Origin of the sequence: Exiguobacterium sp. s91 (genome assembly GCF_018618915.1) — a bacterium.
GTDB classification, from domain to species: domain Bacteria; phylum Bacillota; class Bacilli; order Exiguobacteriales; family Exiguobacteriaceae; genus Exiguobacterium_A; species Exiguobacterium_A abrahamii.
In genome coordinates this window covers 227,714-285,384 of the sequence record NZ_JACSMZ010000001.1, presented here as the reverse complement: position 1 = coordinate 285,384, position 57,671 = coordinate 227,714, and the positions used below count along the sequence as shown (strand labels likewise).

Genomic DNA, 57,671 nt, shown 5'->3' with positions numbered 1-57,671 from the left:
AGGGCGACGTCGCCTATATCATCCACGAATTCAAGGATGCGAAAGGATCGATTCTCCCGAACCGAGGATCGAAGCTGTTATTGAAGAAAGACGACGAGTGGAAGATCGTCCTGACACCGACGACATTCGATCCGTCCGTCTTCTCGACACTTGGTGACATGTTCACTGGATTTAACGCTGATGAGTATGGTGTCAATGCGAAGGCGGCTGATGAGATCGGAAAAACCGATGAAAAAGAGCAAGATGCCGTCTTTTCTCGCGTCAATGCGCAAACCGATTATATGGCGCTCGAGATGAACAGTAACATTCTGATGATTTATGGTGAGGCGCTCAAGAACGAAGGAAACCCTGAGACGCTCGTTGATTACTATCAAGACTACGCAGACTGGTATGAAGAAGAACAGCCACTCCTCATGAAGACGGCGAAAGCCGGGACGGATTATGAGAAGTACTTGATCGCACTCGATCCATTAAAAGAGAGTCTTCAAAAGAAGCTTGAGAAATATGCGGATCAATTAAACATGGAATTAGGATAAGGAGGAATTTTTCATGCAAGCACCTACATTCACCCTTCCGAATGCACAAGGAGAACCGATTTCCCTCGAGGATTATCGTGGAAAAAAAGTCGTACTCTATTTCTATCCGAAGGATTCAACGCCTGGCTGTACGACCGAGGCATGTGATTTCCGCGATGCGACGCAAGCGTTCGAAGAGAACAACACCGTCATTCTCGGTGTTTCTGCCGATAGTCAGAAACGGCATCAAAACTTTATCGCAAAATATGAATTACCATTCCAATTGTTATCAGATGTCGATCACGAAGTGTGTGAGCAATATGGTGTCTGGCAATTGAAAAAGAACTACGGAAAGGAATATTTTGGAATTGTTCGTTCAACGTTTTTAATTGATGAATCTGGTGAAATCGTCAAAGAATGGCGCAGTGTGAAAGTAAAAGATCACGTCGCAGAAGCACTTCAGTACGTCCAAAAGCAGAAATGAGATTATGAACCAGTTGTTTCATACAACTGGTTCTTTTTGTATTCAATAATTTTAAAAACTCCTAATTTTATCCTTACATAAAAATAATTTTTCGTAAAAAAACGTTGGTATTACACATAAATTTAATAATTTTGAAATAATCTGAAAATATTCTATTGATTTTTCTGAATATTGTATTTATTATTGATAACAAGTTGATCCGGTGCTTTCCACAGCTTAAGAATAAAAGGCGATGACCCCTCTTATTTTTAGTCGGACACCGGATCGCTATCCTATCGGTTCTTATCGTTTCACCAGATATATCTATTTCTTTTGGGAGGGATTTACTTTATGGAAAAGAAAAAGGCACTTGCACTCGTCGGAGCACTGACAATCGCTGGCTCAAGTCTTGCAGCATGCTCGACGACAGATGAAGGTTCAAAAGAAGGCGGTTCGACATCTGGAGAAAAATCTTCAGACAAACAAGTCTTGAATATCATCAGCGGTTCGGATATTCCAGCACTTAGCCCAACCGTCGCAACAGACTCTGTATCCTTCACAGTCTTGAACAACGTTCAAGAAGGTCTGTTCCGTCTAGACGAGAATCAAGAAGCAACACCGGGTGTCGCAGAAAGTGTTGATGTTTCTGAAGATGGACTTACATACACGTTCAAACTTCGTGATTCGAAATGGTCGGATGGCAGCGATGTCACAGCAAAAGACTTCGAATACGCATGGAAACGCGTCCTTGATCCGAAGAGTGGTTCACAGTATGCGTATATCATGTATATCATCGATGGCGCTGAAGCATACAACACAAGTAAAGGAAAAGCAGACGATGTCGCAGTCAAAGCGGTCGATGACAAAACGCTTGAAGTCAAGTTGACTCAACCGGCTGAATACTTCAAATCGTTGACTGGTTTCGGTTCATTCATGCCACTGAAACAAGAATTCGTTGAGAAACAAGGTAAAAACTTTGCTTCGAAGCCGGACACATTCCTTTACAACGGACCATTCGTCCTCTCGGATTGGAAGACGGATGTTGGCTGGAGCTATAAGAAAAACGATCAGTACTGGGATAAAGATAATGTCAAACTTGAAGAAATCAACACGAAAATCGTTAAGGAAGTCTCGACAGGCGTCAACTTGTACGAAAAAGGTGACATCGATCTAGCTGGTTTAACAAGTGAGTTTGTTGATCAATACAAAGACAAAGAAGACTTTGATACACGTCTTGATGCAGCAATGTACTATATCCAAATGAACTTCAAGAATGATCTCTTGAAGAACAAGGATATCCGTAAAGCGATCGATTCAGGATACGACAAGAAGCAGATGGCTGATGTTCTCTTGAACAACGGTTCAATCCCTGCTTACTACTACGTACCAAAAGACTTCGCGAAAGGTCCAGACGGTAAAGATTTCCGTGATGGCAACGAAGGTTTCGGTTCATATGACGCATCATCTGCAAAAGCATCATTCGAAAAAGGACTGAAAGCCGTCGGCAAGAAGTCTCTCAAACTCGAACTTCTTTCATATGATGATGACAACTCGAAAAAAATCTCGGAGTACCTCAAAGGCGAGTGGGAGAAAAACCTTCCAGGTCTTGAAGTTACAATCAAACAACAACCATTCAAGAACAAGTTGGATCTCGAGTCTAAAGGTGAGTTCGAGCTATCGTTCGCAGGATGGGGACCTGACTACCAGGATCCGATGACATTCCTCGATATGTGGGTAACTGGTGGACCATACAACCGTGGTAAGTACTCAAGCGATAAATATGATTCACTCATCAAGTCAGCTCAAAAAGAAGTAGATGCTGAGAAACGTTGGCAGGCTCTCAAGGATGCTGAAAAAACACTCCTTGAAGAGGATCAAGCAATCTCAGTTATGTACCAAAAAGGTGTTTCGCTTCTTCGTAAACCGTACGTCAAAGGAATCGTTAACCACAAAGTCGGTGCCGATACTTCGTACAAATGGGCTTACATCGAAGGAAAATAAGTCATACCTCAAGACCAGATTCGCTGACGAGCGTGTCTGGTCTTTTTTTCCATATGAGCCGTTTGTCCTATTTTTCTGAATAGAATTAAAATTTCGTGTCATTCTGTTTTCATTTCCATGACTTCCATTTATACTAAGCAAAGAATCCGATTCACTTTATTTACAATATTTTGCGGGAATTATTCATAATTAATGGAAATGTACCGATATATCTAATACAGAGGACTTTTGCCTCAATACTACATCGAACTAGGAAGGAGGACTCACTCATGAAGCAACGTGTACTTACGAGTCAACAGAGTTATACAGAAGAGCAGCTTGAGATGATTGAAGCCATCCGTGCGGTCGGTGAACTCATCCAGGACCGTCCACGCCGTACTGTCTATCGCCGTTATGCTTTAGTTAATGACTGGCCTCAGCCAGAAAACATCATCCGTCAATTTGGTTCGTGGCCAGAAGCCTTGTCTGCCGCTGGATACGAGTGGAATGTCGATCAACAGCCAGAGGAGCTTGAGCGGGCACCGAAATATACGAAAGACGAAATCTTAAAGTCATTCGAACGGTACGCACAAGACGTCGGCTCTACGATCACACTTAAGAAATATCAAATGTGGCGTAAATCTGTCCATCATGCACCGAGTCACTATCACATCGTCAAGATGTTCGGTTCGTGGCACGATGCGTGTACCGCTGCAGGACTTGAAGCAAGCGTCACTTATTCGAAAGCTGAACTTGCTGCTTCTCTGCGTCAAGCCATCGAGGAAGTTGGCTTTGCCCTCTCTTTTGAAGCATACCGGGAATGGGCGAAACGAAACAACAAACCATCGACGAAAGCCTTACTTCATCGCTATGGTTCTTGGTCAGCCGCGATTCATGCGATTGAAAACGAGATTCGTCTCAGCAAACAACAAGCACAATGAACTTATTCTTTTTCGATCCTTCTCGTTCATCCGAACTGGGAGGATTTTTTACATCAAAAAAGAAGATAGCGTCTCTGCTACCTTCTTCTACTTGATTTAAATGACCTTCTCTTTCCACTCCTGATACGATGCGACACGGTCGCGCCCTTGGAACTTCGCTCCGACGTACATCGCACGGTCGGCATTTCGAATCAAACTCGCGAGATCACCAAGTTCCTTTAATGTATCGATGCCGATGCTAGCCGTGATCCGGAGCGTATGCCCTTCGACTAAGATCGGATTCGCATGCAACGTCTCGCGGATTCGTTCTGCGACGATTTGGGCTGAATCAAGATCCGTATTCGGTAGTAAGATGACGAACTCCTCTCCTCCGTAACGCGCGACAAGATCCGTGATGCGTGTTGCTTGCATCAATAACTTCGCCACTTCAAATAAGACGACGTCTCCAACTTCATGACCATACGTATCATTGATTTGTTTGAAGTGATCTAAGTCGATCATTAAGGCTGAGAACGGATAAAGGTCGCGTTGTTTAATACGACGATCGCCCCACTCTTGAAGGGCACGATAGTTCGGTAATTTCGTCATCGCATCCGTCCTGCTATCGGTCAACAAGCGTTCTCGCTCGTGTGCCCGTTCCACTGCCCACGACAGGACACGAAGGGCACGGTATAGCTCATATCCAAAATCCTGCGTGAATTCACCACTTGCGTTCGAGGCAAGGAGCAACGAGCAGTTGATCGTCTCCGTCGCTTCCGGTTGAATGAAGAGGACCGACTGTGTCTCTTCCGGCAAGCTATCGTAAAGACGAATATCCCACTCCTGTTGCATCCCGTAAAGAAGGACTTCTTCTTTTTCGATGATGTCTTCAATGATTCGTCCTTCGACATGATCGGCTTTTAACTTTCGTCCGTCCTTCAACGAATAGTACACGCTTTGCTTTCCTTCTTTGAAATCAAACTTAATCCAAGCGATATCCGGTTTGACGAATTGATTGAGCTGTCGTAAATACCGCTCGATGATGAACTGGGCATCACCGTCTTTCCAAGCCGCCTCTTTCAATCGCTCGATCTGCTCCCAATGTTCGATCCGGTCTGTTGCTTCAACGGAACTTCCCAGTGCACGCTTGATGATGAATAAGGCAAACGCCGCCATGACGAGTCCGCTATTCCCGTTCCCTTGAACGACGAGTGTGCTGAAGATTCCGTATAACAATTCTGCTGTGATGACGACCGCTTCGAAACGTAGCAGTTGGAACATGACGTCACTTGGAATGTTTTCTCCAAGAAGAAATCGGGATAACTGGTATTGCAATAAGAGGACGATCCAGAGAATCGCAACCATCGCCAGTAACGGTACGATGTTTTCTGTCAGCACGAATGCTTCGCCATGTGTTCCGCCGAGTGCATTATAGGCAAGACCTGCTGGAACGATTAAAAACAATTCGAGTGCGACGTTGAAGGGATAGTTATGTAACATCCGCCGACGTCCGATTGGTGTATGAATCGTTCGCAACTGATAGATGAGCATCGTCAATTGCCCGACACAAATCGCTGATAATAATCCATACGTCAAGAATGTAAAGAGGACGAATCCAAAATGGAAAGTAAAACTCATATGACGACGACGGACAGGATCGACGACGAAAATCGTCGATAAGGCGGCAATCAATAAGAACGTAAACAAATCGACGCTGAGACTATAATCTCTCGACTTCGCAAAAAGATCGATGCCTATGACGATTACGAAAAAAACGACCCAGCTTCGAAGGAGATATTGTTGAAAACGACGCACAAAACATTCCCCTTCCTTTAAGTTATGTAGTTGTATATTACTGGAAATCGATATGCCCATTATTCTACTTTTCGAGCAAAAAGTCGAACTTTGATGGTCTCCTTTGATACAATTGACGCGAGGTGATTTTTTTATGACAAATACATTCACGCAACACGCATTTGATACATTTCAGATCGATGGACTAGAACCACGGATGGAAGCGATTCGCGAACGCATCCAGCCGGTCTTTCGAGACATTGGTCAGGAAGTCGCACCTGACTTAACGGTCGCAACAGCAGAAGATGTCCATGTTCACATCGCGCAACATGCACGTCGGAAGGTCAACCCTCCGAAGGATACATGGATGGCATTCTCACCCGATAAACGTGGATACAAAAAACATCCGCATTTCCAAGTCGGTCTGTTTGATGATCATCTGTTCATTTGGCTTGCCTATATCTACGAGTTACCGAATAAACAACAATACGCATCGAAACTGTTACAGCATACAGAACTGCTGACATCCCTTCCGGATGATTTCGTCGTCTCATACGATCATATGAAAAAAGACGCCGTCTCCGTTCATGAGACGGATATCGAAAAAGGATTACAACGTTTCCACGACGTCAAAAAGGCAGAATTCCTTGTTGGTCGTCATATTCCGGCAGAACAAGTGCATCACCTGTCACGCGAAGAATTACTCGATATGATTCGAAATACCTATTCGCATCTCGTACCACTCTATAAAACGATTAAATAAAAAGGATGGCCGAATCGGTCATCCTTTTTCATTAGTTATATTTTACTAGAATTGACATGACTTGTGTACGGTCGGAATTCAAATTTAGATAAATGTTGACCTGTTTTGAGGAAACAGTCATGACGTTGAATGTTTTATCGAGTTTCGCTGTCGGATACGCTTTTTTGACTTCCTTGACCGTCACAGTCCGCTTGACCTGCTTCGGATCATAGACGATTGCACTAACTTTTGCTTTTGTGTCCTTCACCCCATACGTGGAGCAGTAATGAAGAGCGCGATCCGCTGAGGCAAGACCATTTCCGCTTTGACACCAATTCGAGTTCTTTTCCCCCTTATAGGCTTTATGTACTTGGGCAAGTGTTGTTTTTTCAAGAACAACTTTTCCATCGAGTGAACGTGCTTGTTTCGCTTGTGTTTGAATTTCTTGCAGCCATTTGACGTCTGTCTGTTTTGTTGCTTCGACCGGTTGGTTATATGAAGTGCCTGACACGATGCTGACAGTGAGTGCGGCAGTTAAGATGATTCCTAAGACTTGTTTCATGATGATATCCTCCTCTGCGCCTATAAATGGCGTTGATAATAAACTCATTCCCCTATTTCAAAAAATTATTCAGTTTTTATAGTTTTTTTCTGGGAACTTATATTTATTTTTTTGATGAGAAATAAAAAAAGAACCTAGTGTCGCCTGACACTAGGTTCTTCCTCATTTCTTATGCATCTTAAACTCTAAGAACAACTCATTGTAATGCGCGAGCATCTTTTTTCCGAGGTTCTCATAGACTTCAAGTGTATCGGTAACTTGTTTATCAGGATAGAATCGCTCATCGGTCCGAACCGATTTGTCGAGCAATTTCAAGCCTTCTTTGTTTGGTGTCGAATAGCCGACGTAGTCCGCATTTTTCGCTGAAATATCAGGACGCAGCATGAAGTTGATGAACTCGTGTGCCCCCTCGACGTTTTTAGCCGTCTTTGGAATGACGATATTATCGAACCAGACGTTTGATCCTTCTTTTGGAATGACGTAGTCGAGATTTTCGTTTTCACTCATGATCTCGTTTGCATCACCCGACCAGACGACACCGAGCCCTGCTTCTTCGTTCGCGAGCAATAACTTGATCTCGTCCCCGACGATTGCCTTGACGTTTGGTGTCAGGCGCATCAAGTTCGCTTTTGCTTCCTGTAGTTTCGACTCATCCGTTTCGTTCAGCGAATAACCGAGACTATTCAAGCTCATCCCCATGACTTCACGGGCACCGTCAGCGAGTAGAATCTGATTCTTTAGCTTCGGATCCCAGAGATCCTTCCAGCTCGTCGGTTTCTTCCCACCAATTAAGTCTTTATTGTAGACGATACCGACCGTTCCCCAGAAATACGGAATCGAGTACTTATTGTTCGGATCGAATGATAAATCTAAAAAGCGTGAATCGATGTTCTTGAGATTCGGAATTTTTTGATGATCAATCGGAACGACGAGCTTCTCATCGATCATCTTCGCAATCGCATAGTCGGACGGAACGGCGATATCGTATGTCGTTCCTCCTTGCTCGATTTTCGTCAGCATCGCTTCGTTCGAATCGAACGTTTGATAGACGACCTTGATACCGCTCTCTTTTTCAAACTGTTTGATCAGTGCAGGGTCGATATAATCGCCCCAGTTGTAGATGTTCAAGACATTTTTACCCGAATATCCCTGTGTCTCATTTAACTGATTCAAGGTGAACAGGATGACACCTGAAATCAAGAAAATCGCGGCGAACAATTGAATCAATTTTTTCAACGGTCATTTCACCTCCGGTCGCGACAGCTTCGTAGCAGCTCGTTGGTTCAAGAAGTAGTAGCCGATGACGAGTAAGAACGTAAACAAGAAAATGACAGTCGACAGGGCGTTGATCTTCATCGAAATCCCTTGACGGGCGAGTGAGTAGATCTCAACGGACAACGTTGTGAAGCCATTTCCTGTCACGAAGAACGTCACCGCAAAATCATCCAATGAGTACGTCAATGCCGTGAAGAATCCAGCAAAGATACCTGGTGTAATGTACGGCAAGATAACTTTCGTCAAAACATCCCAACGGCTTGCGCCTAAGTCACGCGCTGCATCGACAAGCGTTGGACTCATCTCCTGCAACTTCGGTAAGACGAGAATGACGACGATCGGTACCGAAAATGCGATGTGGGACAGTAAGACCGACGTAAAGCCGAGCTGGATGCCAAGTAGCGTGAAGAAAATCAAGAATGATGCCCCGATGATGACATCCGGACTGACGATCAAGATGCTATTTAGCGTTAACAACGACGTCTCGACACGTTTCTTACGGACGGCTTGAATCCCGATCGCTCCGAATACGCCAAGGATCGTCGAGATCGCAGCTGACAACAAGGCGATGACGAGTGTGTTCAAGACGATGATTAACAAGCGTGAATCTTGGAAGACTTCCTTGTACCAATCCCACGTGAACGAATCGAAGTTCGTCATATTGTCAGCGCTGTTGAACGAATAGAATGCCAAGTAGAATATCGGAGCATACAAAATGATGAAGACTCCGATCAGATAAAGATTTGCTAGTTTCAGACGTTTCATCAAGTCGTCGCTCCTTTCTTCCGTTTCGTACTCGTCAAGGCAAGGATGATCGCCATTGCGATGATGAGGAAGACGGCGATCGTCGCTCCCATGCCCCAGTTTTGTGTCACGAGAAACTGCTGTTCAATCGCTGTACCGAGCGTGATGACGCGGTTTCCGGCAATCAGACGCGTAATCATGAACAGCGATAATGCCGGAATGAAGACGAGCTGACAGCCTGACTTCACACCATCGAGCGTCAACGGGAAGACGACACGCCGGAACGTCGTGAAGTTCGACGCCCCAAGATCACGTGCAGCGAAGACGAGTGACGGGCTCAGTTTTTCAATCGCGTTGAAGATCGGCAGGATCATGAACGGAATGAAGATGTACACCGAGACGAAGACAAAACTGAAATCGGTAAAGAGAATCTGTTGTCGTCCAATCCCGATCGCTTCAAGCGTTTGGTTCGCAAGACCATACGTACTGAACAACCCGATGAAGGCATAAGCTTTCAACAACAAGTTGATCCACGTCGGTAAGATGATCAAAAGTAGCCACAGCTGTTTATGCTTCGTTTTCGTTAACAAGTAAGCGGTTGGATAACCAATCAAGAGCGAAAACACCGTAATCAAAAAGGCATACCAGAACGAGCTGAGTGTCATCGTCAAATAGGTCGACGTAAAGAAGTTCTGGTAGTTCTCAAATGAGAAGTTGCCGTCCAAATCAAGGAATGAATAGTAGACGACGAGTACGATCGGTGCGATGACGAACAAGGCAATCCAGAATAGATACGGGATGAGATACCAATTACGTGATTTTTGCATCATAACACCCCGTCGTAGGATTCCAGACGTTTATCGAATTCTTCTTCCGTCTCGTTCAGTCGCATGACGTGAATCGCTTCCGGATCAAATGTCAGTCCGATCTGCTCACCAACCGTCGCCTTTTTCGTACTGTGGACGAGCCATTCGTTACCGACTTCATCCATACAAGCAATTTCGTAGTGCACGCCACGGAAGAGTTGCGAATCGACGGTGACTTGCAGTTTCCCTTGTGTCACGTTCGTGATTTCAAGATCCTCCGGACGGATGACGATCTCGACCGGTTCGTTCAATTCAAGACCACGGTCGACACATTCGAATTCCTTCTCGGCGAACCAGACCCGATAGTCTTCCACCATGCGCCCTGGAATGATGTTCGACTCACCGATGAAGTCCGCGACGAAGCGGTTGATCGGTTCATCATAGATATCCGTCGGTGTGCCCGATTGTTGAATGACACCGTGATTGAGGACGAAGATTTCATCTGACATTGCCAGTGCCTCTTCTTGGTCGTGCGTGACGAAGATGAACGTGATGCCAAGACGACGTTGCAAATCGCGGAGCTCATACTGCATCTCTGTTCGCAATTTCAAGTCGAGCGCTGACAGTGGCTCATCGAGCAAGATGACTTCCGGCTCATTGACGATTGCCCGGGCAATCGCGACACGTTGCCGCTGTCCACCTGACATCTCGGTGATTTCTCGTTTGTCATAACCGGACAAGTTGACGAACTTCAACGCATCCGTCACACGTTTTGCGATTTCTGCTTCTTTCACCTTCTTGATGCGAAGACCGAAGGCGATATTTTCGAAGACGTTCAAGTGCGGGAAGAGTGCATAGTCTTGGAAAACAGTATTGACTTGACGTTTGTTCGCCGGTACATCGTTGATCCGTTTTCCGTTGAAGATGATGTCCCCTTCTGTCGCTTCCGAAAAGCCGGCAATCAGTCGTAAGATCGTCGTTTTCCCACAACCCGATGGTCCGAGTAACGTATAGAACTTCCCGCGTTCGATTTCAAAGCTGACTTGGTCGAGGACGGTCTGATCGTCATATCGTTTCGTAACGTCCTTGAATTGAATGATCGTAGTATCTGCCAATCTAGTTCCTCCTTTATAAGTATGAGTCAGTCGCGGTCACGAGGACCTTCGTCTCTTGTGTTGACTCATTGCGTAGTTGATGGATTTCTGAAGCCTTATAGTAAAGTGTCTCTCCTTGTTTCGCTACAAAAGACTGACGACCAAGCGTCAGCGTGACGTTTCCGGCGAGCACATAGACGAACGTCTCGGCACCTGATGGTTCATACGTCTTGAATGCTCCCCCTGGCGCGAGTGTCAATAAGACTGGTTCCATCTCTTTCTCATTCGATTCTGGAATGAGCCATGTGACATGATATCCTTGTTCCTCATCGGCATACGTCGTGACATCCTCTTCACCGTAGATGACTTTTTGATTGAGTGTGTCCTCATCAAAGAAATCCTTCGGTGAGATGCCGAGGACTTCGAGGAGATGAAACAGCGTCTCGATCGACGGTGAACTGAGTTCCCGTTCGAGTTGCGAGATGTACCCTTTACTCAGGTCTGTTCTTTCCCCTAGTTCCTCTTGCGTCAATCCCTTTTGAAGACGGAGGTTCTTGATTTTTTGACCGATTGAGTACAATCGACGTCCTCCTCTCAGCGGCTTAGTTTAGTATAAGATGACTAAAAGTTTACTAATCACGTACCGATTATAGCGTATTTCATTATTTAATCAACTAAAACGTTCAATATTTTTTAATGTTCATTTGACAGCGAGAACGCTTACACCTACAATTAATATCAGGTACTAATTTAAGGAGGAACTTGTTATGCGGATCGCTTGGATCACTGATAGTACAACGATTTTACCGGATACGATCGCTCAGCGCGATGATCTTTCGGTCGTCCCTTTACTTGTCATGAAGGATGGAGAAAGTTTCGTCGATGGTGTCGACGTTGATGCAGAAACCGTCTATAACTGGATTGACTCAAAACACAAGGTAACGACGAGCCAACCTTCGATCGGGAGTTTCACTGAGCACTATGAACGGTTGAAAGAGGATTACGACGTCGGCTTCGCTGTTCACTTATCGAGTGAACTGAGCGGAACGTACAACGCTTCCGTTCAAGGGGCAGAGATTGCTGGCTTTCGTCTGATTGCGATTGATTCCCGTTGCGGTATCTACCCAGCTGGTCAACTTCTAGCAGAAGCGATCGAACTCGTCGAAGCCGGGCACTCGATCGAATCCGTCGAACAGATCATTCTCGAGCGTCGTTTCGACCATCACATTGAATTCACGGTCGCGAACCTCGATCAATTACAAGCGGGCGGACGCATCTCTTCGACGAAGGCATTCGTCGGTAACTTGTTGCAACTTCGCCCGTTGTTCCACTTCGAAGAAGGAAAAATCGTGCCTTACCAAACCGTCCGGACGTTTAAAAAAGCGCATTCAAAGATTTTTGATCATCTTGTCGCAATCATTGAACGGGGGCAGGTCACGGATATTTCACTATTCCACGCGACAGCGTATGAACTGGCACTCGAGTGGAAACAACGACTCGAATCGCAATACGATGTGCGTGTCCGCATCGATGACTTAACGCCGGTTCTCGGTTCGCATACAGGGAATCCAGCAATCGGTATGTCCTTTTTGAACCCGACACGCCGACCGTGATGACTAATGAAAATGATTTTTGGGTAAACCTTCTTTAGAGAATAAAGGAGGTTTTTTGTTTGAAAACTAATAAATGGATTTGGCTCAACTGGGTCGGCTTCATCTTCACGATTGCCGTGAACGCCCTCGATGGTGGAAAGACAGGACGAATTTCCGATTCGATCATCACATTGTTCAAACCGGCTGGGTATGCGTTTTCGATTTGGGGATTGATTTATACAATTTTACTCATCTGGTTGATTTTGCAATCGATTCCGAAATTCAAGGAACACGAACTGGCGAAGAAAATCGGACCGTGGTTCTTGATCAGCTGTCTGTTCAACGCTGGCTGGATTGTCTCCTTCACGTTTGAACTGTTCGTCGTTTCCGTCGTCGTCATCGTCGGTCTTTTGCTGTCATTGATCGTCATCTACTCGAAGATTGATCGTGAGACGAAAGGATTACGCTTCAAGCTACCGTTCTCGCTTTATCTCGGCTGGGTTTCGGTCGCGACGATCGCTGACATCTTCCTGACGATCAACGCAGAAGGTGTGACATCTTGGCTTGGAATTGGAGATGCAGGCTGGACGATGATCATGCTCGTCGTCGGAGTCGTCGTCGCTCTTCTCTTCATGTTTGCGAACCGTGATCCGATTTATCCGCTCGTCTTCGTCTGGGCGTATATCGCGATCAATTTCGAGTCCGATAACGGTCTCGTCGATACGACGGTTCTCGGTAGCGTCGTCTTATTGTTAGCCGGTTATATCTTCCTTCTCGTCCGGATGCGCCGCCAAGTCAGCGTGAGCAAGTGACGTTCCTTTCTTGTTCAAACGGCGTATACTAAAGGAAAGGAGTGAATGACCATGAATATCACATTTACACCGTCTGCTCAGGAGCGGATCCGCCAATTACGCGGTGAAGTATCCGGTCAACTGCACCTCTATTACGATACAGAGGGTTGTGGCTGCGGAAACTCTGGTATTTTCAGTATTCGCATCGTCGATGAAGCGACACCGGAAGACATGACGATTGATTCAAACGTCGGTCCCGTTCTCGTCAAGCGGTGGTCGAGTCATTTCCTCGATCAAGAAATGACACTCGATTACAACGCGGAGAAAAAAGCGCTCATCCTAAAAAGTGATGGACAATACTTTAATACGAATGTGCTCGTGACGGATCAAACAGGCTGCGTCCTAACGGTTCGTTCATAAGCGAAAATGAAAAAGGCAACTTCCATCGTGGAAGTTGCCTTTGTTTGTGTTCGAACAGACAGGTGCTGCGTCGAAAGCTGAGTTGATCGAGTATAGTCGAATGTACTGGATGTCTGTCTGCATCGTGCACGAGCTGGTGAAAACCTCCAGCGCTTTGCGTCCCCCCAGACGTCGCATGCATCATCCTCGCATGCTTATCTAGTATACGAACGGAAGTCACGTTTGGATTGCCTTATCCGACATTTAGAACCGTTTCTTCGATCGTCCGCTGGTTTAGATCCTTCACGTGCATCGGCTTACTGTAATAGTAACCTTGACCATAATCGCAACCGAGACGCTTTAAGAAAAGATGCTGTTCGAGTGTCTCGACACCTTCCGCGACGACTTCGATTCCAAGACTCTTCGCAAGCTGAATGATCATTTCTGTGATCGCTGTTCCCCGTTCGTCATGTGGGACTTCATCGATGAACGACTTGTCGATCTTCAGGATATCAATCGGGAGATGCTTTAAGTGTGTCAGTGAAGATAGACCCGTTCCGAAGTCATCGAGTGCAATCGTCAGACTGAGTTGCTTCAGTTCACCGAGCATCATCATCGCTCGGTCGAGATTCTCCATGACGGATGTTTCTGTGATTTCGAGCTGTAGTTGTAACTCGCTTCCACTCTTTAAGGAATGGTGAACGATCTCTTTAATCATCACGTTATGTGACTCGGACCGGAAGTGCATCGCGGATAAGTTGACAGAGACTTGACGAATGAAATAATCTTCCTTCTTCCAAATCTCCATCTGTGCGACGGTCTCCTTCAACACCCACTCGGTCAAACGGTGAATTAAACTGTATTTTTCAGCAAGCGGGATGAACTCCGCCGGTGAGATGAAACCAAACTTCGGATGATTCCAGCGAATCAAGACTTCCGCCTGATCGACCTTTCCTGTAGCGAGTGCGATCTTCGGTTGGTAGACGAGAGCGAACTCCTTGAAATCCGTCATCGCCCGGCGTAAGGAACCGACGATCAATTGCTCCCTGCGATCGGAGTGTAGCGCATCATCGTACACGATGAATCGATCACGTCCCTCGTTCTTACCAGCACGTAGCGCACTTTCCATCTGACCGATTCGCATTTCAAGCGATTCCTTTGTGTTCGGTAAAATGACGCCCATCGTTGCCGTCAAATGAACCGGCTGATCCTCGAGCGCAATCGGTTGACGCACGTCCTCTAAAATCTGTTCGAAGACCTCTGTCATGTCTTCTTGTGAAACACGTTTGATGAGGAAGAACTGGGTGCCGTTATAGCGAATGCACGCTTCATCTTCCTTCAACGTCCCTAGCATCCGTTCTGCGAACTGCCGGATGACCGCATCGCCCTTATCAAAACCGAATGTGTCATTGACCCACTTGTATCCATCAAGATCAAGTAAAGCCATCGCCATCTCTTGTTTCGCTCGACCGTAATGGGCATCGACCTTCGTCATGTGATGGTCAAGCCATCTCCGATTATGCAGTCCGGTCAAATGGTCCGTATACGCCATCATTTGTAGAGCACGTCGTTCCAAGTGAATATAGAGCCCAGCAATCAAGATGACAATCAAGAAGACGGGGATCGCGACTTCGTTTAAGATATTCGACGTGATTGGAGCGTCGCCGATGATCTCGGCATTAGAAGCTGGGATACAAAACGATGTACCAAGCATTCCGACATAATGCATCGAAGAGATGGCAAACCCCATCACGACCGCGATGGGAATCAAGATCCGTTTCTGATCGACATGTCTTAAGCGATGGAGCAGTAGCAAAGCGATATACGCGACGGTAACGGCAATCAGAACCGATAAGAGGAATAATCCTGTCTCATACCGAACGGTTCCACCGAACTGCATCGCCATCATTCCGAGATAATGCATCGTGGCGATTCCGCCCCCCATCAGTGCCCCCGCTAAAATCACCTTATTTCTCGTAATCGTCGACGAGTACAAGAGATGGAAGGCAATGAAAGCAGCTAAAATGGCAGGAATGACGGATAAGAACATTAAAAACCAATCATAGCGAACCGTAACCGACAGGGCGAATGCCCCCATCCCGACGAAATGCATTCCCCAGATTGATAATCCCATCGTCAATGATGAGAGGAACAAGGCACGCTTCTTCAAGGAAGTCGCCTTCGCTAGACGCCGATTTAACTCTAGTGAACCATATGATCCGATGATGGCAACGAGCACTGACACTACGACGAGTGTCACTTCATAATGTTTCGTTAAGATGATCCATTCATTCATTGTATGAGGCCTCTCCTTAATAGACTGTCATTCTCCTAACTATCGTCTGCTCGGTCTCATTTCTTCAGTAAAAATTAGAAATTCATTCGATTTCTTATCATTTCAACGCGCTTTTGCTTATTCCATTCAGCACCTTGCACAAAAAAAGCGAATCCGTAAGATACGGATTCGCTAGAGCTATCGATTATAATGCGACCGATGCGACGATTTCGCCCGTCGGTTTTTCTAAATCCGGTTCTGGTTCGACCGTGATGGCGACCGCGTCCACCTTGCCGTCTCCTTTAAGTGGGAAGACAGCTGCTGCCTCTCCATCTTTTTCGATGACACCGTTCGCAGTAGGTGTTTCGCCTTCGATCGTCCATAACTGATAAAGTTGCCCTTCTTGAAGGGGTGGTAAATCCTTCAACTGGACCAGCATGTACGATTTATCGTTTTGCGTGAAAATCATGCTTGATCCTTTGATGGACTCTGTGCTTTCGAAGTTCCCCATCCCTTTGATCTCATCCATGGCTAACGTCTCGGGTGTATCCGTGCTTTCTTCCTGTGAGAGGAAGTAGGCGTTCGCACCAAGTGAGAGAATCAAGGCAGCGGCGATACTCATCAACCAGCCGAGTGGGACACTTTTTTTCTTCGTTTGTTGCTGACGTGCTTGTTTGATGTCTACCGGAGTAGTCATCGGTGCTTCCTGAGGAGACGCCGTCTCTGCTGAACCAAGGACTTCTCCAAGAATCCGTGCTTTCATACCTGCAGGAACGGGTCGCTCCGGAAGCGATTCAGCGATGGGAAGCATGAGTTCTTCCATTTCTAAAAGCGCTTCGCGACATTCTTCACACGTCGCAAGATGCGCTTCGAACGCGTCGCGATCTGCTGCGGATAATGTTCCATTGAAATAATCGATTAAGTCATGACAACGTTCTTCCATCTCGTTCCCTCCCATCCATTCGTTTTCGTAATGCTTGAATCGCGCTCCTGATTCGCGTCTTGACCGTTCCAAGAGGTAAATCGAGTCGCTCTGAAATCTGTTGCTGCGTCATACCCTGGAAGTAAACGAGTTCAATCAGCTCTTGCTGCTCTGGCTTCAGTTCACTAACCGCCCCGCGCACTTCAGCAGCTGTTTCCCGCTGCATGACCGTTCGCTCGACCGGCTCGTCGTATCCACCATCGCGCTCCTCGACTTCGATTGTCGGTTGTCGTTTTTCACGACGGAGACAATCCAGTGCCGCGTTACGTGTAATCGTTAAAATCCACGATGAAAACTTTCCTTTTTGTGTATCAAAATCAACACGACCATTCCAAATCTTCATCCACACTTCTTGTATGACTTCTTCGGACAACCGGTCATTATTCGTAAAGCGATGGGCGAATGAAAACAATAACCGCTCGTATTTATCGTACAATGTCTCGAGGGCTTGCTCATCACCGCTACGCATCAGATGATAAAGCGATTCATCGGATTGAGTGTGCATCCTTCTCCTCCTTCTGACGTCAGCCTTATCATATAGTATACGCAAGCTGACACCAAATCGTTTTCGATTTTATTCATTTTCTAAGTAAAAATCTTCACCACATCCATATTCCCTAATTCTAATAAAAGTATAGCTTAAAATTCTGCTGAATTGACAGTTATACCGTAATGGGCATAGCATAAAGATACTACATGACGTCAGGTCAACGGGAATCGGAGGAATAAAAATGGATTATGATCGGAAGATGAAGAACCGTGTTAGTCGGATCGAAGGACAGCTACGAGGTATTTTACGGATGATGGAAGAAGGGCAAGATTGCCGCGATGTCATCACCCAGCTCTCCGCTGCCCGTTCTGCGATTGACCGGACGATCGGCGTCGTCGTCAGTTCGAATCTAATTGAGTGCGTCAAGGACGCCGAACAAAACGGCGATGGACAAACCGAAGAACTGGTCAAGGAAGCGGTCAACTTGCTCGTTAAGAGCCGCTGATATAACGCTCGTACGGATAGTCTGCTTTGATAGCAGGCTATTTTTTTAGACGTTTATTTTAGTATATCAGCCGTTTGATCCAGGTTTGATTGCGCGTCAAAACAGGTATACTAAATTGTTATTATCTGGACTGCTCGTAAAAGACGTCCACTTAGGAGGAAGAGTACTTATGACCGTTTCCCTATTCATTGATGTCGCATGTAAGACAGGCGAATCTCCTGTTTACGACGCAAAAACAAAGCGCTTTTATTTCGTTGATATTCCGAATCAACTTCTCTTCTCATATGATCTCGTCACAGAAGCACTCAAACCGTATACGTTACCAAGCGCCATCACATCGATTGCCTTGACGGATGCACCGGATTTATTACGTGTCACGGCAGAACACGGATTCGGAACGTTTGATCTCAAAGAAGGACATCTGTCTCTTGAGCATCAACTGTCGCTACCCGATTCCGACCGGATGAATGACGGAAAGCTTGATCCAACCGGACAATATGTCGCCGGTAGCATTAATGAAGAAGACGGTAAGACCGCTGGATTGTTCCGCCTGCGTCACGATGGCTCCATCGATGTCTTGCACGAAGACTTGACGAACTCGAATGGACTCGTCTGGTCAGAAGATGGCAAGACGCTCTATCACATCGATACACCGACGAAAAAAGTCTATGCCTTCGACTACGCTCCGGACGCTCCACTTTCGAATAAGCGTGTCGCCGTTGATCTCGAAGAAGAAGAAGGGTTCCCGGATGGTATGACGAAGGACGCGGAAGGTCACGCTTGGATCGCGCATTATGCTGGATCATGTATCACCCGTTGGAATCTTGCGACTGGTGAAAAACTCGCTCATGTCGACTTCCCAGTCGCAAATCCGACGTGTCCGATTTTCTACGAAGATCGATTGCTCGTCACGACCGCTGCAAACGGAGATGATGCACCACACGCCGGTGCCGTCTTCGCCGTAACATTTGAATGATTCGTAGAGGGGGGATCATCTTTTTTAGAGGTGATGCCTCTTTTTACACACAATTCGTCTAGACGCCTATTCAAAAACAGACGATACTAAAGAAGAAGACTATTCATTTTTTGAAGGAGTGAAGCCGATGCGTGTCACGACAATCGAACGTTTACATCAACTGCAGACGACCCCATCCTTTTTCCCGGTCAACTGCTACCTGTTTGAAGAAGCAGACAGTTTAACATTGATTGATGCTGGACTCGGAATTAACGCAAAGGCGCTCTATCACTATATTCGACAGCAAGAGAAACCACTCGGTGCAATCATCCTGACTCATGCGCACGCCGATCATGTCGGCTCACTGGATTTCCTTGCGAACGCCTTCCCTCTCGCTCAAGTCTGTATCAGTTACCGAGATGCTGCATTGCTCAGTGGGGATGAGACGCTACGCGAAGGCGAAACGACACCCTTAAAAGGGGGTATTCCGAAAAACATCAAAACACGACCGGATCGATTGCTCGAGAGTGGTCAACAAGTCGGAAGTCTCAGTGTCATCGCCTCACCCGGGCATACACCTGGTTCGATCTCGCTTTGGCATGAAGGGAGTCGGACGTTGATCGCTGGAGATGCTTTTCAGACGCAAGGGGGACTCGCCGTCTCCGGTGATGTCCGCTGGCAATTTCCGTTCCCCGCACTCGCGACATGGGATCCGGACGTCGCCCTTCGCTCGGCTGATCAACTGACGGAACTATCTCCAGATATTCTTGCCGTCGGACACGGTCCCCTCATTCTCGGACCGAGTTACGAGATGCGCCAAGCTGTCGATCGATTCGGACACGTCTTACAGACGAAAAAATCTTCTCCATTCAAATCACACACTTAAAACGGGACTGTATCATAAGTCAGTCTTTCCAAAGATAAGGATGGCAGAATGAAAATCTGCCATCCTTATCTCATAACAAAAAGAATGACGCGTCGCACGCAACTCCTACAGGAATAAGCGCATTTATGCGCTTCAGAGACAAACAAGACCCGTTTTCCTGCTTGAATGAAGCAGGAAAACGGGCTTGTGTCTCGCCTGAGGAAAGGGCGTGAAAAGACGCGTCATTCTTTTTTTGAGTTAGCCCCATTTTTTCGTCCAGTGGTTCAATTCTGTTCTGCAACAGCATAACGATAGACGCGTGCTTCGTAGGGACGCAAGATATCCGGGCTATCCGGATAGTTTGATACGAGCAATTTTTCATGCGGTAAAATGAGGGCGGTCTGCATCGGTTCATCATGTACGTTGAGGACGATCCGCCAGACTTCTCCCTCTAATTCCCGTTCATAGATATAGAGATACGGATCATGAAGCGCTAAGTCTCGGTACGTGCCGTAAACCATGATCGGATGTTGCTTTCGCATCTGAATCAGCGACTTGTAAAAAGCAAGCACGGACGATGGATCCGCTTCTGCCTGCGCGACATTGATGTCCGTATAATTCGGGTTGACGGCTAACCATGGTTTCCCACTCGTAAAGCCAGCTGCATGTGTACCGTCCCACTGCATCGGTGTGCGGGAGTTATCACGGGCAAGTAACTGCATCGACGAGAGTACGACCTCCGGATCCTCTCCACCAGCGACGCGCTCCGCGTATCGATTTCGAAAGGCGACGTCTTGATAGAGCGACGGATCCGAGAAGCGAATCCCCGTCATCCCGATCTCTTCTCCTTGATACACGTATGGAATTCCGGGTAACGTATGCAACATCAAACCGAGTAGTTTTGCGCTCTCGACGCGATACCGTTCACTGCCGAAGCGCGTCACTTGTCGTGTATGATCATGGTTGTTGAGAAACTGTGAATTGACGCCTAGTGGGTATAAGACATCGTACCAGCGTTTCTGAATTTCCTTGAACCGTAAAAGATCCATCGCCTCCATATCGTCCGCGATCTCGAAGTGAAACAGCGTCCGAAGTTCTTCTCGATCTTCACTGACGTATAACAGCCCGTCTTCCGGACCAACGAACGGAATCTCACCGACTGTGAATAACTCTTTACCCGCAAGGACGTTCGCATGCATCTCCTGCAAGAAGTCATGCACGCCTGGCTGATTTCCAAGGTACGATAGATCAAACGGATTGGCGACATCCTCGAACGACCGTTTTTTGATCAAGTTGATGACATCCATCCGGAAGCCGTCGATCCCTTGAGCGATCCACCAGTTCATCATATCGTAGATCGCTTGCCTCACAGCTGGGTGCTCCCAGTTTAAGTCGGGCTGTTCTTTGGCGAAGGAATGAAAATAATACTGCCCGCGCTCTTCACTCCACGTCCATGGGCTTGGCGCAAAGTACGAGCGCCAGTTGTTCGGAGGCGTCTCTTTCGTGCCATCCTGCCAGATATACCAGTCATCCTTATCGTTGATCCGCTCCCGCGACTGACGGAACCAGTCATGCTGGTCACTCGTATGGTTCACGACTAAATCGAGAATGACCTTCAATCCACGGGCATGAGCGGCAGTGATCAACTCCTGGAGATCTCCCATCGTTCCCGCTTTTTCCATGATCTCGTAATAATCGGCAATATCATAGCCGTTATCGACGTCCGGGGAATGATAACACGGATTCAACCACACGACATCGACACCAATTGAAGCGATGTAATCAAGCTTGTCGATGACACCTCTTAAATCACCGATCCCATCCCCGTTCGAATCTTTAAAGCTACGCCAGTAGACTTGATAGACGACTGCCTCTTTCCAGTTAGCTCGCTTCATCTTCCCACTCCTCTCCCTACTCTTTATTCCCGCTCCACTTATCTGTACCTGTTTATCCGACAATTTTTTTGAATTTCGAAAAAGTTCTTTTCTTTTGACTGAATATTCGTTATCCTTGACGACAATACCACGAAGGAGGCATTCATCCATGAAACATTTCGCTCCATCCATCGCCATTGATCGGCTTCCTGCTCCTGTCTTCGCTGAACTCGCGAACCGAATCGGTGCTGTAAAAGCTGCCGGACACGATGTCATCACACTTGGTCAAGGAACGCCTGACCAGACGACGCCTGTACATATTCTCGATGCCTTAAAACAAGCCATCGACGAGCCAACGAACCTTCAATATCCACCGTTTCGTGGACATGATTTTCTAAAGCAAGCCGTCGCTAGCTTTTACGCGACTGAGTTCGGTGTCACAATCGATCCAGCAACGGAAGTCGCGATTCTCCTCGGTAGTAAAGCCGGTATCGTCGCCTTACCGCAGACAATCGTCAACCCTGGAGAAGGAGTCATCGTTCCGGATCCAGGATACCCGGATTACCTGTCTGGCGCAGCACTTGCTGGTGCATTCCCGATCACGCTTCCGTTGCTTGAAAAAAATAACTTCTTACCGGATTACGACTTACTTGATACGACGGACGTCGAGCGTGCCCGGATGTTGTTCCTCAACTACCCGAGTAATCCGACGGGTGCGACCGCGACGGCAGAAGCCTTCGAACAGACAGTCGCTTTCGCCGATGCCCATGATATCTGTGTCGTCCATGACTTAGCATACGGCGGCATCAGTTTCGATGGTCCGACGCGAAGCTTCCTGCAGACGGAAGGGGCAAAAGACGTCGGGATCGAGCTATTCTCACTCTCAAAACGCTTCAACATGTCCGGCTTCCGGATCGCCTTTGCGATTGGTAATCCGTCCGTCATCTCAAGCATCGAGACGTACCAAGAACATCTCTACGTCAGTGCCTTCACACCGATTCAACATGCTGCGACCGTCGCCCTGACGAGTGACCAGACATGTGTCCGCGAGTTAAGCAGTCTGTACGAAACACGACGCGATGCGTTGTTCGCAAAACTCGATGCGATTGGTTGGAGTGGACCACGACCGGGCGGTTCCTTCTTCGTCTGGCTTCCTGTTCCGGAAGGTTACACGTCCCAAAGCTTCACCGATCACCTGCTTGACGAAGCACACGTCGCCGTGACCCCTGGATCCTTCTTCGGCGAATACGGTGAAGGCTACGTCCGGATCAGCTTGATTGCTGACGTCGAACGTCTAGAAGAAGCCGTCGATCGAATCGGAACGCTCAACCTGTTCCGGACACCTGTTGCGGAATAATTCTGAAAAAACATTTGACAGATGGGAATCATTTCCGTTAAAGTAAATCCCAACAGCATAACTACTTATCGAGAGCGACCGAGGGATTAGGCCCAACGACGTCCGGCAACCACCTGTAAGGAACGGTGCCACATCCTACAGAATGATTTTCATTCTGAGAGATAAGTTACGAAATCTTACACTTTCGTCGCTTTTTTCTGGTTGCTCCGCTACTAGGAAAAAGCGACTTTTTTTGTATGAGGAGATGAGCGGATGATTGAATTCAAACACATTACAAAACGGTTCGTTCGAGATCGGACCCCGATTTTTGCATTACGGGATGTCGATTTGACGATCCAAAAAGGAGAAATCTTCGGGATCATCGGTGAGTCCGGTGCCGGTAAGAGTACGTTACTTCGCCTAATCAACGGGCTTGAGCATCCGACACAGGGAAGCGTCAAGGTCGACGGTGTCTCGCTTGGCGGAATGTCAAAAGCAGATCTGCGTCAACTTCGCTTACGGACAGGAATGATCTTTCAGCATTTCCAATTGATCCAGTCGCGCAACGTCGCGGATAACATCGCTTTTGCGCTCAAGGCTGCTGGCGTCAAACGAGCAGATTTCCCGGAGCGAATTCGCGAACTCGTCTCGCTCGTCGGACTTGAAGGATTTGAGACGAACTTCCCGAGCCAATTAAGCGGTGGGCAGAAACAGCGCGTCGGGATTGCCCGGGCACTCGCGAACGATCCGACCGTCTTGTTATGTGACGAAGCGACATCAGCTCTTGACCCCGTTACGACACTACAGATCCTTGAACTGCTGAAGGATTTGAATGAACGACTCGGATTGACGATCGTCCTCATCACGCATGAGATTGATGTCGTCAAACAGATTTGCCATCGCGTCGCGGTCATGTCGCAAGGTGAAGTCGTTGAAGTCGCCTCAACCTATGACCTGTTCAGTCAAGCCAAGCATCCAGTGACGCAACATTACGTCGATACGGCACTACAAATCGAATTGCCAGAACGCATCTTACAGGCAACTCCAGGCAAGATCATCCGCTTGCAGTTCACGGGCGAGAAGACCGGTGAGAGTACGTTATCAGAAGCAATCCGCCGTTACGATATCTCAGTCAGCATCTTGCACGGCAAGGTCGACTACATTCAAGACGTCGCCTTCGGTGTCCTGATTGTCAGCTTGACGGGATCATCCGACCAAATCGCTCCTGCCCTCGACTGGCTCGCGACGGAACTTCATGCACTCGAGGTGATTCAGGATGTGGCTTGATCGTATTCAAACGATGTTACCTGAGCTCTTGAAGGCACTCGGCGAGACGGCGTGGATGGTAGGAATTTCACTTGCCTTTGCATTGGTCGTCGGGATTCCGCTCGGGATTCTCTTGTTCGTCACCGACCGGGGATTATTTTTTCAAAACCTTGCCGTCCGCCGTGTCCTTGACTTCGTCGTCAACATCGTCCGGTCGCTACCGTTCATCATCTTGCTGGTTGCCCTCATTCCGTTAACGAAGTTCTTACTCGACAATACGATTGGTCCGACGGCAGCATCCGTCAGTCTCAGTGTCGCAGCGATTCCGTTTCTCGCGCGACTCGTTGAGACGTCACTGCGCGAAATTCCGCCTGGTCTAATCGAAGCAGCGGAAGCATGTGGGGCGAAACCATTACGGATCATCGTCAGTGTCCTCTTACCGGAAGCACTCCCTGGCATCATTCAGGGCATCACATTAACGACGATCAGCTTGATCGGCTTCTCAGCGATGGCTGGTATCGTCGGCGGTGGAGGTGTTGGTGACCTCGCGATCCGTTTCGGTTATTATCGCTACGATAATCTCATCATGATCGTGACGATCGTCGTGCTCATCGTCATCGTTCAAAGTATTCAAGCACTTGGCAATCAACTGGCGCGAAAAACAGATAAACGCTAATCATACATACAAAGGGAGAGTGGAATCATGAAAAAACGATATGCCTTTTTAGCAACAGCCTTACTCGGTGCAGGAGTCCTCGCGGGATGTGGAGACAGCAGTGCTGACGAAAAAGACAAGACGATCAAGATTGGTGCGACGAGCGGTCCGTATAGCGACATGGTCAAACAAGCGATCCAGCCGCAACTCGAAAAGAAAGGCTATAAAGTCGAAATCGTCGAGTTCAGCGATTACATCCAACCGAACATCGCCCTCGGTAGCGGGAACATCGACGCCAACTTGTTCCAACACTCGATCTATCTCAAGACGTTCTCTAAAGAAAAGAACCTCGATTTAAAAGGACTCATCACGGTTCCGACAGCACCGATGGGACTATACAGCAAGACAGCGAAGACACTCGACGACGTCAAGACAGGTGCTGAAGTCGCGACACCGAATGATCCGACGAACCAAGCACGGGCACTGAACTTGCTTGCGGAACAAGGCTGGATTGAACTGAAGCCGGACGCTGATCCACTAACCGTTTCAGAGAAAGATATCGTCAAGAATCCGAAGAAACTCGTCATTAAACCACTCGAGGCGGCTCAATTGCCACGCGCCGTCGAAAGTGTCGACATTTCAGCCGTTCCAGGAAACTTCGCACTTGCTGCGAAATTCGACTTACTTGATGCGTTAGCGCTTGAGACGATGGACGAACAATACCGTAACCTCGTCGCTGTCCAAACGAAAGATGCGGACAAGCAAGTCGCAAAAGACTTAAAAGCAGCCGTCGAATCGGACGCTTTCAATACAGTCATCGAAAAATCATTCAAAGGCTTCAGTAAACCTGAATGGGCAAACTGATGTAAAAAACGACCGGAATTCAACGAGATCACCTCTCTTTGAATTCCGGTCATTTTGTGTTAGAACCGATACCACATCAGTTCTTCATCATGATAGGTATCATCGATTTTCAGCGCCCGCGGTTCAATCGCGTATGATTCAAAACCAAGTGATCGATACAACGCTTTAGCAGCTTCATTCGTCCGGACGACCGAGAGATGGACTTGCTCGATCACAGGATGCTGCTTTAATCTACGTAATGCCTCTTCTACGAGTTGTCGTCCGACCTGTTGCTTTCGGGCGCGTGGCGTAACGTACATCGCAAATAGATTCGCTCGATGTCGCATCTTGACTGGCTCGGAGCAGACGATAGTGACGACACCGACGAGTTCATTTTCATGAAACGCACCGAACGTCATCGACTGTTCGCTTTCAAGACGAGTTGCGTACCGTTCGATGGGTCGATCTTTTTCTGCTTCATAATCAGAGCCGAATGCCTCCGGATGGTTTCGTAAGGCTTCTAACCGCAATGCTTTGTAACGAGTTGCATCTTCTGCCGTCAATTGACGTATTTTCAACTGCTCCACCCCCTACCTGTAGTATAGAACGAACTAACTCGTAAAAAAGAGGACGACATCGAGCGATATCGTCCTCCATTCTTCTATTTAAGGTGTTCGGAAATTAATCGTGAAGTACGGTGCGTTGTCTCGGAATGCTACACCGACATCCGCCTGCTTGAAGCTCTTTTGAAGGATGTTATCGCGGTGTCCTTTCGAGTTCATCAAGCCCCAATGCGCCGCAAAGACATTCGGATAGCCCATCGAGAGATTCTCACCGGCTCCCATGAACTTGATACCGCCTTGTTTCATTCGATCGAACGGGTCACGCCCTTGTGGATCCGTATGCGAGAAGAAATTATTCTTCGCCATGTTTTCGCTGTGACCACGTGTAACCGGCTTCAGTGCCGTGTACGGTGCTAATGGATTTAATTTATAGTCGGCTCGTTCCCAGTTCATCAACCGAAGCATCAGTTTCTCATCTGTCGTTCGTAACGCATTCGACGCCGTACCGTAGAAGCCTTTTTTCTTCGCTTCGACGTCTTTTGGAATCGCAAGCGTCGCTTTGACTTTATTGCCGTCATGTTGATCGAAGAAATATGTCACGTAATTGCCTTTCTTCTCATAGACGGCGGCATGATCCAGATTCAACATGTAGTTCGTATTGCCTTTACGATAGGACTTCACTGCGGTCCAACCTTTTTTCTTCAAGGAAGATTCCGTATCCTTATTCAAGACCGCGCCTTGCGTCGTCACCCCGTTCTTGAAACGATACTTCCCATAATCTTTTCCATCCTTCGTCAAGGCGACGAATTCCTCCGTTGATGTCCGTCTGACTTCCCAGTCGTATCCCGGATACTCACTGCTATATCGATCAATCAGCTTGCCGCCGCTTTTCGGGTAATCGGCTTCTGCTTGTTCCATTGGAATGTTTTCGTAGCCGAAAAAGGCTACTGCTGCTACTCCGATGATTAGCCATTTTTTCATGCCCTCGTTTCGCCTCCTTCTATTTCATTACCTTTATTTTAAAAGAAAATCATTCCTTCGAACAGTCATCGGCTCTCATTTGTCTAAATCACATCTTTCGTCCACAAATCCGACATATTTCATGAGAGCGCTACCATTTCAAAAAAGCTTTTGTTTAAACGATTCTTGAAAGTATTTAATACACATACTAAATGATTTTCCCCTTTTATTAAAATGTGTGAACATTCTTTTATTTCATTCTAAACGATTTTTGATTGCTCTCCGATTCTCGACTCGGTATCATTAGAATTCGTAAGCCAAACTTTCAATGCTTTTCCAAATAACATAATGATATGAAGGAGTTGACCTATGGTTTTACTGTATTTCATTTATGAATCCATTGCTTTTTTGCCGATTCAACAATACTTATTTTCCGGCTGGATGATTCTTGTCGCGTTGACCGTATCGTTTAGCTTGGCTAATGCACATGAAGATGTCCGACTCAATCAACGGCTCGGTTTCGAGTTACTTGTTCCTGGATCGGGTATGCTGCTCTCTAAGAAGTTCATTCCTGGTCTTGCTATCATCCTTTTTTTAATCTTGATCCACTTCACGTATATGTTCCGCGCCATCCCTCTACCGATTGCTTTAATTTCGACACTCTCGATCAGTACACTCTCACTTCTTTCGCTTTTTATACCAGCACGCAAAAAAGCGGACCGCTAAGTCCGCTTTTTAATTTATTGATATTTTGTTGTTTCAGTTAGTTTATATTTATTCGACAGTTCGAGCCAAATCGTTTTTCCTTTGATCGTTTTCACTTGAATGTATGGACGACCTTGCGAAACACGAAGTGCGAGCAATTCACCTTGTTGGTCGGCATGTGTTTCACTTGCTTTATCCCAGTTGCGTCCTAGTTTTCGTTCAATGAAGATATGTTTTCCTTTTTGGACAGCGCGCCAGATGCCGACTTCTGCTTTTCCTTTGACCGGTACGGCCGTCTCTGCACCTTGAATTGAGATGATCGCTGGGTCGTGATCACTCGCGCTACCGTCTGCTTCCATATACTCTGAGTTGATGTTGACGATATCCGACGACGTATACGACTTCAAGTTATTCGAGATTAAGATATGGTCGAGCACTTGAGCGTTTCCGTTATAGATATACGAGTACCGCTCTGATTCCGGCAAATCATCGACTGTGTTCCACAAGTTATCGCCTTTTAAGATATCAAGCGTCTTCGAGAACTGGAAGTCATTCAAGTCACCGAGTACGACGACGTTCGATCCTTTGACTTCCGTCTTCAATTCAGAGACGAAATCTTGGACGATGTTCGCGATCGCATGACGCTGGACTTCACTTTTACGTACGACCGGCTGGTTCTTACCGAAGTCAGCTCCGTCGCCACCTTTTGAGTTAAAGTGGTTGACGATGACATGATACGAATCACCGTTGAAGAGGAATTCTGCGACGAGCGGTTTCCGTGAACTCGCGAAGTTCGGATCCGTCGGTTGGATGCGACCCGGGTTTTTCGTTAACTTACCATTTTCCACCGTAACGGCTTCTGTCGCGCCACCTTTTTCACCTGGTGCGAGCGATACACGTGCTGGATTGTAGAGGAATCCGACACGGATGTTTCCGCCCGGCTGTCCACCATCCTTCTTGTCTTCTGGTGCGATGTCCGTATAGGCATAGCGGACACCCGTTTTCGCTTCGATCGCGGCGATCAATGTCTCAAATGATTTCGAAGCATCGACCGTGCCGCTATCCGTCGCACCATCGTTATCCTGCATCTCTGTCAAACCGACAATGTCCGGCGTTTTCAAGAATGTTGCGATACCTTCTGAGACACGGTCGACTTTTCCAGCGTCTGCCGTTGAAGCGAAGTTCTCGACGTTGTACGAAGCGACAGTCAAACGTGATTCACCCGTTTTGATGTTCGTCGGCTGACGATCCGCTTCGCGCGTGACGAGTTTCGGAAGGTCCGCTGCTTTTGAAAGTACTTTATATGCCGAATAGTTGTAGCTCATGACACCTTCGATCGTTCCGTTGAACGTATCACCAGCTTTCGCGCGGTAAGACGAGCTGCCCATCTCAACGAAGAGACGTTCTGGATTCACGTTGTCCTTCGTCAGGATCGGAGTTCCGCGTTTCGTGTAGACCTTATCCGCCGTCTGCGTCCGAACTGGAATCGTCCGGTTCGCTTGTGGACCTGTGACGATTGCGTTCGGTAAAGCGACACGCATACCTTCTAAGCTTTCGTATAAGTCAATCGCATCTTCTTCTGGATCAAACTGCGCGAACGAATCGTTGTCGACGACTTGCGTCGGAATCAAGACTCCTTTATCACCGAGGACGATACTTGCTGGTAATCCTTCGTTGAGTGCACCCTTCACGAGATTGACCGTACTGATTTCCGTGACCGCTAAATCTGTATCGAACTTATCGCTGTAGCCACCAAGCAACCACTCTTTGACATATCCTGTCGTCGCGACTTTTTGTCCAATGGCAGCACCATGGTTTTTCGCGTAGACGAGAATCCCTTCTGATGTCCGGCTGTCGTTATCCGGATTCGGATCTTGCATGTAGAAGTTGTTCGCATCGACGACGTACGTGACGACACCTGTCGTCCGGACGAGTTGATCTGCGTACGGCGACGTATGCGCAACGCCTTGGATGTTGCTGATTTTCGTGATCGGTGGTGCGATATAGTACTTGAATGTCGAAACCGCTGACGTTTTACCGTCCTTGACGGCAACTGCTTGAATCGTCACTTCATCGTTGATCGTGATCGGTGACGTATACACCGGACTGTCGACAGTTGGTGTCGTGCCATCAACCGTGTAATGAATCGTTCCTTCACCTGACAATGTCACTTGATCTCCACGTTCAACTTCACCGACTGGAGAAGCTGTAGGTGCTGCAAGAACGTCGCCCGCTTCTGTCTGATGACTACCGAGATTCGTCAGTGTATCGACCGGGAAGCTCGTCCACTGTGATGGTTCGTATGTTTTAGCACCAGACGTGACGCCCGCATTCCGCACGAGTGTCGTATCTTTTGCGAAATCCGTTGATGAACCGAGTGGTCCGATGATATCAAGAACGACGTCGCCTTTTTTAAGTGCAATTGGATCATTCCCGTTGAAGTTCAATGATCCCGTCGTCAATTGTGCTTTTGCTTTGATATCCGCATTCGCACTCGAATTCGCGATAACGAACGTTTTACCTGGATCCACTTTCCCCGATAGTGTGATTTTCGCTTCTGATGGTCCACCGTTCGTATATTGAACGAGTGTATAGTCTGCTAAATCAATGATTTGCCCCGATCCATTGTACAGCTCGATTGCCTTGTTATTGCTTGTTCCTTCTATGTATTCAGACAAGATGACGCCTTCGCCTTCTGCCCCGACAAGACCCGCTTGTGGAAGGATTCCTGCTGTTAACACTCCGGCCAATGCCCACTTTCCAAACGTACTGCCGTATTTCATGATGAGACCCCCTATTGAATTTTCTGACACTTCTTAATAATATCAGATTATATTCTCAATAGTGTATATTTTTCGTAAAAAAAGATACCATCCTTCGTAAATGAAAGAAATGGTATCGCTTACAACTTTTTATTGTTCGTCTTTGTGACTTTCGTACCATTTTTCAGCTTGCGATGTCGCGATCGGAATGGCGCGTCCCTCTTCATACCCGTCTTTTAATAACGCGTTCGCGATCTCGATTGCTTTCTTTCGAAGTGGCGGATCAAAGTTCTTGAATGACTCCGGATAGTCGTTCTCATTCCATGGCATGTCGTCACCCCCTTCTTTCAGCATTACCCGAAAAAAGGCACAAAAAAAACGCCTCATCAGCGTGTCGTTGTTTTGGTTGTCATGAGAATCGAGGATTACAGGTGATCAAAACACCTGAAACGACGAAAGCCCTACCTCTCTTTCGTTGTTACGGCTCCTTGGCCGCGCCAGCTGAATCAAGCATTTTAGCAAGAATCGTGATGCGTCTGCAACGGACGCATGATACTGGGATTTTTAGAAATAGCTCGGGAATGAGCGGAAAAGTATCGATTGGAAGGTTTATCTTGCTGGGTCAACTTCTCCTCGTAGTATGAAGAAGGACAAAATAAAAGCGATGACTTATGTCTGACTCATTTGTCAGTAGCGGTCTAAAAATCCTGACCTGTCGATTTAATTGTATGATATGGATTGAAGATTCTCACATGAGTGATCATCCCCGATTCATGACTTATATTAATCTATCACACTTTCTTTTATAAAGTCAATCTTTCTTTTGAAAAATCGTTTTCTCCTGTCTCAGAATTGGAGTTGCACCTGCCGTAAAAGCCGAGTATCGTGAAGAGGACTCATTACTATAGAAGAAACGAGGGAAATCCATCATGTCGAATCGACTTATCCATGAAACGAGTCCCTACCTATTGCAACACGCTCATCAGCCTGTCGATTGGTACCCGTGGGGCGAAGACGCCTTCACTGCCGCTCGGGAAAGCGGCAAGCCGATCTTTTTATCGATTGGTTACTCGACGTGCCATTGGTGCCATGTGCTGTCTCACGAAAGCTTCGAGGATGAAGAAACGGCACGCCTCTTGAACGAACGCTACATCGCAATCAAGGTCGACCGGGAAGAACGTCCTGACATTGACCATGTCTACATGACGGCGGCTCAAGTCATGAACGGACAAGGCGGCTGGCCACTGAGCGTCTTCATGACAGCGGACCAGCAACCGTTTTATATCGGTACGTATTTTCCGAAGACGCCTCAGTTCAACCGCCCGAGTTTTCGTCAGGTGACGCTTCAGCTAAGCGAGCAATTCCGCCGTTCACCAGAAAAAATCGCACAAGTCGGTCAGAACATGTCGCAAACGCTTCGCGACGTATTGCAGCCTACAGCGGCTACTAGTACTTGGAATGAATCCATCATTCACGAGACGTTTGATCAAGCGATGCGCCAATTTGACCGTCAACACGGTGGATTCGGCGGGGCACCGAAGTTTCCGTCGCCAGCCCTGCTTCGTTTCTTGCTTGATTATTATCAATACGCGGAAGACGAGACGGCGCTCCATATGGTCATGCGATCATTGATCGCGATGCGTGACGGTGGGATGACCGATCAAGTCAGCTACGGTTTGTTCCGCTATACGGTCGATGCCGAGTGGCAGATTCCTCATTTCGAGAAAATGCTGTACGACAATGCTTGGTTCGCGACCTTATGCATCGAGACGTATCAAGTGACCGGACAAATCCGCTTCCGACGTTACGCGGAAGAAGTCCTATCGTTTACAGAGCATGAGATGACTGCCGCGGACGGTACCTTCTACGCCGCACTAGATGCAGATAGTGAAGGAGGCGAAGGACACTATTATACGTTCACGGCAGCTGAACTGACGGACTTGCTCGGACCAGACGCACTGTTCCCGCGCTTTTATCATGCTTCACCATCAGGAAATTTTGAAGGACGAAACGTCTTATACCGGACGGGACGAACACTTGAGGCATTCGCACGTTCTGTTCACTTGTCGCCTGCTGAGACAGCGGCGCAACTCGAACGCGAGCGCCAGCTTCTTCTTCGTGCGCGAAATGAACGTCCGCGTCCGTTTCGTGACGATAAGCGCTTGACATCGTGGAACGCGATGATGATCTCGACGTTCGCTAAAGCCGGTCGCATCTTTGATGAACCGCATTATACACGTGTTGCAACGCGTGCGATGACATCACTCGAACGATTCGTTCGTACCAAACAGCAGCTTGCCGTTCATTACCGCGAAGGACAAGCGACCGGACACGGATTCCTCGATGACTATGCTTATTTGATTGACGCACATCTTGAACTGTTTCAATCGACACGACGAGCGCTTCATCTAAAGGAAGCCTTAGTACTTGCAGATGTGCTACAAGGTCAGTTCCAGACAGTAGATGGCTATTTTTATCTGACGTCTTCACGCTCCGACGAGCTACTCGTTCGTCCACTTGATCTGTATGATGGGGTCACACCTGCCGGAAACAGCGTTGCCTTGCATGCCTTCTTCACGCTCAGTCGCCTCACCGGGCGTCTCGTCTATCAGGAAAGTGCCGAACGGGCTCTTACGGCATTAGTAGAAGAAGTCGAGCAACAACCAACGGGCTTCGCCTCACTTGTCAGTACGTTCACCTATCGGCAGATGGAACCGAAGGAATTGATCATCTTGATTCCTGAAGAGTCGGAAATCCCAATCGAAATCAATCAACTGCAACAGAGGCGCTTACCAGAAGTCGCCTTGTTGATTGGGACGAAGCGTGACCTTCTACCGCTTGTACCGCTGCTCGCAGATTATCCTGAACCAAACGTACCTACCGCTTATCTCTGTCATGATTTTTCATGTGAACGACCAACGACGAACCTGACAGAACTCCTCGCTCGTCTCAACATCTGACCTTATCCCCTCTTGTTTAAACAAACAGGAGGGTTTTTCAAAAAACCAGACCCCTTTTTTCAAAATAATTCAATATCTTATTCATAAAAATCCGATATTGTCGATAGTAAGGATAGGCAATAGATTCCACAACTTAGACTTAGACATCCTAGAAGCCGATTCCGTCCATCCGGACGAATATCTACTAGGAGGAAAGATACTTTGAACACGACATCATTCTCGAAGACCTTGAAGGTGTTCGCGAGCTTTCTCATCGTTTTCAGCATCGTTTTAACATCTTTACCCGTAGCTGAAGCAGCGACGACGAAAGCAACGACCTACCGTCTGTCTACCGATAGTTATCTGTACGACAAGACGGCATCTTCTCGGAAGCGCTTGTTGACGATCAAGACCGGAACTGTCGTTTCATCCACGTATGCTTCTGGCGCATTCAGAAGAGTCACATACGCTGGAAAAACGGGATATGTCGCGTCGAAATACCTCACGCTGTACGAAAAGAAACAAACCGTTTCTGGACAGCGCTACCTCGTCCTCAAAAAAACACCGATCAAAAAGACGGCAGTGGATACTGCAGCGACGATCGGTACGTTGAACGAAGAGGATGTGTACTACACGTCACAACGTGTGACAAATCCATATGGCGAAACATGGTACCGCGTCAAATATGACGGGAAGACGGGCTATGTCGTTGCTGGTGCAAAAGCAGTTGCCTATAAAAAGGTGACGAACACGACGTCAAGAACGGTCGACGCTTATATCTTGCGCCAATACGCTGGAACCGGTTATCCAAAAGTTCAGACCATTCCATCTGGAAAAGACGTCAAAATCGTCGGTCGGATCGAGGACTGGGTCAGCGTCCAGTACGATGGGAAAAAAGGCTACATGCATCAAGATGCGTTCGCCTCTTCTGAAAAGCAAAGTGTGACCCTGATCCCACAAACACGGTATCAGACGAAAAGTGTGACACCCCTTTACAGTCAAGCGGAAGCGAAGAATAGCTTAGCCAGTCTTCCGAAGGGCACGATTGTCACATCAAGTGCTAAGACGGCAACGTATCATCAAGTCACATACTCTGGTAAGACGGGTTATGTCTTATCCGCTACATTGGCAGAGTACACAGAAAAGACGAAGCTTCCGTCTTCACGCTTCCTGTTGACAGCATCACTCGCCATCAAGACGACACCTGCAACAAACGGAAAAACACTTGCGACACTAAGTGCCGGAAACGTCTACTACACGAAGACACGTGTGACGAATCCACTCGGTGAAACATGGTATCAAGTATCGAAGGAAGGTAAAACCGGCTTCGTATTAGCGAATCAGGCAACACCTATCGCTTACGAGTCACAATCAAACCTTTCATTGAAAACGACAGCCGCAACAACGATCCGCTCGTATGCAGGTCCATCATATGCAACAGTACAAACGATCCCGAGCAATACGGTCATCAAGATTTCCGGACGGATCGGTAATTGGTACCGGGTCAGTTATAACGGTAAAACGGGATATGCTGCTTCTAGCACCTTTACGACGCTTGCAACGAAGCAGAAAATTGCAGGGGCACGCTTTGAGCTTGAAAAAGCAGTTTCCATTAAATCTTCACCAGATGCAAAAGCATCCACGCTTGAAACACTACAGAGCGGTGACATCTACTACACGACACAACTCGTGACGTCAAACGGTCAGCAATGGCATCGTGTGAGCAAGGATGGAAAGACAGGCTACATTCCTGTCGGTCAAGGCAAGAGCGTTCGTTATCAATCGGACCGGATCGTCATGCAGACGATGACTTCGACTCCTCTACGTTCATATGCTGGAAACACTTACGCGACCGTCAAAACGATTCCTTCTGGTACGAGCATCACGGTCACTGGAATGATCGATGATTGGTATCGTGTGACGTACAACGGGAAAACAGGTTATATCGCTTCACGTTACGCTAAGGAAAAAGTCATGACGCAATCAATTCCATCTTCTTCTTATCGCCTTGGGCGTACCGTCGAAGTAAAAACGTCGCACCAAGCGACAGCTGACACTCTCGTTCGTCTCTCTTCTGGAGACGTCTACACGACGAATCAAGTCGTCACGACTGGTCGTTCGGAGCAATGGCATCGCCTGACGGTCGACGGGAAAACCGGTTACATCCAAATCAATCAAGGTTCACCTGTCACATACGAAAGCGTCAATAACCACCGCTATCAAGCAACGACGGATACGACACTCCAGTCGGATGCCGGTTCAGCTTATGCGACGGTGACGAAGCTGCCAAAAGCAGCCGTCGTTCAAGTAACAGGTAGTCTCGATCAATGGTTAAAAATCAGCTACGCTGGTAAAAACGGCTATGTCTTAAAATCAACACTGACACCGTACACGGAAACGAAAAAGATTACGGGTGCACGCTTCTTGGCGAACCAATCACTTGTCGTCAAACAAGCACCGGACGATCAAGCAGAAACTGTAACGACACTCTCGTTCGGAAATGTCTATTACACATCTTCTTTGATCACGTCGTACACAAACACCTCGTGGCATAAAGTGACAATTGATGGCAAAACGGGTTATATCCGGACGGGACAAAACACGTCATCAATCAAATACGAAGCAAAACAAAAATTGTACGTACGGGCTACATCAAACGTTGCGTTACGCTCTTACGTCGGTAGCTCATACAATGTCATCAAGACGATTCCTCAAAATCTCGTCGTCACTGTCTCTGGTCAAATCGGTGATTGGTATAAGATTTCCTACGATGGGAAAAGTGGATATGCGTATAAGGGGGCGTTCGTGACGACTTCTTCTAAATTAAACGTCTATAACTCCGTCGCGACACCGTATACGTTCGATAGCTTCATCAGCGCACAGATGAAATTGAATCCACCACCGCAAACGGATATCTACAAAAACAAATTGATGTACGTCAGTACGGGTTACGTCCGTCTCGGTGGTGCACTCGATCCAGTCAATGGAACGATTGCGACTGTCACAGCGACGACACCACTCAACATTCGTTCAGGCGCTTCGACAGCAAGTCACGTCTACGGTCAATTCCAGCCTGGTCGGATGATTCGTGTCTATCAATCCGTCAGTGGCTTCTATACGACGTACCCACGTGTCTATTCGAACGCAACGAATTATTCGACGATCCAGTGGTTGAATGCACTCGAAACAGACGTCCGTAACGCTGCTGACCCACTCAAGGTCGACCGAAATTCTTCAGACTTCTATCAGTTCCTTGATTTATCGAAAACAACAGGTGCGACACCTGCGACACTCGATAAGATGTTAGCGAACGTGACGAAAGGCGAAGGAATCTTCAACAAATGTAGCAATGGTAGTTGTGGTCAAGCGTTCATCGATGCTGGTCAAAAGTACAGCGTCAACGAAGCTTACTTGATCTCCCACGCTTTACTTGAGACAGGAAACGGAAAATCAACACTTGCGATGGGTGTGACATGGAATGGACGCAAAGTCTACAACATGTACGGCATTGGTGCATATGATTACGATGCAATCAACACCGGTGCTGCTTATGCGTACAGTCAAGGTTGGTTCACTCCGGAAGCCGCGATTGTCGGTGGTGCTGAATTCATCAGCACGAAGTACATCCACAATGTCTATGGACAAAATACGCTTTACAAAATGCGTTGGAGTCCGATGCGCCCTGGTAGCCATCAGTACGCAACAGACATGGGATGGGCCGTCAAACAGACGTCACGGATCTATTCACTCTATCAACAGATGGATAGCTATACAGCAACCTTCGATATTCCGGTCTTCGCTCGTTAAGGGATAGTTAAAAACATACACGCAAAGGAGTAGTTCTTCTCTTGATAGAGAAAGACTACTCCTTTTTCGTAATGTTTATTCATTGAAAAGTAAATGACGTCACTCTCGTTTTTATGACAGACGTTCCCGACATCCTCGCTTTCCACAGGCGGGAGGTAAGCCGCGACATCTCGCACTCCATGCGATTTGTCGGGTCTCACCCATCCCTGACGGAAGCGCTAACCGCACTTCCTTTTCCTGTAGGAGCCAAGGACGTACGGTTGCGTCCTACTAAAACATAACGAAATGAAATCGATAAGCGCATCATTTTTACGGCTAAAGTGGTCCTACAAAACAAGGTGTGCTGATGTGATGATGATCTCTCTTATCTATCAAAAGAAGTCCTTCTCCTTCTTCGTTTCTACTTTCTATACCCTGACGCAAATTGTTCACTCGACATCGCTTCCTAGGGAAAAACAAGCAGGAGTGACCCTGCAACGAAGTGAAGCGGCGCGATGCTTGTCCCAGGAAAACGATGCGAGGTGAACAAAAAAGTGCAATCTTTCTCACTAAGAGAAAAACTGCACTTTATCTTTAGTCTGAACGGTACTACGTCATACTACGGAATGATACGAAGAGAACCCCTGCATTTACGCGGAAGGGCTCCCCTAGCGTTCCATGTCATCGGCAACGATTTGGATATCGATCCCACGGACATGACGCATGATTTCATTGATGATCGATCCACGTCGGATTTCCTGCCAACGGGTCCGTGCAGATTGACCGAGTACGATTTGGGTGATGCGATGATGCTTGGCAGCTGCCGTGATCGCTTGGGCAATCGAGCGCTCGCCTTGAATTCGGATCAGCACCTCTGCTCCGAACAAGGAGCCACTCTCGCGTACCATCGCTAAGACTTCTTTTTGTTTGGCATTCAATTGATTCTCTGCCGTCGGTAAAATCGTCAGTACATAAAGATCCGCTTTCAGACGACTCGCCATGCGAAAGCCGCGATAGATCAACTTCCGCGCGTTGTCGTTGAGCTGGATGCAGACGAGAATCCGTTCTTGTAGCGACGCTGGATCCTTTTCAATCAACAAGCGTGATTGATAGACTTGATCGTCGACTTCGTCCGCGACCTGACGTAGCGATAACTCACGTAAGCTCGCAAGATTCTGAAGCGAAAAAAACGAATTCAAGCTCTGTTCAATCTTTTCCTTCTTATAGATCTTTCCTTGCTCGAGTCGTTCCCGTAACGTTTGTGGCGTGACATCGACGAGTAGAATCTCATCGGCTTCCCCGAGAAACGGATCCGGGATGCGTTCCCGCACTTCGACACCCGTCACTTCTTTGACCTTAAAGAGCAAGCTTTCGAAATGCTGGATGTTGACGGCCGAATAGACATTAATTCCTGCTTCAAGCAGTGCTGCGACATCTTGATAGCGTTTCTTTCGTACCGATCCTGGCGCATTCGTATGCGCCAGTTCATCGATCAGTACGATATCCGGGCGACGGGCAATGATCGCGTCCACGTTCACCTCAGGGAATGTCTTGTCCTTATAGACGACTTCAAGTAGCGGAACTTGTTCGAGTTGCCCGACCATCTCCGCCGTCTCTTTTCGACCATGCGTCTCAATCAGACCGATGACGACATCCTTGCCTTCAAGCGTCAATGCTCGTGCATCGGCAAGCATCTTATACGTCTTTCCGACACCAGGAGCTGAGCCGATGTACAGCTTCAGCTTTCCTCGTGTCATGACTTACTCCGATCAAGTGCTAAGTTCAAGCGCAGGACATTAACGTAATCATGTGTTCCTGCTTCCTTCGTGATCAATTTCCGTACTTCTTCACGTGACAGGTCGCGCGCGGTTGCGATACGCTTCGCCTGAACCAAAGCATAATCGACTGAGATGTGCGGATCGAAGCCAGAACCGGATGTCACGAGGGCATCGTCCGGAAGCGAAGCGCCGTCCACTTGGTTCTGTTTCTGTAATTTCGCCATCTTCGTGCCAAGCTCCGGGTTCGATGCTGCTAGGTTATCCCCAGCAGACGCTCCCGCTAATTGATCGACCGCTGATGGACGTCCGTGAAAATACTGTTTCGACGTGAACGGCTGGGCAATCAATTCCGATCCGATGAATTTTCCGTTTTCTTGTACTAAAGAACCTTCAGCTTTATTCGGTACGAGTAGTTGACCGAACAGGGTCAATAAAGCGGGAAAGACGATCCCGCATAACGCTGCGACGAAGACCGTCACACGAATGGCTTGTTTCATGATTCGTTTTCTCCTTAGAGGATGCTTGCAAGCAAGACATCGATGATTTTAATCCCAATGAATGGAACGACGACACCGCCAAGACCATAGATCAGTAAGTTACGACCGAGTAATTGATCCGCCGTCATCGGTTTGTAGGTAACCCCTCGCATCGCAAGCGGAATCAACATCGGAATGATGATCGCATTGAAGATCAAGGCAGACAAGATTGCACTCATCGGGGAATCAAGACGCATGATATTGAGCACTTCCATCTGTGGAATCGCCACCATGAACATTGCCGGGATGATCGCGAAATATTTCGCGACATCGTTTGCGATCGAGAACGTCGTCAAGGCACCCCGTGTCATCAAGAGCTGTTTCCCGATTTCGACGACTTCGATGATCTTCGTCGGGTTCGAATCAAGGTCAATCATGTTCGCTGCTTCTTTTGCAGCTTGCGTCCCACTGTTCATCGCGAGGCCGACATCGGCTTGAGCGAGTGCTGGTGCATCATTCGTACCGTCTCCTGTCATGGCGACGAGGTGACCGGCTGCTTGTTCCTGCTGGATGACACGAATTTTATCTTCCGGCTTACATTCGGCAACGAAATCATCGACGCCTGCTTCGCGGGCAATCGTTGCTGCCGTCAACGGGTTGTCACCCGTACACATGACCGTCTTGATCCCCATCTCACGCAACCGATCAAATCGTTCACGCATGCCCGGTTTCACCGTATCTTTCAAATAGATGACGCCAAGGATCGTTGCGTCGATCGCAACGACGAGTGGTGTGCCGCCAAGACGAGAGACCGCGTCTACTTTCTCCTGCAAATCACTCGGAATGGCGCCGCCTTGTTCCTTGACCCATTCTTGAATCGCTTGCCCCGCCCCTTTCCGTACGCGGCGACCATCTCTTAAGTCGAGTCCGGACATCCGTGTCTCTGCGCGGAACGGTACGATCTCTGCTCCATCTAACCAGTGTTGTTCCACCGGCATCGCGCGAAGTTCAGCGAGTTCAAGAACGGAACGTCCTTCTGGTGTCTCATCAGCGAGTGAGGCGAGGATCGCCCCCTCAAACGCCTGCTCGGCAGTACGTCCGCCGACTGGCGTGATCTCCGACGCCATCCGGTTACCGAACGTGATCGTTCCTGTTTTATCCAGGATGATCGTTTGGATATCGCCTGCTGCTTCGACCGCCTTCCCGCTCATCGCGATGACGTTGAAGCGGGTAACGCGGTCCATTCCGGCGATTCCGATCGCGGACAGCAAGCCACCGATTGTTGTCGGAATCAAACAGACGAGTAAGGCGATCAAGATTGGACCTGACAGATCAAATCCAAGATAGTTCGTAAAGACCGGTAGTGTCATGACGACAAGTAAGAAAATCAACGTCAAGCTCGTCAAGAGCGTTGATAACGCGAGTTCGTTCGGTGTCTTCTGACGACTTGCGCCTTCGACGAGGGCAATCATCTGATCGAGGAATGATTCACCTGGATTACTCGTGATCCGGACTTCGATCTCGTCACTGACGACGAGTGTGCCGCCGATGACCGAGGAGAAATCACCGCCCGCTTCCTTGATGACGGGTGCGGATTCACCGGTGATCGCCGATTCATCAATCGAAGCAAGTCCTTTGATGATTTCACCATCACCCGGTACATACTCCCCTGCTCGGACGAAGACGATATCGCCCTTACGAAGAGTCGCAGACGAAACGCTTTGAATCAGTTGTCCGACACGTTTGCGTGCCATGACATCTGCTTTTGACGCTTTCAATGAGTCCGCCTGTGCTTTCCCGCGTCCTTCCGCGATCGATTCCGCGAAGTTCGCGAATAAGACCGTCAGGAAGAGGATAATACTGACCGTTAAGTTAAAGCCACGCATCTCGTCAATGAAGATCGTATAGCCGATCGCGAGCAAGCAGCCGATCCAGACGACGAACATGATCGGTTGTTTGACCATATTGACGGGATTTAATTTTTTAAAGGCATCGATCGTCGCTTGACGCGCGATCGAGCCACTGATTGCTGATTTGGATTGGTGTTCCGGCTCCCCGTTCGGTTGGTGTTCCTCGGGCGTCGGATGCATGATTCGTTCCATCATATGCTTTTATCTCCTGTTCACATCGTCAGCCAATCCGCGACTGGTCCAAGTACGAGCACTGGCAAGAATGTCAATGCACCGACGAGTACGACCGTACCGAGGAAGACTGTTCCGAAGAGTGGTGTGTCTGTCTTAAACGAAAATTCATCTTGTGGGACCGATTGCTTCGCTTTAAGCGAACCTACGATCGCAAGCATCAAGATTAATGGGATGTAGCGTCCGAAGAACAGCGCGAATGATGTCGAGACGTTCCAGTAGACGTTTGCGTCGCCGAGTCCTTCAAAACCGGATCCATTATTCGCCGTCGCGGACGTGAACTCATACAAGACTTGCGACAGTCCGTGATAACCTGGGTTCGAGATGCCGGCGACGCCTGGTGCAGCGTACATCGAGATTGCCGTTCCGACGAGAATCAGGAATGGCGGCACGAGTAGCGCGATCGCGATCATCTTCACTTCGAACGTCTCGATTTTCTTCCCGAGGAACGTCGGTGTCCGACCGATCAAGAGACCTGTCAGGAAGACTGCGACGAAGGCGTAAAGTAAGACGTTCAGGAATCCTGCACCTGCTCCACCATAAACGACGTTGAGCATCATATTGCCGAGTTGGATCAATCCAGCAAGTGGATGAAGTGAGTCATGCATCGCGTTGACCGCACCGGTTTCAGCTGCTGTCGTAATCGAACTGTAGAGCGCCGTTCCGATTTGACCAAACCGTAATTCCTGACCATGTGCCGTTGGATTCGCAAGTAAGCTCCCTGCCATCCCGACCGTCATCATGATGAAGAGAAGCGTCATGACTCCAAGGAATAGTCGACCTTGTTTCGCGGAACCGATGATTTTGCCGTAAGCGATTGGAAGTGACATCGGAATCAGTAGCATCAAGAACATCTGGATGAAGTTGACGAATTGGTTCGGGTTCTCGAAGGGATGAGCACCATTGACACCAAAGAAACCACCACCGTTGTTCCCGAGCTGTTTGATGACTTCAAACGCAGCAACCGGTCCACGGTAAATCAACTGCTTTGCTCCTTCGAGCGTCGTGACGCTGACCGCCCCTCCGAACGTCTGTGGTACACCGAAGACGATCATGACCATCCCGAACACGAGTGAAATCGGAATCAGGATCCGCAAGATGAAGCGAACGAAGTCGGCATAGAAGTTACCGAGTGGTTTGTTCGCAAGACCACGAATGACAGCGATACAGACCGTGAACGCCATCGTTGGAGCGACGAACAACATCGTTCCAAGGACGAACGTTTGCGAGAGATATGAGAGTGCCTCGCCTGAATAGTGTTGTTGATCGGTGTTCGTCATGAAACTGATCGTCGTATGCAACGCTGTCGACCAATCGAGATTCACAGCACCGTTCGGATTCAAGGGTAGACTGCCTTGGAAACGAAGTAGCAAATAACCACCGATGAAGAAGAAAATATTTACAAGCAACAAACTTTTCGAGTAACCGACCCACGATTGATCGTGTTTCTTTTCATCGACGCCGAGTAACAAAAGAAGTCGTCGTTCGACCTTACCGATTTTATCGACCCGACGCTCTGCGACAGGTGCGAAGTATACTCCAATGTAGCGACCAAGCAAGACCGCCGCGCAAAGTGCGATGACGAGAAGGATCCAAAATTGGATCATGAATTGAGTCCACATGTTTTTCTTTTCTCCCTATGCGATTAGAATTTTTCTGGATACATTAGACAATAACCGAGATACAAGAAGACGAGGCAGCCCGTCGCTAGTAAAAACCATGTCATTTGCGGTCACCTGCTCTCCACTGGACGCGTTCGATCAGATGAATCATCCCGAACGTCGTACCGAAGAAGAAGGCAAGCAATACGATACTCCACAGCTCTCCCATTATGAAATTACCCCCATATTATTCAATATTTTTACAATTAGACACGACAAAAAGACGATGTGAGGCAATAAACGGCCCCAGCATCGCCTTTATACTTTGGCATACTGAAAAAGAGTCGTTCCCTCCTAAAAACGCCTGCGAGGTTAGCTGTCGGATTCGGGCATACCTAGGAATTCGCCCTACCTTTCCCGTTCGGAAAGGATTCACCCCGTGTCACGTGTCGTGACGGTTGGGTCCCCCGCTTCAATCATGAATTCGGCGTACTTTGAGATCGAAGCATTAACATGTTAGTGTTCGTTGATGAGATGGATATTACTCCGATTTTTTCGGGTTGTAAATAGAAAAGTTGAAAAAAAAATAGTCTGATTTTTTAATGACTTACTTTCGAAAAATAGCGTTTTTCACCTCTATGCTATAGAAGAAAAAAAACCGCAGAAATCGATTCCTTCATCTAAAATGGAGGAGCTCCATTTTAGCGAGAATCGTTCCGCGGTTTCATGAACGAACAATGATTATGATTGCTGATTCATTTTAGCATGGACCGTCAAAGGAGCTAGCATCGTCACCCATAGGGCAACCACTCCAGAAACAAGAATCACAATATCGCGTTCGAACCCAAGCGTCAGTAAGGTAATACAACTACTGACCAGGACGAGACAAAGCGTCGCGATCATAACGAACCGCGATTGTTTCAACATTTTTCTCATGTGGCATCTCTCCTTTCCTTCCATATTCCTTTTTATCGTAACAAAGATTCATCGAAAAAGCGTCGCTGACACCCGATTGTGATGTTTCTGTCATCTCGCAAGTAACGATAGAAGACGACGAGAAAACGGATTTGTTACACTGGAGAAGTACTTAAAAAGGGGGAATCGATATGTTACAAGATCATTCATTTCAACGCGTCGACGGAACGTCGGCATCCTTAAGTGACTACCCAGCTCAAGCATGGCTGATCGTCAATACAGCCAGCAAATGTGGCTTGACGCCACAGTTCGAAGGACTCGAGCAATTGCATCAAGACTATCGTTCGCAAGGGTTGACCGTACTTGGTTTCCCATGTAATCAGTTCGCGAATCAAGATCCGGGAACGGACGAGGAGATCCAGTCGTTCTGCCAAGTCAACTACGGCGTGACATTCCCCGTCTTCTCAAAAATTGATGTCAACGGTGAGCAAGCACATCCGTTATTCGAGGAACTGAAAGCACAAGCACCAACGACGGACGGTGCAACAGACGTCGAGTGGAATTTCACAAAATTCCTCGTGACCCGTGATGGAGAAGTGACGCGGTTCTCACCAAAAACGAATCCAACTGATTTGACGGCAGCAATTGAACGATTGCTCGTTCAAGTCTAAAAAATAAGCTTCCCTCCTTCTCTCTTGAAGGAACGGAAGCTTATTTTCATGTTGTCCCCGGCTCGAGATGACGACTGATCATCTCTTCCGCCAATCGTTTGACGTCATCGATGTCGCGCATTTCCGTGAACGGATGCCCCCAGACGATCAGCTCTTCGATTTCTTCAATCGGTTGCGTCGTATAGCGTGTACCATCGGCAACGAACTCTTGCGCAATCGTAGATTCAAAAGCTGCGTATTTCAGGAGCCACGGCTTTTCACTTAAGATTTTTTGCGCATGTTTTGCTTGCTTGAACGCAACCTCGCCGACGAGGACGACCGGATCGAATCGTTCATGGAGCGGATGCGTATATTGAACAGAGATCAGCAATCCATGTTGGTTCGTTTTTTCTTGTTGCCGGACATACGTCCGTGTTAAAAAGTGCGGCACGAGTGACTCCGCACTCTCCTTCGTCTGATGGATGCTCAGACCATGTTCCGTTTGGACGACTTCCGGGAGAACCGGTTCGTATCCACGGTTTGCTAATTGTTGATCGAGCTCTTTGAATAATAGCAGGGTATGTTCGACCAGTGCTCGGACTTGGCGAAACGATAATTGAATCGATTGATTGATCATACGATGACCTACCTTCTCTAAAAGTATGGCAATATACAGTTATTTACCCAAACTTTTCCGACTTCATCCCTGTTTCAGTGAAAGTTCCTCGAGCCACTTACGTGTTTGTTCGCTCATACGAGCCATTGTCTGTTCTCGCTCCAGCGTGATTGCTTGTCCGGCATGGATCGAGCGACAATCGAGTGCGTGCGGCATGTTTTCTTCGACGATTCCAGCAAGGATCAGACAAGGAACGTCAGCTGCTTTTGCCATCCGCGTGACCTCACCTGGTAACTTACCGATTTGACTTTGACGGTCGACGCGTCCTTCTCCTGTCCAAACATAATCCGCTTGCTCCATCCGCTCTGCTACGCGAAGATGTTGCAGGATCGTCTTGGCTCCCGGAACGATCGTGCCGCCCAGCGCATAGACCGCTCCCCCGAGTCCACCGGCTGCTCCAGTTCCTTTAACATTTTCTAGTCCAAGTAACCGCCCGATCCGTTCAAGTTGCTGATCGAACTTTACGATGTCTTCTAAAAGCAGTCCTTTTTGCGGACCGAACAGATACGCTGGACCATCTGGACCATGATAAAGAGCTGTCACATCGACGAGTGCTTCCAGTTGAACAGAATACGCCGGGCATTGAATAGCATGCGTCTCAAGTAACGGATTCGTTTGAAACGAAATCGGATTACCAGACGCATCTTCAAGCCGACAACCGACTTCCGCGAGCAAACCGAGTCCTCCGTCCGTCGTACCAGTCCCGCCTAAAGCCAGTCGGATCTGCGTGATTCCCTGATCGCGTAACTGCTCGATCAAACGACCAACGCCACGCGTATTCATTCGAACGGGATCATCCTCGCTTCGCCGCATCGGCAGTCCACAAATACGCGCGACTTCGATGACGGCGTCTGTCCCCTTGACAGCATATTCTACTTCACACGGACGACCTGCTAGATCGATCGTCATCGCCGTCTTCACGTCATATCCGAGTGCGAGATAGACATCGAGCGTTCCCTCCCCGCCGTCCGCAACAGGCGAAGAATCGATGATCGCTGTCGGATCATACGCCCGGATACCGGAGGCGACCGCTTCTGCCGCCTCGCTCGAAGAAATACTCCCTTTGAATGCATCCATCAAAATCAGGTGACGTCCCATCTGTACATTCCCCCTAAAAAACTCATATCAAGTTTTGATTGCGTTTCCAATTAATGTTACGATGATACTAATTTCAAATTACCATTACCTTATCTGACATTTCATTTTACATACACAGGAGGTCTTATTTCATGGAACGCTGTTCGTTATGTGGTACACCACTTCGTCAACACGATACGACTTGTTCTCATTGCCAACATCCTGTCATCAAGAAAGAACAACCAGCTGAACCACCCGCTCCGTCTTCTTCACGGACTTGGCTCATCAGCACCTGTCTTTTGCTCTTTCTCGTCGGAGGAGCCGGTTTCCTGTGGTATTCATTAAAAGATCCCGTATCGCCGGAAGCCGGTCAGACGCCTAGCGTCGAAGCACTCGCTCTTTCTGAATGGTCCGATGACCAAACGGCTTACAATCAAACGTATTCGAAAGATCGGCCTCCAACGTCCTATGATGTCCTTCGTTTCGTCCGCCAATACACACGAACGATCCCAGAGCTTGCGACGTATTCAAAGAAATACGATTCCATCGAGACATTTTCCGCCATCCAGTTTACGACCTTGAAGGTGTTCGAATCCGAGTTCGACCATCTCGAGCAGTTGACAAATGCCGTTGATGCCCCTGTCGCTCCAAGTGTTCTTGCCGTGACATTCCAAAAATTTACGTCAAAAGGTACCACATATCACTTGCGTACACAGGAAACGTACCAAATCGCGACAGCAACGGGTTCAAAGCCTGTGACCTACCGCGTCCATTATCGTTTGAAAGTGCATACGGATCATCTGCAAATCATTGATGTCAATCGAACGGAGGTGACCTCATGAAACGAGTGCTCCTCTGTCTGCCCCTTTGCCTCCTGATGGCATGTTCGCCCGAAACATCCAAGATTCAAGAACAGCTCGAACAGCAAACTTATACCCGCGCCGTCGAACAATCGAAACAAGACATCGATGAACCGGCTGCTCGACTGATGGTTCAGCTTGAGCGACAGCTTGCTGGCTATCAACTTCGTGATGTCTTAAAAACGGCGGAGGCGATCGAACGTCTTCAACTCGCAACGGATCACCCTGTCCGAAAACGAGCAGAAGCCATCGCCCTCAGTGCAAGAGAGACGTTGCAACAGGTCAAACAGTTCGAAGGTACGTATGAAGTCGAACGAAGCACGCTCGAAGACGAGCCGTTCGACGGAACCGGGCGCATCCATGTCTCTTTTGACGAGCAAGATACGTTCATAGCGACGCTGCGCTTTGATCAGTTCGGTCTCCCGGACGCGCTCCGAAACGACGAAGAAATCATTCGTTTTGAACCGGACCTCTCCGCTCGTGTCAGTTTATCTGGAGGACAAGTCAGCTATCGCTTCGTCCGTTCGACACTCCGCGTGACGTTCGAAGGTCCGGGCGGTAAGCGAATCTATCAACTCAAACAACTGTCAAATAAATAACCAGTAAAACGCCGCTTCACTTGAGACGATCCTCGAGTGAAGCGGCGCTTTTTTATGATTTTAATTTAACGTGTTGCTTGAACCTGCTCATACACCTGTTGGCATAATTCATGTGTCGCGAGGCTATCAGAAGCTACGACCGACTCGGACGGTTCCCCTTTGACCGTCCGGAGGAACGCATCCAGCATATCGACGAATCCACGGCGCTTTAGCGTCGCTTCCCAGTTATCGAGCGGATACCGAAGCGTGCCTTGTTTCGTCAATTGATCGAGTGTCGTCACGTCCGTTGCGATTCGTTTTTCTTCCGGTCCCATCACCTCGACGCGTTCTTCCGTGATGCCGTTATTGCGGTTCATGACACCGATTGCCGTGATTCCGTTTGAGACGAATTGAATCGTCACGTGATGCAGACCGCTTGCGTCTTGCTTACTCTTGACGTGTAGGTCTTCGATCTCACCGCACCCTGTCAAGAAACGAAGCGTATCCGCGACATGGATGAAGTCGTCGAACAGAAACGGCTTAGCATCTTCGATGAACGACGTTCGATTCTTTTGCATGAGGACGAGATTCGGATCGTTCACCTCAAGCAAGCGCTGATGCGCCGAAGCGAAGCGTCGATTGAATCCCGTGATGAACGGTAACTGTTTCTCCTCTGACAGACGTGTCAGTTCACGAATCTCTTCGATTTCCATCGAGACCGGCTTATCCACGTAGACAGCGATTCCTGCTTCTAGCGCTTGCCGTGCTTGCTCCGCATGGACGATCGTCGCTGAATGAATCATGACCGCATCGATTCCCTCCTGTACGGCGTCAGCAAATGTCGCGTATGTTCCTGCAAAGCGATACGCCGCTTGCAATCGTTTTGCTTTCTCTTCATCTCGCGAGATCAGATACACCTCGATATCGGATCGTTCGGCATAGACGGGTAAGTAGGCTTTTTGTGCGATGTCCCCTAGACCAATGACTGCTAATTTCATGTGAATTCCTCCTTTTCCTCTGTTGCTTACATTCCCTATGATACGTCAATTGACACGAAAAGATGGAAAACGGCTCGTAACAGGATTCGAATTCCTTTTTTTGAAAAGAAGTGAATTTCCTTTTTTTGTTTTATGATAAAACCATATTTGAACAAGGAGGGAATGAGTTTTTATGAAGCGCTTGCTCCGTACTAGTCTTACGCTCTTATTATTGTTCGCTTTATGTCTTCCTGCCATACCAGCTCAGGCAGCCAGTTACCAGGTCGTCGTCACTTCGACGATTGGGGCGAACATCCGCTCAAAGCCGAGTACAGCCTCGTCTGCGACAATCGTCCGACGTGCCGCGTACAAGGCAAAATTCACAGCCGTCTCGTATACGAATGGCTGGTATAAGATCAAGGACGGAGGTACATATCGTTATCTATCGAACCAAGTCGCTAAAAAAGTAACGAGTAGTTCCGTGAAGACGTACAAAATCGTCGTCTACTCGAAAGCTGGAGCGAACGTCCGGACATCACCAAGCACGGCCTCATCAAAGAACATCAAACGACTCGCATCCTACAACTCGAAGTTCAATGCAGTCTCGTACTCGAACGGTTGGTATAAGGTCAAAGGGAAAGTCAATTATTATTACGTCTCTAGCCAAGTTGCCCGAAAAGTGACGACGAGCAGCCCTAAACCATCGAGTGGCAGTTATCCGGTTGCCTCGATGCGGTATTTCAAGCTTGGTTCGTCAAGTTATCAATTGACGAAAGAAAGCTTCGTCCGCCGTTATCCAGCGAGTACGACGAAATTGTTGACGGGAATCGTCGCGTATGACGAAGCAGCACGTAAAGGTACGCTCGATCAAACGTTCACCCTGACGTCTTCGATGTTATCCGTTCCTGCAGGTAGCAGTGTCGCTGGCTTCCGTGCTGGCGATAAAGTCACGATGCGTCAACTCTTGAACGGGATGCTGATCCGCTCTGGTAATGATGCAGCAAAAGCGATCGCTGTCCGGACAGCAGGTTCTGAATCGAAGTTCGTCTCATACATGAACAGTCGCGCCCGTTCGATCGGGATGAGTGCGAGCCATTTCATGAACCCACACGGCTTCTATCATCCAAGTCATTACACGACGGCTGCTGATATGCAAAAACTCGCGAATACATATGCGAAGTACAGCGCGCTCATGACCATCAGTGGACGAAAATCATACCAGACGACTGTCAAAGGACCGTATGCACGGACATTGACGTGGTATCACACGAACACCTCACTTCCAGGTGATACGCGTGTTTATGCGAGCAAGACCGGTTACACTCCGGAATCTGGCTACACACGTGTCTTCTTCATCAAAAAAGGCTCGACGCGATATGGTCTTGTCACACTGAAAGGATCGTTGTCTCAAACCGAGACGACACTCCGTTCTGTCTTGAACCAATGATCTTTTAATCAACAACCTGATTCCCTTTCCGGGAGTCAGGTTGTTTTTCATTTTGTCTCTAAAATTATGCTTGCGCTGAAAACGAATTCATCTTAGAGTTAAGTTTAGAATCAGACGTCTGACGTCTTAATGAAGGAGAGTTTTACGTGGGAAATGTCAGTTTGTTATTTGGGGGCGTCGCGCTCTTTTTAAATAGTTTGACCTTGTTCGGAAAAGTCGATCTCCGTAGCGCGGGTGTCTTCAGTCTCATCACCGGTTTATTGCAGACGTTCATCGCAACGTATCTCGTCATCGGTGCCGCTGGTGATCCAGCGTTGACGTTCGGATACGCGAGCATCTATCTGTTTGCCTTTACGTACGTTTACGTCGGGATCACGTTCTTGTTCAATCTCGACGGGAGCGGGGTCGGTTGGTTTTCCTTGTTCGTCGCGATTGCCGCATTGTTTTATGCGTTCGTCAGCTTCACGACGAATGATATCATCGGTGGTGTGACCTGGTTGTTCTGGGCATTGCTCTGGAGCTTGTTCTTCCTCGGAATGGGAATGAATCGTCCGATTGATGCGATCACTGCCCGCGTTGCCCTCGTCTTGAGCTGGTTGACGTTGATCGTACCGGCACTGATCGGGCTTCGATTCGGCTACTTCAGTTCGGCATACCAGTGGTTATGGAGCGGCGCTGCTGTTCTGACTGTTGTCTATTTCCTTTACACGATGATGAAATTCTCGATGCTTCGGACGATTCGCTCGTCGTGATAGATACATGACACTAAGCTGCTAATATGAAAAAGAGGTTCGTTTCCCGATCATGTTCTGGGAACGGACCTTTTTTCATTCGATGAATACAGAACGCTAAAATCATCCGCGACTCCTACAGGAAAAGAAAGTGCCATCAGCACTTTCGTCAGGGATGGATCAGACCCGGCAAATCGCATGTAGTGCGATCTGCCGCGGCTGATTTCCCGCCTGAGGAAAGCGAGGATGATTTTAGCGTTCGTTTCGTCATCAATCAGAACTGATGTCGTTTTTTTGAGTTATTCTCATCATTCTAATGCTTCCTGCAGTTGAGCTTGAACTTCTTTCAACGACTTGTCTGTCGGATGCCAGTAGTAGATTCCGTCCGATTCGATCCCACCTTTCCCGTCGAGTGATAAGGTCTCGACATTTCGTAAAGCATCTCGGTAATCTGTCGCAACGGTCCGAGTGACGGAAAACGGGACGTTCGTCTTGACGTTTTTCCCGAGTGCTTCCAGGACGGCATTAAAGCGACGAATCGAAAAGTCCTCCGTCATCTTATCAGCGACCGCCTGAACGACTTGCCGTTGACGAATCTGTCGTCCGAAATCTCCGCGTGGATCATCATAGCGCATCCGCGCATAGGCGAGTGCTTCCTTCCCGTTCAGCGACAGTTCCCCTTTTGGAAACTGCATCTCATAGTACGAGAAATTGATATCGTTCTCGACGGTGACGCCATCAACGGCATTAACGAGATCCGTAAATCCGTCTAGATTGATTTCTGCGAAATAATCGAGTCGGATATCAAGCAGATGACTGACCGTATCGAGTGCCATCTGTGGACCACCGAAGGCATAGGCATGATTGATCTTATCGTTTGATCCATTGCCGATGATTTCGGTCTTCAAATCACGTGGGATACTGATCATCTGGCTCTTATTCGTCTTCGGATCAATCGTCACGACGATGATCGTGTCACTGCGTCCCGTCTCGTTTTTTCGTTGATCCACTCCGAGTAAGAGAAACGAGAGTCCTTTTTTCTGTTCGACGGCCTTCTCTGTCTCGACGCTCGCTTTGACGGGGACCTGTACTTGGACTTCTTGCATCGTCCGACTCGCTTTTTGATAAACGTATCCGCCTGAACCGAAGAGAAGGAGCAGGCATATCCCCGTCAGTGTCAATACGATCCATTTCCACTTCTTCATCATCCATTCTCCTTTTCTTCGATCTGAATTCAGGACGGTCGTTGTGCTTCAAGTACGAGCAACGCATTGCGCCAGCTACCGAACAAGGCGGTGATGACACCGATGCTGGGTGCATCACGACCGATGCTGAACCGTTGGTAACTTGCGATCGTCAGATGTTCCGTCTCTTTTGCGGCTGCAGCAAGTACGTCGAGTACTTCCTCTTCTCGCCAACGTTTCCGCGGGAATTCGATGCCGATGATTTCAAGGGCGTTTGACCAAGAGCCGTACCGGCGGGCAATCGTTGCGACGGTCGGACGATTTTGACCAGCCGCCCACTTCGTGTAGGTCTGGCTCGTCAAGACCGGCAAGGCACCTTGCGCTTCAAGTAATGACTCGATGATCCGTTGTTCCATTTCCTGGACGCGTTCCTTCAAGATATCCGCTTCTGACAATGCCTGCTGCCACGAGTTGAATTGATGGACGATATCCGTCAGGCTAGGTGCTTGCTTTTGTTGCGCCCATTCGCGGTACGTCGCGCTCGTGAAAGGATCGAGTTCCTCCCGTGCCTGACGCAAGGCGTCAATGATTTCCGACTTCGTGAACGTCAAGCGGGCATGTCCGATGCCAGCTCGTTCCAAGGCGATCTGCCACGACCCAAACAGCATCAGGATTTCCGCGACGCTTGGATGAGTGGTGTTCAATTGCCAGCGGAAATAGGTATTGGCCGTCAATTCATTTTTCCCGTTCGCAGCGAGACGGAGTGCATGGATCGCTTCCTCCATATCGCGCATGACGATGTCCCCTTCCCATATATTCATGACTGGACGTTCCGGCGTACGGTCGTCTGCAAGGCGTGACGAACGTTTCGGATGACGACGGCTTGTTCGGTGAACGTCATTTGTGAAGCAGACGGAAGGCAGATTCCGTCTTCAAACAGGCGACGGCTGATATCATCTCCTTCTGCTGTGACGAATGGTACGTCGCGATAGACGGGCTGTAAGTGCATCGGCTTCCAGACCGGACGGGACTCGGCATTCGCTTGTTGGAGCGTCTGGATCATCGCGTCGCGTTGCACTTGACCGCCTGGTAAAAGAAAAGCACTGAGCCAACGGTTGGCGAATGTTCCGGTCTGCTCGACTTGCGACTTGACGCCGTCCGGCGCAAAGGCACGTTCGTAACGATCAAAGATTTTTCGCCGTGTATCGACGCGTTGATCGATCACTTCGAGCTGTCCGCGTCCGATCCCAGCAGCGACATTGCTCATCCGGTAGTTATAGCCGACTTCCGTATGCTCGTAATGGAGGACCGGTTGCCGTGCCTGTGTTCCAAGATAGAAGGCGCGTTCGATCAAGGCTGGATCATTTGCGACGAGCATTCCGCCGCCTGACGTCGTGATGATCTTGTTGCCATTGAAGGAATAGATCCCGAACGTCCCGAACGTTCCCGTCATCCGTCCGTTGACGCGTGTCCCGAGTGACTCTGCCGCATCTTCGATCAACGGAACATCGTATTCTTCACAGAGCGCAGCGATTTCCTCGATTTGCGCTGCAACGCCGTACAGATGAACGACGATGACGGCTTTCGGAAGTTTTCCTCGTGTTGCCGCCTGGATCAACCCGCGTCGGAGTGCGACGGGTGACATATTCCACGTCTCCTCTTCCGAATCGATCAGGACAGGACGGGCACCAACGTAGCGAATCGGATTCGTCGAAGCGATGAACGTCAAGGACTGACAGAAGACATCATCCCCCGTTGTGACACCAAGCGTCGCGAGTGCCAAGTGAATGGCTGCAGTACCACTGCTCGTCGCAAGCGCTGCGCGAGCTCCCGTGTAGGCGCGCATCTCTCGTTCGAAGGCGTCGACGTTCGGTCCAAGCGGTGCGACCCAGTTCGTCTCAAGTGCTTCCGTGACGTAACGTGCTTCTTGACCACTTAAGTGCGGGATGGAGAGCGGGATGTGTTTCATGATGTTTCCTCCCTTCGAGGTGACAGCTGACGGAGCGGCGTCCGGTAGATCGGGAACCACTGTCCTGTCTCGACTTCCGGATGTTGTCGTTTCATTTGTCGTACGAGCCGGTCATAAATCGTTGAATCAAGAATCGATGTACCGAGTCCAAAAAACGTTCGATTCGCTTCACCAAAGGATCGTTTGTAGGCGAGTAAGCTATCTGCATCGGATCGTGTCGTTCCGCCACCGAGATGCAACGCTTGCAGACCCGCTTGTTTTGCCCAGCGAATCATCTCCGCGAATAAGAGGTGATTCGGGCGAAGCGACAAGTAAGCAGGATCTGAAGCACCGAGATGATAATGTGCGAACTGGCGACCCGTCAGGACGATGCATCCAGCGATGATCCGTCCCTCTTGTTCGGCAAGCAACAGGACATTTTTGATCCGTCCTTCGGCGAAGTGATCGAAGTAGGTCTGATCAAAGTAATACCGCGCATCGGCTTGATGTTTATCCATCGTCATCTGGTAGAGACGGGCGAAGTCCGAGTACTCTTCCGGACGTCCGAGACGAATCGTGACCCCTTCGCGGCGTGCCTTCCGGATGTTGCGCCGTGTCATTTGCGAGAATCCACCTTCAATCGTCTCGAACGGATCCGTCAGCTCAAGTGTCACGGTCGGCTGCAGGATATCCGTTTGATGACACCAGTGTTGACCAAGTTCCTGGTTGTGTAGCAAGGGGTGGAAACGAACCGTCTCGGTGACGATTCCGGTTTCACTACAGTATTGTTCGAATCGCGCGCGGGCTTCGCGAATCTGATCGAGTGACCAGATGCCTGTGAAGTAAGGACCACCATAGCCGTAAGGTGTCGTGATGTCCTCAAAGCGTGTACCTGGAATCGGTCGCCGCAAGTACGGATAGATCAACGTTCCGAACTCCGTCGGATAATAAAATAATTCAGGAATCTCATCGTGCTCCTTCGCAAGTTCGAAGTAAGCATGTTCGTAATAACAATCGAGTTGATAGGTTGCGACGAGCGCGTCCCATTCCCGTGGATCCCGAATCAATCGTTCATCGCTTAGCGACATCATGGGGAACACCTCCGTCGAGACCCTTGAACTCACCCATACCGGTCTGGTGAGCTGTTGAGTTCCCTTCTGACGAGATGACCATCTTGAACGTCTTAAACAAGATGTAGAGATCAAGTCGGAACGTATGATGTGCTGCGTACCATTGATCTTGCTCAAGACGTTGTTGCCACGTCGTTGCGTTGCGACCGTGAATCTGTGCCCAGCCTGTCAGACCAGGCAAGACGTCGTGACGTGTCATCTGCTCCTTCGTATAGTGGTTCAAGTAGCTGACGAGCAAGGGACGCGGTCCGACGAAACTCATCTGTCCGCGGAGGATATTAACGAACTGCGGAATCTCATCAAGGCTTAAGCGACGGATCCACTCGAGCGATGCTGGAATCCGGTCCGCATCCGGAAGGAGATTCCCCTCGGCATCCGTTTCATTCGTCATCGTGCGGAATTTATAGATTTTGAACAGTTCGCCCTTATAGCCAGGGCGGACTTGATTGAAGAAGATCGGTCGTCCGAGCTTCGTGTAAATGACTAAAGCGACGACGGCATAAACAGGAAGTAGAATGAGGATGGAGATAAGACTAACCGTGAAGTCGAATAGGCGTTTCATGATGACGTCCTCCTTTTACATAGCTGAAAAGAGATCAAGTTGTCGTTTGATGACGTCGGCTTCGTTGAAATGTTTCATGGCACGGTCAAATCCGTTCCGCCCCATCTCGTTGGCACGGTCCGGGTGTTCGACAAGCGTGTTCATCCGTTTGGCGAGCTTCGCGATGTCGCGGACTTCGACGAGATATCCCGTTTTCCCCTCGACGACCTCTTCACGGCAGCCGCGGATGTTTGTCGCAATGACGGGCTTTGCGCTCGCCATCGCTTCAATGATTGATCGTGGAACGCCTTCGCGATGCGACGGTAAGACGAAGGCATCGACTTGTTGGAACAAGCTCGGTACATCTTCGACGAATCCGAGGTAATCGACATTCGGAATCTCACGAATCCGTCGTAAGAAGAGATGCTTCGTCGTCTGATCGCGCTCGCTTGCCATCATCTCACCGGCAATGACGAGACGGGCTTCCGGATGGCGATAGACGACATCCTCGAACGCATCGAGCAGTTCGAGAATCCCCTTTTCTTCGACGATCCGACCGATGAACAAGAACGTAAACGGCGCGCCTGCTTCACGCGGGCGTGGATAGAAGCGCGTTAAGTCGATCCCATTTCCAAGGTGCATTAGACGCGTATTCGCTTTGAAGCGTTTGCGCTGGGCGAGTTGATAATCTTCCTCGCTTTGGAGGAGCAGATAATCGGTTGCGAGACGTGCTAGCCACTTTTCAACGGAATACGTCAGCTGGTACGTCACCCGCCCCATCTTCTCGTGAAAGTAAAAGCCGTGTGCCGTATAGACGATATGCTTCGTTCCGGCCCGCTTCGCGGCGACGCGTCCGAGGGCGGCGGCGACTGGTGTGTGGACATGGACGGCGTCGTAGCCGTCCTCCTTCAAGATTCGCGTGATTTCGCGGATCGTCCGCCAGTTACTCGTCCAGTCAATCCGGCGCTCAATCGGAATGTCGTGCATCCGAAAGCCTTTCGCTGCCAGTTTTGCCGAAGCACCGGTGTCGGCACAAGCGATGCCGACATCGTGCCCAGCGTTTTGTAAAGCGAGTAAGAGCGGCTGCAACATCGTCTCTGCCGTCGTATCGAGAGCACAGACTTGAAGGATTTTTAGAGGCGCCATACGTGGACCCCCTCTGGCTGTTCTGACCGTGGCAACATCCCTTTGATGTCGACGACGATGCCGCGTCCGACTTTGAGCAGATGTTGTGCTAGATTCCAACCGCCTTCGACGTATTCTTCGTGTGAGACAGCGAAGATGACGACGTCCGCCGGTTTGAGTTCGCTCATTTCGAGCAAGTCGATGCCGTACTCACGTTTCGCTTCACTCTTTTCGACGAGTCGATCCGTCACCTGGACGTCGATGCCGAACTCTTCGATTTCGCGGACGAGGTTCGCGACTTTCGAGTTCCGGATATCGCTGACGTTCTCCTTGAACGATAAGCCAAGGATCGTGACGCGAGCACCGAGGACCGGCATGTTTTGTTTAATCAAGTTCTT

At 48.5% G+C, this 57,671-nt stretch carries 53 protein-coding genes and 2 riboswitches (2 of these 55 running past the window's edge); of the genes, 23 read left to right on the top strand and 30 right to left on the bottom strand.

Annotated elements, in window-relative coordinates:
- The 4 genes from KNQ06_RS01400 to KNQ06_RS01385 form a co-directional block, all read left to right on the top strand.
- Positions 1 to 536: the 3' portion of a hypothetical protein gene (locus KNQ06_RS01400; RefSeq protein ID WP_064299363.1), read on the top strand. It extends 304 nt beyond the left edge of the window; the window shows 536 of its 840 coding nt (coding positions 305-840); the start codon falls outside the window, past its left edge; the stop codon is at positions 534 to 536.
- Positions 537 to 549: 13 nt separating this feature from the next.
- Positions 550 to 999 carry a thioredoxin-dependent thiol peroxidase gene (gene bcp, locus KNQ06_RS01395; RefSeq protein ID WP_149427820.1) on the top strand — a complete coding sequence of 150 codons (450 nt, stop codon included), beginning with the start codon at positions 550 to 552 and terminating at the stop codon, positions 997 to 999.
- A 330-nt stretch (positions 1,000 to 1,329) separates the two neighbouring features.
- On the top strand, positions 1,330 to 2,979 hold the full coding sequence (locus tag KNQ06_RS01390) for a peptide ABC transporter substrate-binding protein (RefSeq protein ID WP_064299361.1): 1,650 nt from the start codon (positions 1,330 to 1,332) through the stop codon (positions 2,977 to 2,979).
- Between the two features lie 269 nt (positions 2,980 to 3,248).
- Positions 3,249 to 3,899, top strand: a complete 651-nt coding sequence (locus tag KNQ06_RS01385; protein ID WP_047393045.1) for a homing endonuclease associated repeat-containing protein — start codon at positions 3,249 to 3,251, stop codon at positions 3,897 to 3,899.
- Between the two features lie 96 nt (positions 3,900 to 3,995).
- Here KNQ06_RS01385 and KNQ06_RS01380 read toward each other — a convergent pair whose 3' ends face one another.
- The gene (locus KNQ06_RS01380) at positions 3,996 to 5,693 is read right to left on the bottom strand and encodes a GGDEF domain-containing protein (protein ID WP_064299360.1); all 1,698 of its coding nucleotides are present in this window, start codon (positions 5,691 to 5,693) and stop codon (positions 3,996 to 3,998) included.
- Between the two features lie 133 nt (positions 5,694 to 5,826).
- Here KNQ06_RS01380 and KNQ06_RS01375 point away from each other — a divergent pair, with 133 nt between their 5' ends.
- On the top strand, positions 5,827 to 6,435 hold the full coding sequence (locus tag KNQ06_RS01375) for a YktB family protein (protein ID WP_064299359.1): 609 nt from the start codon (positions 5,827 to 5,829) through the stop codon (positions 6,433 to 6,435).
- A gap of 31 nt (positions 6,436 to 6,466) precedes the next feature.
- On the opposite strand, the gene KNQ06_RS01370 is transcribed toward KNQ06_RS01375, so the two are convergent.
- The 6 genes from KNQ06_RS01370 to KNQ06_RS01345 form a co-directional block, all read right to left on the bottom strand.
- Positions 6,467 to 6,976, bottom strand: coding sequence for a hypothetical protein (locus KNQ06_RS01370; protein ID WP_064299358.1), 510 nt, complete (start codon positions 6,974 to 6,976; stop codon positions 6,467 to 6,469).
- Between the two features lie 162 nt (positions 6,977 to 7,138).
- Positions 7,139 to 8,212, bottom strand: a complete 1,074-nt coding sequence (locus tag KNQ06_RS01365; protein ID WP_047393031.1) for an ABC transporter substrate-binding protein — start codon at positions 8,210 to 8,212, stop codon at positions 7,139 to 7,141.
- A 3-nt stretch (positions 8,213 to 8,215) separates the two neighbouring features.
- Entirely contained in the window at positions 8,216 to 9,016 is an 801-nt protein-coding gene (locus tag KNQ06_RS01360) for an ABC transporter permease (RefSeq protein ID WP_029342587.1), read from the bottom strand.
- Positions 9,016 to 9,825: an ABC transporter permease gene (locus KNQ06_RS01355; protein ID WP_029342588.1), complete on the bottom strand. Its 810-nt coding sequence runs from the start codon at positions 9,823 to 9,825 to the stop codon at positions 9,016 to 9,018. Before KNQ06_RS01355 ends, KNQ06_RS01360 begins: the two co-directional genes overlap by 1 nt.
- Positions 9,822 to 10,916, bottom strand: a complete 1,095-nt coding sequence (locus KNQ06_RS01350) for an ABC transporter ATP-binding protein (protein WP_215147170.1) — start codon at positions 10,914 to 10,916, stop codon at positions 9,822 to 9,824. Before KNQ06_RS01350 ends, KNQ06_RS01355 begins: the two co-directional genes overlap by 4 nt.
- 13 nt (positions 10,917 to 10,929) lie before the next feature.
- Positions 10,930 to 11,475: a helix-turn-helix domain-containing protein gene (locus KNQ06_RS01345; protein WP_064299356.1), complete on the bottom strand. Its 546-nt coding sequence runs from the start codon at positions 11,473 to 11,475 to the stop codon at positions 10,930 to 10,932.
- 187 nt (positions 11,476 to 11,662) lie between these two features.
- Between KNQ06_RS01345 and KNQ06_RS01340 the strand changes: the two genes are divergently transcribed.
- Genes KNQ06_RS01340 through KNQ06_RS01330 form a run of 3 tightly spaced genes read left to right on the top strand, consistent with a single transcriptional unit; the run spans position 11,663 to position 13,698 of the window.
- Positions 11,663 to 12,508, top strand: coding sequence for a DegV family protein (locus tag KNQ06_RS01340; protein WP_064299355.1), 846 nt, complete (start codon positions 11,663 to 11,665; stop codon positions 12,506 to 12,508).
- A 59-nt stretch (positions 12,509 to 12,567) separates the two neighbouring features.
- On the top strand, positions 12,568 to 13,299 hold the full coding sequence (locus tag KNQ06_RS01335) for a hypothetical protein (RefSeq protein ID WP_050678116.1): 732 nt from the start codon (positions 12,568 to 12,570) through the stop codon (positions 13,297 to 13,299).
- Between the two features lie 51 nt (positions 13,300 to 13,350).
- Entirely contained in the window at positions 13,351 to 13,698 is a 348-nt protein-coding gene (locus tag KNQ06_RS01330; RefSeq protein ID WP_050678117.1) for an iron-sulfur cluster biosynthesis family protein, read from the top strand.
- Positions 13,699 to 13,930: 232 nt separating this feature from the next.
- Here the strand turns inward: KNQ06_RS01330 and KNQ06_RS01325 are convergent, their stop codons facing one another.
- From KNQ06_RS01325 to KNQ06_RS01315, 3 genes are all read right to left on the bottom strand, one after another.
- Positions 13,931 to 15,973, bottom strand: a complete 2,043-nt coding sequence (locus KNQ06_RS01325) for a bifunctional diguanylate cyclase/phosphodiesterase (RefSeq protein ID WP_064299354.1) — start codon at positions 15,971 to 15,973, stop codon at positions 13,931 to 13,933.
- Between the two features lie 184 nt (positions 15,974 to 16,157).
- The gene (locus KNQ06_RS01320; protein WP_064299353.1) at positions 16,158 to 16,895 is read right to left on the bottom strand and encodes an anti-sigma factor; all 738 of its coding nucleotides are present in this window, start codon (positions 16,893 to 16,895) and stop codon (positions 16,158 to 16,160) included.
- The gene (locus KNQ06_RS01315) at positions 16,876 to 17,439 is read right to left on the bottom strand and encodes an RNA polymerase sigma factor (protein ID WP_058703803.1); all 564 of its coding nucleotides are present in this window, start codon (positions 17,437 to 17,439) and stop codon (positions 16,876 to 16,878) included. The genes KNQ06_RS01320 and KNQ06_RS01315 overlap by 20 nt, the downstream gene beginning before the upstream one ends.
- Positions 17,440 to 17,665: 226 nt before the next feature.
- Here KNQ06_RS01315 and KNQ06_RS01310 point away from each other — a divergent pair, with 226 nt between their 5' ends.
- From KNQ06_RS01310 to KNQ06_RS01300, 3 genes are all read left to right on the top strand, one after another.
- On the top strand, positions 17,666 to 17,929 hold the full coding sequence (locus KNQ06_RS01310) for a metal-sensitive transcriptional regulator (protein WP_023469359.1): 264 nt from the start codon (positions 17,666 to 17,668) through the stop codon (positions 17,927 to 17,929).
- Between the two features lie 169 nt (positions 17,930 to 18,098).
- Entirely contained in the window at positions 18,099 to 18,905 is an 807-nt protein-coding gene (locus KNQ06_RS01305) for an SMP-30/gluconolactonase/LRE family protein (protein WP_064299352.1), read from the top strand.
- Between the two features lie 127 nt (positions 18,906 to 19,032).
- A complete protein-coding gene (locus KNQ06_RS01300; RefSeq protein WP_064299351.1) occupies positions 19,033 to 19,770 on the top strand; it encodes an MBL fold metallo-hydrolase in 738 nt (245 codons plus the stop codon).
- Between the two features lie 263 nt (positions 19,771 to 20,033).
- On the opposite strand, the gene KNQ06_RS01295 is transcribed toward KNQ06_RS01300, so the two are convergent.
- Positions 20,034 to 21,644, bottom strand: a complete 1,611-nt coding sequence (locus KNQ06_RS01295; RefSeq protein ID WP_064299350.1) for a glycoside hydrolase family 13 protein — start codon at positions 21,642 to 21,644, stop codon at positions 20,034 to 20,036.
- 148 nt (positions 21,645 to 21,792) lie between these two features.
- Here KNQ06_RS01295 and KNQ06_RS01290 point away from each other — a divergent pair, with 148 nt between their 5' ends.
- From KNQ06_RS01290 to KNQ06_RS01275, 4 genes are all read left to right on the top strand, one after another.
- Positions 21,793 to 22,980, top strand: coding sequence for an aminotransferase class I/II-fold pyridoxal phosphate-dependent enzyme (locus KNQ06_RS01290; protein ID WP_064299349.1), 1,188 nt, complete (start codon positions 21,793 to 21,795; stop codon positions 22,978 to 22,980).
- Positions 22,981 to 23,042: 62 nt separating this feature from the next.
- Positions 23,043 to 23,148: riboswitch (SAM riboswitch) on the top strand.
- A gap of 84 nt (positions 23,149 to 23,232) precedes the next feature.
- The gene (locus KNQ06_RS01285; RefSeq protein WP_215147167.1) at positions 23,233 to 24,246 is read left to right on the top strand and encodes a methionine ABC transporter ATP-binding protein; all 1,014 of its coding nucleotides are present in this window, start codon (positions 23,233 to 23,235) and stop codon (positions 24,244 to 24,246) included.
- Positions 24,236 to 24,901 (top strand): methionine ABC transporter permease, encoded by a 666-nt coding sequence (locus KNQ06_RS01280; RefSeq protein ID WP_023469366.1) that lies wholly within the window; start codon positions 24,236 to 24,238, stop codon positions 24,899 to 24,901. Before KNQ06_RS01285 ends, KNQ06_RS01280 begins: the two co-directional genes overlap by 11 nt.
- 27 nt (positions 24,902 to 24,928) lie before the next feature.
- Entirely contained in the window at positions 24,929 to 25,744 is an 816-nt protein-coding gene (locus KNQ06_RS01275) for a MetQ/NlpA family ABC transporter substrate-binding protein (protein ID WP_064299347.1), read from the top strand.
- 59 nt (positions 25,745 to 25,803) lie between these two features.
- On the opposite strand, the gene KNQ06_RS01270 is transcribed toward KNQ06_RS01275, so the two are convergent.
- Positions 25,804 to 26,301, bottom strand: coding sequence for a GNAT family N-acetyltransferase (locus tag KNQ06_RS01270; RefSeq protein WP_064299346.1), 498 nt, complete (start codon positions 26,299 to 26,301; stop codon positions 25,804 to 25,806).
- Positions 26,302 to 26,388: 87 nt separating this feature from the next.
- Positions 26,389 to 27,267 (bottom strand): CAP domain-containing protein, encoded by an 879-nt coding sequence (locus tag KNQ06_RS01265; RefSeq protein ID WP_064299345.1) that lies wholly within the window; start codon positions 27,265 to 27,267, stop codon positions 26,389 to 26,391.
- Positions 27,268 to 27,615: 348 nt separating this feature from the next.
- On the opposite strand from KNQ06_RS01265, the gene KNQ06_RS01260 reads away from it, so the two are divergent.
- Entirely contained in the window at positions 27,616 to 27,972 is a 357-nt protein-coding gene (locus KNQ06_RS01260; RefSeq protein WP_064299344.1) for a hypothetical protein, read from the top strand.
- A 14-nt stretch (positions 27,973 to 27,986) separates the two neighbouring features.
- On the opposite strand, the gene KNQ06_RS01255 is transcribed toward KNQ06_RS01260, so the two are convergent.
- Positions 27,987 to 30,734 carry a chitobiase/beta-hexosaminidase C-terminal domain-containing protein gene (locus tag KNQ06_RS01255; RefSeq protein WP_064299343.1) on the bottom strand — a complete coding sequence of 916 codons (2,748 nt, stop codon included), beginning with the start codon at positions 30,732 to 30,734 and terminating at the stop codon, positions 27,987 to 27,989.
- A 129-nt stretch (positions 30,735 to 30,863) separates the two neighbouring features.
- Complete coding sequence (locus KNQ06_RS01250; protein ID WP_035396111.1) at positions 30,864 to 31,043, bottom strand: DUF2188 domain-containing protein; 180 nt, start codon at positions 31,041 to 31,043, stop codon at positions 30,864 to 30,866.
- 599 nt (positions 31,044 to 31,642) lie between these two features.
- Here KNQ06_RS01250 and KNQ06_RS01245 point away from each other — a divergent pair.
- Positions 31,643 to 33,673 (top strand): thioredoxin domain-containing protein, encoded by a 2,031-nt coding sequence (locus KNQ06_RS01245; protein ID WP_064299342.1) that lies wholly within the window; start codon positions 31,643 to 31,645, stop codon positions 33,671 to 33,673.
- Between the two features lie 201 nt (positions 33,674 to 33,874).
- A complete protein-coding gene (locus KNQ06_RS01240; protein ID WP_064299341.1) occupies positions 33,875 to 37,459 on the top strand; it encodes an SH3 domain-containing protein in 3,585 nt (1,194 codons plus the stop codon).
- 647 nt (positions 37,460 to 38,106) lie between these two features.
- Here the strand turns inward: KNQ06_RS01240 and KNQ06_RS01235 are convergent.
- The 5 genes from KNQ06_RS01235 to KNQ06_RS01210 form a co-directional block, all read right to left on the bottom strand.
- Complete coding sequence (locus tag KNQ06_RS01235) at positions 38,107 to 39,195, bottom strand: universal stress protein (protein WP_215147165.1); 1,089 nt, start codon at positions 39,193 to 39,195, stop codon at positions 38,107 to 38,109.
- A complete protein-coding gene (gene kdpC, locus KNQ06_RS01230; RefSeq protein WP_215147163.1) occupies positions 39,192 to 39,713 on the bottom strand; it encodes a K(+)-transporting ATPase subunit C in 522 nt (173 codons plus the stop codon). The genes KNQ06_RS01235 and kdpC overlap by 4 nt, the downstream gene beginning before the upstream one ends.
- Positions 39,714 to 39,727: 14 nt before the next feature.
- Positions 39,728 to 41,794 (bottom strand): potassium-transporting ATPase subunit KdpB, encoded by a 2,067-nt coding sequence (gene kdpB, locus KNQ06_RS01225; RefSeq protein WP_483299328.1) that lies wholly within the window; start codon positions 41,792 to 41,794, stop codon positions 39,728 to 39,730.
- A 20-nt stretch (positions 41,795 to 41,814) separates the two neighbouring features.
- Positions 41,815 to 43,455: a potassium-transporting ATPase subunit KdpA gene (kdpA, locus tag KNQ06_RS01220; protein ID WP_215147159.1), complete on the bottom strand. Its 1,641-nt coding sequence runs from the start codon at positions 43,453 to 43,455 to the stop codon at positions 41,815 to 41,817.
- A 325-nt stretch (positions 43,456 to 43,780) separates the two neighbouring features.
- A riboswitch (cyclic di-AMP (ydaO/yuaA leader) is annotated at positions 43,781 to 43,934 on the bottom strand.
- Positions 43,935 to 44,175: 241 nt separating this feature from the next.
- Positions 44,176 to 44,370 carry a hypothetical protein gene (locus tag KNQ06_RS01210; RefSeq protein ID WP_029342614.1) on the bottom strand — a complete coding sequence of 65 codons (195 nt, stop codon included), beginning with the start codon at positions 44,368 to 44,370 and terminating at the stop codon, positions 44,176 to 44,178.
- 170 nt (positions 44,371 to 44,540) lie between these two features.
- Here KNQ06_RS01210 and KNQ06_RS01205 point away from each other — a divergent pair, with 170 nt between their 5' ends.
- On the top strand, positions 44,541 to 45,020 hold the full coding sequence (locus KNQ06_RS01205; protein WP_058704508.1) for a glutathione peroxidase: 480 nt from the start codon (positions 44,541 to 44,543) through the stop codon (positions 45,018 to 45,020).
- Positions 45,021 to 45,066: 46 nt separating this feature from the next.
- Here the strand turns inward: KNQ06_RS01205 and KNQ06_RS01200 are convergent, their stop codons facing one another.
- Together KNQ06_RS01200 and KNQ06_RS01195 are read right to left on the bottom strand one after the other, a co-directional pair.
- Positions 45,067 to 45,636, bottom strand: a complete 570-nt coding sequence (locus tag KNQ06_RS01200; RefSeq protein WP_215147157.1) for a hypothetical protein — start codon at positions 45,634 to 45,636, stop codon at positions 45,067 to 45,069.
- 63 nt (positions 45,637 to 45,699) lie between these two features.
- Positions 45,700 to 46,773, bottom strand: coding sequence for a glycerate kinase (locus KNQ06_RS01195; protein ID WP_215147155.1), 1,074 nt, complete (start codon positions 46,771 to 46,773; stop codon positions 45,700 to 45,702).
- A gap of 131 nt (positions 46,774 to 46,904) precedes the next feature.
- Here KNQ06_RS01195 and KNQ06_RS01190 point away from each other — a divergent pair, with 131 nt between their 5' ends.
- Together KNQ06_RS01190 and KNQ06_RS01185 are read left to right on the top strand one after the other, a co-directional pair.
- A complete protein-coding gene (locus tag KNQ06_RS01190) occupies positions 46,905 to 47,594 on the top strand; it encodes a hypothetical protein (RefSeq protein WP_215147153.1) in 690 nt (229 codons plus the stop codon).
- A complete protein-coding gene (locus tag KNQ06_RS01185; protein WP_215147151.1) occupies positions 47,591 to 48,211 on the top strand; it encodes a hypothetical protein in 621 nt (206 codons plus the stop codon). Before KNQ06_RS01190 ends, KNQ06_RS01185 begins: the two co-directional genes overlap by 4 nt.
- Positions 48,212 to 48,276: 65 nt before the next feature.
- Here KNQ06_RS01185 and KNQ06_RS01180 read toward each other — a convergent pair whose 3' ends face one another.
- Positions 48,277 to 49,188: a Gfo/Idh/MocA family protein gene (locus tag KNQ06_RS01180; protein ID WP_215147149.1), complete on the bottom strand. Its 912-nt coding sequence runs from the start codon at positions 49,186 to 49,188 to the stop codon at positions 48,277 to 48,279.
- Positions 49,189 to 49,360: 172 nt separating this feature from the next.
- Here KNQ06_RS01180 and KNQ06_RS01175 point away from each other — a divergent pair, with 172 nt between their 5' ends.
- Together KNQ06_RS01175 and KNQ06_RS01170 are read left to right on the top strand one after the other, a co-directional pair.
- A complete protein-coding gene (locus KNQ06_RS01175) occupies positions 49,361 to 50,614 on the top strand; it encodes an SH3 domain-containing protein (protein ID WP_214858324.1) in 1,254 nt (417 codons plus the stop codon).
- 146 nt (positions 50,615 to 50,760) lie between these two features.
- The gene (locus KNQ06_RS01170) at positions 50,761 to 51,366 is read left to right on the top strand and encodes an AmiS/UreI family transporter (protein ID WP_214729270.1); all 606 of its coding nucleotides are present in this window, start codon (positions 50,761 to 50,763) and stop codon (positions 51,364 to 51,366) included.
- A 287-nt stretch (positions 51,367 to 51,653) separates the two neighbouring features.
- Here KNQ06_RS01170 and KNQ06_RS01165 read toward each other — a convergent pair whose 3' ends face one another.
- The 7 genes in view from KNQ06_RS01165 to KNQ06_RS01135 are tightly spaced (at most 29 nt apart) and all read right to left on the bottom strand, a layout consistent with a single transcriptional unit that may run on beyond the window.
- Positions 51,654 to 52,550 carry an LCP family glycopolymer transferase gene (locus KNQ06_RS01165; protein WP_214858327.1) on the bottom strand — a complete coding sequence of 299 codons (897 nt, stop codon included), beginning with the start codon at positions 52,548 to 52,550 and terminating at the stop codon, positions 51,654 to 51,656.
- 29 nt (positions 52,551 to 52,579) lie between these two features.
- Positions 52,580 to 53,323 carry a hypothetical protein gene (locus KNQ06_RS01160; protein WP_195865496.1) on the bottom strand — a complete coding sequence of 248 codons (744 nt, stop codon included), beginning with the start codon at positions 53,321 to 53,323 and terminating at the stop codon, positions 52,580 to 52,582.
- Positions 53,324 to 53,346: 23 nt separating this feature from the next.
- Positions 53,347 to 54,498, bottom strand: a complete 1,152-nt coding sequence (locus tag KNQ06_RS01155; protein WP_251133462.1) for an aminotransferase class I/II-fold pyridoxal phosphate-dependent enzyme — start codon at positions 54,496 to 54,498, stop codon at positions 53,347 to 53,349.
- Positions 54,495 to 55,568, bottom strand: a complete 1,074-nt coding sequence (locus KNQ06_RS01150) for a lipid II:glycine glycyltransferase FemX (protein ID WP_215147146.1) — start codon at positions 55,566 to 55,568, stop codon at positions 54,495 to 54,497. The genes KNQ06_RS01155 and KNQ06_RS01150 overlap by 4 nt, the downstream gene beginning before the upstream one ends.
- Positions 55,549 to 56,169 (bottom strand): sugar transferase, encoded by a 621-nt coding sequence (locus KNQ06_RS01145; protein WP_215147144.1) that lies wholly within the window; start codon positions 56,167 to 56,169, stop codon positions 55,549 to 55,551. Before KNQ06_RS01145 ends, KNQ06_RS01150 begins: the two co-directional genes overlap by 20 nt.
- A gap of 15 nt (positions 56,170 to 56,184) precedes the next feature.
- Positions 56,185 to 57,294: a glycosyltransferase family 4 protein gene (locus tag KNQ06_RS01140; RefSeq protein ID WP_215147142.1), complete on the bottom strand. Its 1,110-nt coding sequence runs from the start codon at positions 57,292 to 57,294 to the stop codon at positions 56,185 to 56,187.
- Positions 57,282 to 57,671, bottom strand: the 3' end of a protein-coding gene (locus KNQ06_RS01135; protein WP_251133461.1) for a nucleotide sugar dehydrogenase. The gene runs 954 nt beyond the window's last position; 390 of the gene's 1,344 nt are visible here — the last part of the coding sequence; the start codon falls outside the window, past its right edge — the gene reads right to left on this strand; the stop codon is at positions 57,282 to 57,284. The genes KNQ06_RS01140 and KNQ06_RS01135 overlap by 13 nt, the downstream gene beginning before the upstream one ends.

Coding starts and splice junctions, on each gene's coding strand:
- kdpB (WP_483299328.1), bottom strand. CDS start 41,794: ATGGAACGAATCATGCATCCGACGCCCGAGGAACACCAACCGAACGGG.
- KNQ06_RS01200 (WP_215147157.1), bottom strand. CDS start 45,636: ATGATCAATCAATCGATTCAATTATCGTTTCGCCAAGTCCGAGCACTG.
- KNQ06_RS01305 (WP_064299352.1), top strand. CDS start 18,099: ATGACCGTTTCCCTATTCATTGATGTCGCATGTAAGACAGGCGAATCT.
- KNQ06_RS01195 (WP_215147155.1), bottom strand. CDS start 46,773: ATGGGACGTCACCTGATTTTGATGGATGCATTCAAAGGGAGTATTTCT.
- KNQ06_RS01295 (WP_064299350.1), bottom strand. CDS start 21,644: ATGAAGCGAGCTAACTGGAAAGAGGCAGTCGTCTATCAAGTCTACTGG.
- KNQ06_RS01265 (WP_064299345.1), bottom strand. CDS start 27,267: ATGAAAAAATGGCTAATCATCGGAGTAGCAGCAGTAGCCTTTTTCGGC.
- KNQ06_RS01340 (WP_064299355.1), top strand. CDS start 11,663: ATGCGGATCGCTTGGATCACTGATAGTACAACGATTTTACCGGATACG.
- KNQ06_RS01325 (WP_064299354.1), bottom strand. CDS start 15,973: ATGAATGAATGGATCATCTTAACGAAACATTATGAAGTGACACTCGTC.
- KNQ06_RS01275 (WP_064299347.1), top strand. CDS start 24,929: ATGAAAAAACGATATGCCTTTTTAGCAACAGCCTTACTCGGTGCAGGA.
- KNQ06_RS01190 (WP_215147153.1), top strand. CDS start 46,905: ATGGAACGCTGTTCGTTATGTGGTACACCACTTCGTCAACACGATACG.
- KNQ06_RS01375 (WP_064299359.1), top strand. CDS start 5,827: ATGACAAATACATTCACGCAACACGCATTTGATACATTTCAGATCGAT.
- KNQ06_RS01390 (WP_064299361.1), top strand. CDS start 1,330: ATGGAAAAGAAAAAGGCACTTGCACTCGTCGGAGCACTGACAATCGCT.
- KNQ06_RS01290 (WP_064299349.1), top strand. CDS start 21,793: ATGAAACATTTCGCTCCATCCATCGCCATTGATCGGCTTCCTGCTCCT.
- kdpC (WP_215147163.1), bottom strand. CDS start 39,713: ATGAAACAAGCCATTCGTGTGACGGTCTTCGTCGCAGCGTTATGCGGG.
- KNQ06_RS01245 (WP_064299342.1), top strand. CDS start 31,643: ATGTCGAATCGACTTATCCATGAAACGAGTCCCTACCTATTGCAACAC.
- KNQ06_RS01235 (WP_215147165.1), bottom strand. CDS start 39,195: ATGACACGAGGAAAGCTGAAGCTGTACATCGGCTCAGCTCCTGGTGTC.
- KNQ06_RS01255 (WP_064299343.1), bottom strand. CDS start 30,734: ATGAAATACGGCAGTACGTTTGGAAAGTGGGCATTGGCCGGAGTGTTA.
- KNQ06_RS01330 (WP_050678117.1), top strand. CDS start 13,351: ATGAATATCACATTTACACCGTCTGCTCAGGAGCGGATCCGCCAATTA.
- KNQ06_RS01355 (WP_029342588.1), bottom strand. CDS start 9,825: ATGATGCAAAAATCACGTAATTGGTATCTCATCCCGTATCTATTCTGG.
- KNQ06_RS01250 (WP_035396111.1), bottom strand. CDS start 31,043: ATGCCATGGAATGAGAACGACTATCCGGAGTCATTCAAGAACTTTGAT.
- kdpA (WP_215147159.1), bottom strand. CDS start 43,455: ATGTGGACTCAATTCATGATCCAATTTTGGATCCTTCTCGTCATCGCA.
- KNQ06_RS01180 (WP_215147149.1), bottom strand. CDS start 49,188: ATGAAATTAGCAGTCATTGGTCTAGGGGACATCGCACAAAAAGCCTAC.
- KNQ06_RS01165 (WP_214858327.1), bottom strand. CDS start 52,550: ATGAAGAAGTGGAAATGGATCGTATTGACACTGACGGGGATATGCCTG.
- KNQ06_RS01315 (WP_058703803.1), bottom strand. CDS start 17,439: ATGCACACTCAATCCGATGAATCGCTTTATCATCTGATGCGTAGCGGT.
- KNQ06_RS01205 (WP_058704508.1), top strand. CDS start 44,541: ATGTTACAAGATCATTCATTTCAACGCGTCGACGGAACGTCGGCATCC.
- KNQ06_RS01155 (WP_251133462.1), bottom strand. CDS start 54,498: ATGAAACACATCCCGCTCTCCATCCCGCACTTAAGTGGTCAAGAAGCA.
- bcp (WP_149427820.1), top strand. CDS start 550: ATGCAAGCACCTACATTCACCCTTCCGAATGCACAAGGAGAACCGATT.
- KNQ06_RS01385 (WP_047393045.1), top strand. CDS start 3,249: ATGAAGCAACGTGTACTTACGAGTCAACAGAGTTATACAGAAGAGCAG.
- KNQ06_RS01145 (WP_215147144.1), bottom strand. CDS start 56,169: ATGAAACGCCTATTCGACTTCACGGTTAGTCTTATCTCCATCCTCATT.
- KNQ06_RS01150 (WP_215147146.1), bottom strand. CDS start 55,568: ATGATGTCGCTAAGCGATGAACGATTGATTCGGGATCCACGGGAATGG.
- KNQ06_RS01310 (WP_023469359.1), top strand. CDS start 17,666: ATGGATTATGATCGGAAGATGAAGAACCGTGTTAGTCGGATCGAAGGA.
- KNQ06_RS01160 (WP_195865496.1), bottom strand. CDS start 53,323: ATGCGCGATATGGAGGAAGCGATCCATGCACTCCGTCTCGCTGCGAAC.
- KNQ06_RS01210 (WP_029342614.1), bottom strand. CDS start 44,370: ATGAGAAAAATGTTGAAACAATCGCGGTTCGTTATGATCGCGACGCTT.
- KNQ06_RS01185 (WP_215147151.1), top strand. CDS start 47,591: ATGAAACGAGTGCTCCTCTGTCTGCCCCTTTGCCTCCTGATGGCATGT.
- KNQ06_RS01280 (WP_023469366.1), top strand. CDS start 24,236: ATGTGGCTTGATCGTATTCAAACGATGTTACCTGAGCTCTTGAAGGCA.
- KNQ06_RS01370 (WP_064299358.1), bottom strand. CDS start 6,976: ATGAAACAAGTCTTAGGAATCATCTTAACTGCCGCACTCACTGTCAGC.
- KNQ06_RS01175 (WP_214858324.1), top strand. CDS start 49,361: ATGAAGCGCTTGCTCCGTACTAGTCTTACGCTCTTATTATTGTTCGCT.
- KNQ06_RS01360 (WP_029342587.1), bottom strand. CDS start 9,016: ATGAAACGTCTGAAACTAGCAAATCTTTATCTGATCGGAGTCTTCATC.
- KNQ06_RS01320 (WP_064299353.1), bottom strand. CDS start 16,895: ATGGAAGAACGTTGTCATGACTTAATCGATTATTTCAATGGAACATTA.
- KNQ06_RS01140 (WP_215147142.1), bottom strand. CDS start 57,294: ATGGCGCCTCTAAAAATCCTTCAAGTCTGTGCTCTCGATACGACGGCA.
- KNQ06_RS01260 (WP_064299344.1), top strand. CDS start 27,616: ATGGTTTTACTGTATTTCATTTATGAATCCATTGCTTTTTTGCCGATT.
- KNQ06_RS01300 (WP_064299351.1), top strand. CDS start 19,033: ATGCGTGTCACGACAATCGAACGTTTACATCAACTGCAGACGACCCCA.
- KNQ06_RS01285 (WP_215147167.1), top strand. CDS start 23,233: ATGATTGAATTCAAACACATTACAAAACGGTTCGTTCGAGATCGGACC.